A 57,671-nucleotide genomic window follows, 5' to 3' on the forward strand; every position below is an offset into this window, starting at 1 on the left:
GGGGCGCGGGGGGGGGGGCCCGCGCGCGCCCCCCCGGGGCTGTCCCCCCCCACGCCCCCCCCCCCCCGCCCCCCCCGGGCGGCGCCGCCCGCCGGGGGGGGGGGGGGGGGGGGGCCCCCCCCCCCCCCCCCGCCCGATGGCCCGCCGTGGCCCCTCAGGGCCGGGGGCTCGTCGACTTGACCAGGAGGCCACCGAGCACGCCCGCGAGCAGCATGAGGCCGGCCGCGCACCACAGAGCGGCGGAGTAGCCGGCGAGGACCGCCGCCTGGGTCTCCGCGATGGTGTCGCCCATCGACTCGGAGAGGTCGAAGCGGTCCAGCAGGATGCCGCTTTCGAGGGCCTCCCGCAGACCCTCGGGAATACCCGACACGCCGCGCACCCGCTCCGAGATCACCGTGGCGAGGACGGTGGCGACCAGCGGGGTGGCGAGGACCCCGCCGAGGTTCTGTGCGGTGAGGACGACCGCGGCCGTCCCGCCCGGGTTGCGGTCCAGCGCCGTGCCGGCGGCGGTGGCGATGAGGGGGGAGAGCGCGAGACCGAGACCGGTCCCGACCAGGAGGAGGGCGGGCAGGACCAGGGCGGCGTACGAGCTGTCCACCTCCAGACGGGTCAGCAGGGCCGTGCCGACCGCCGCGAGGACCAGGCCCGACGAGATCAGCGGGCCCGGCGCGGCCCGGTGCTGGAGGCGGGCGGAGACCTGGGTGGAGACGATCAGGAGGGCGGCCGCCAGGGGCAGCAGCACCAGGCCGATCCGGGACGGCAGGTTGTCGTGGGCGCTGCTCAGGTAGCGGTACAGGATCAGGAACAGGCCGGACGTTCCCATGCCCGTGAGGAGCAGGGCGAGGAGGGCGCCGAGACGCCCGCGGTCCCGGAACACGTGCGGCGGGGCCAGCGGGTCGCCCGTGTGGTTCTGCCACCAGACGAACGACACGAGCAGGGCCACGCCGGCCACGAGCAGCAGCAGGGTCAGCGGGTCGGCCCAGCCGCCCTGCCGCGAACCGTCCGAGCCGAGCGACGACTCGGCCTTCACGAGGGCGAAGCCGAGGGCCGCGAGAGCGCCGGTGCCGAGCAGGACGCCGAGCGCGTCGAAGCGGACGGGGGCGCGGCCCCGCCGGTCGTCGGCGACACCGCTCGCCACCGCGGCGGCCACGGCCGCGAGCGGAACGGCGGCGTACAGGCACATGCGCCAGCCCACGCCCTCGACCAGCCAGCCGCCCGTGAAGTCGCCGATCACCAGGCCACCGCCGGCGAACCCGGCGTAGAGCCCGAAGGCCCTGCCTCGTTCCTTCGGATCGGTGAACCCGCCGGCCACCAGGGCCAGGGCGGCGGAGGAGGCCAGTGCGGCGCCCACGCCCTGCAGGATCTGCGCCACGACGAGCAGCGCCGTGGCGGGCGCCGAGCCTCCGGCCACGGAGGCCGCCGCACACACCCCGAGACCGACGAGCAGGGTCCTCTTGCGGCCCAGGAGATCGGCGATGTGCCCGCCGAGCAGCAGCAGCGCGCCGAAGGCAAGACCCTGGGCGAGGAGCGTCACCCACAGGGCGTCCGTCTCCATGCCCAGATCGGGCATCGCGGACGGCAGCGCCGTGTACGCGGCCGACGTGCCGATCGCCACCACGAGCTGCGCCAGCACGGCCGCCGTCAGCCCCCACCACCGCCGGGGAGAGGCGCCGGGGACGTCGGGCGGGAGCGCGGGAAGGGCCCAGACGCCCGGCACCGGGCCGCCGGCCGGCCCGAATCCCGGCGGCGGCCGGTGGTCGACCGGGGCCGTCGGGGTGTACGCGGGCGGTTGCGGGGGCGCCTGCGGCTGGGCGGGGATCCGCGGGTCCGGCGGGTCGGTGACCCGTGCCTCCGGCGCGAAGTCGAGCAACCCGGCCGCGTGTCGGCCGAGTTGGGCGAGGACGGAGCCGGGCAGCCACTCCTCGGCCCGGTCGGGCACCGTGCGGGCCGCCACGTCGGCGGGGGTGGGCCGTCGCGCCGGGTCCTTGTGCAGGCACTCGCGCACGAGGTCGACGAGCGAGTCGGGTACGCCGGTCAGGTCGGGCTCCTCCTCCGCGATCCGGAACAGGTGCGCGTGCAGACCGGTGTCGGTGGCGCCGAAGAGGAGCCGCCCGGTGGCCGCGTAGACGAGGACGGCACCCAGGCAGAACACGTCGCTGGCCGGGGTGAGTTCGAGGCCGCGCACCTGCTCGGGGGACATGAACCCGGGCGAGCCGATGAGCATCCCGGTGCGGGTGCGCAGGCTGTCGCCGCCGAGGCCGTCCATCGCGCGGGCGATCCCGAAGTCGATGACGCGGGGCCCGTCCACCGTCACCAGCACGTTGGACGGCTTCAGGTCCCGGTGGATGAGGCCCGCGCCGTGGACGGACCGGAGGGCCACGGCGAGGCGGTGGGCCAGGGTGCGGACGGAGTGCTCGGGCAGCGGGCCGAAGTCCCGGGCGACCACGGTCGTCAGGTCGGGGCCCGGGATGTACTGGGTCGCCACCCAGGGCACCGGCGCCTCGGTGTCGGCGTCGAGGACGGCGGCCGTCCAGTCGCCGCCGACCCGCCGGGCGGCCGCGACCTCGCGCGCGAACCTCTGGCGGAATTCGGGGTGCTGGGCGTGCTCGGCCTGCACGACCTTCACCGCGACGGTCCGGCCCGCTTCCGACCGCCCGAGGTAGACCAGTCCCATCCCGCCCTCGCCCAGCCGGGCGATGAGACGGTACGGACCGATGCGCGTCGGATCTTCGGTGATCAACTCTTCCACGCCGGTAACATAGTTGAGGCTCTCGATCCCCCGCGCCGGATCGCCCCGATCCATGGCCGAAGCCACCGGCTCCGCATCGGCGCGGCCGGACGGCGGGGCACCGATAGGGTGCCCTGCGGCAACAGTGGTCCGCGTGGGGAGACTTGGTTCATGAGCGGTCAGCAGTCGGGGCGAGGCGGCGGCGGAGTGGTGTTCCATCCGCTCGCCGCGGACGATCCCACCACGGTCGCGGGCTACCGGCTCGCCGCCAGGCTCGGGGCAGGCGGCATGGGGAAGGTGTACCTGTCGTACACGCCCGGCGGCCGGCCCGTCGCCATCAAGCTGATCCGCCCCGAGTTCGGCGAGGACGCGGAGTTCCGCCGCCGGTTCGCCCAGGAGGTGCGCTCCGCCCAGCGCGTGCAGGGGCTGTTCACGGCGCCGGTGATCGACGCCGACCCGGACGGCGCGCAGCCCTGGCTGGCCACCGCGTACGTCCCGGGCCCCTCGCTCGCCGACGCCGTCGTGGCGCACGGGGCACTGCCCGTGGAGACGGTGCTGCTGCTCGTCGCGGGGATGGCCGAGGCCCTGCACGTGATCCACGGTGCCGGGATCGTGCACCGCGACCTCAAGCCGTCCAACGTGCTGCTCGCCGCCGACGGCCCCCGCGTCATCGACTTCGGCATCGCGCACGCGGCCGACGCGACCTCGCTCACCGGCAGCGGCGTCACCATCGGCACCCCGTCGTTCATGGCCCCCGAACAGGCCGCGGGCAGCAAGGTCACGCCCGCCACGGACATCTTCGCGCTCGGCCAGGTCGCGGCGTACGCGGCGACCGGGGTGCCCGCGTTCGGCGAGGGCACCTCGCACGGAGTGCTGTACCGGATCGTGCACGAGGAGCCGGACCTGAGCGCCGTGCCGGAGCGGCTGCGCGAGCTGATCGCGCGCTGCCTGGGGAAGGACCCGGAGACGCGGCCGTCGATCTCCGAGGTCATCCGGCTCTGCCAGGTGGCGAACGCGTCGACGGTGCTGCGGCGGCCCGAGGACTGGCTGCCCGGTGCGGTCTCCGCCGACATCACGGCCCGGACGGCGGCTCCGGCCCCCCTCCAGGCGCCGCCCCCGCCGACCGTCGCCCCCGTGGCGGGCTACTCGCCGGCCGTGCCGACCGGCCCCTCCGTGGCGTACCCGCCGACGGCGCCCGCCGGGCCCGCCGCCGGCTACTCCCCCACGGCTCCGGGCGCTCCCGCGGTGCCGGCCGCCCCGCCCGCGGCGTTCGGCCCCCCGGCGGGGCAGCAGCCTCCGCAGGGTCCCCACCGGACGCCCGCGCCCCACCCGGCGCCGCCCGCGGCCGCGTACGCCCCCACGCAGGGCCCCGCCCATCCGGGGACGTATCCGCGGGCCCCGTATCCGCAGCCCGGCGCGCCCGGCGTCCGGCCGGCTCCCGCCAAGCGGGGCCTGCTGGTGGCCGTCGCCGCCGCGGTGGCCTTCGCCGTCGCGGGCAGTGTCACGGCGTACGTGGTCCTGAAGGACGACGACAAGGGGCGGACGACGGCGGACGGCGGGAAGCCGAGCGGCCAGGGCGGCGGGGGCGCGAGCGGGGACGGACCGGCGGGCGCCACCACCGGGGCGAAGCCGTCGTCGGCGCCGGAACCGAAGGCGTACGACTTCGAGGCGATCAACCTCACCGCGGGCTACCACCTGACCCTCGGCGACGACACCGTGCGCCCCCAGGCCGGGGAGGACGGCGGGTACGAACTCTCGTACGACACCGGCGGTTACCTGGACGCGGAGAGCAGCGGTGGCAGTCTGGTGCTGCTCGACCCGGGGCAGGAGGGGTCCCTCGCCACGTGCCGGGCGGAGACGCGGTTCACCGAGAACATCTACGTGAACAAGCTGTCCACGGGTCGTCAGGTCTGCGTCACGACGGGGTCGGGACACCTGGGTCTCGTCACCGTCAGGGGTCTGTCTCCCGAGGACTCGCCCAGTACGTACATGACGATCGACGTGACGGTCTGGCGGAACGCGGCCGCCTCCTCGTAGGAGGCGGTCAGCGGGCTGCCGCCTTCGTGCCGATCTCCGCCCAGACCGTCTTGCCGTCGTCCGTGTAGCGCACCCCCCAGTCGTCGGCGAGGGAGGCGCAGATGAGGAGGCCCCGGCCGCCCTCGTCGACCGCCTTGGCGTGGCGCAGGTGCGGGGCGGCCTGCCCGGCGTCGCTGACCTCGCAGACGAGCCCGGAGCCCTCCTTCATCAGACGGAGGGTGACCGGCGCGGCGCCGTAGCGGATGGCGTTGGTGACGAGTTCGCTGGCGACGAGCGCCACGGAGAAGGGGTCGACGCGGAGGTCCCACCGGGCGACGCGGTCCTCGACGAGGGTGCGGGCGGTGCCGACCTCCGCGAAGTCGAAGGGGATGTCCCACGCGGCCAGTTCCTCCGGGGAGAGCCGGCGGGTGCGGGCGAGCAGCAGGACGCGGTCCGGGGCGAGGAGCCGTTCGAGGTCGTCGGCCATGGCCTCCGGGTCGCGGTCGGGCCGGGAGAGCGCGGCCATGACGCCGTCCGCCCGGGCACCCTCGTCGCCGGGCGGGGGCGCGGAGGCCAGGCAGAGGGTGCTGCCCTCGGGGAGCGCGTGGGTCGCGCAGGCGAACGGCGGGCCCTCGGCCCCGAGCAGGGGCCCGTCCTCGACGGGCCGGTCGTCGACCGTCCCGTCGGGGCGCACGACGGCGAAGAGGGAAGTGCCCGCGCGGGCGACGTCGAGGCGGCCGGTGGCGGGGTCGTACACGGCGATCGTGCAGCCGGCGGTCGGCTCGTCGGCGCCGTGTGCGGCCGCCTGCTCGCCGGAGAGGCGGCGCGCGGTGGTGTGCAGCCGGGCCAGGATCTCGTGCGGGTCGAGGTCGAGCGTGCTCAGGCTGTGGACCGCGGTCCGCAGCCGGCTCATGGTGGCGACGGCGCTCAGCCCCGGGTGCTCGACCTGCCCGGCGACCAGGGCGACCCGGGCTCCGGGCAGCGGGATGACGTCGTACCAGGATCCGGCACCGGTGCCGCCCGGGCGGTGGCGCTGGGCGACGTCGACGGCCCGCTGGGTGGCCTCGTGCTGGCGCAGCGGCCAGCTCTGCAGCGCGTACATCACGATGTGCTCGCGCGTGAAGCGCAGGGCGTTCTCCAGGCAGGTCGCCGTGCGGGCGGCCAGGGCGGCGGCGAGCGCGAGGTCGTCGCCTCCGTACGGTTCGGCGCCGGGCCCCCGGTGGAAGGCGACGGCTCCCAGCACCTGTCCGTGCGCGGTCAGCGGGGCGACGAGGCCGAGCGCCGCCGGGTGGCCGCCGGCCGCCGGCGCGGCGGGCAGCAGGGTCGCCTCCGCCGGCAGCGCGTCGCCGAAGACGCCCGGCAGCAGGACCGGGCCGACGTCCGGCACGGGGGGACCCGCCGGTGTACGGCCGGCGGCGGCGCAGCGCAGCAGCGGTGCCGTTTCGGCGGCCTCCAGGGCGGGGTCCTTGCCCCTCAGTACGGTGTCGGTGAGGGCGACGACCACCGCGTCCGCGAACCGGGACAGCGTCACGTCGACGAGTTCGCGGGCGGTGCGCTCCACGTCCAGGCCGGTGCCGATCCGCTCGTGCGCGTCGTGCAGGAGGTCGAGCCGGGCGCGGGCGCGCTCGCGGTCGGTGACGTCGGTGCTCGTGACGACCAGGCCGAGCACGTGTCCGTCCGCGTCCTCCAGACGGTGGACGGAGACCGAGAGGACGGGCGGGCGGTGCGCGCCGGGGAGGGGGCGGGCGGTGACGAGGTGGTCGGTCACGGGGCGGCCGGTAGTGAGGACGTCGAGCAGCACGGCCCCGTCGAACGCCACTCCCAGGATGGCGTACGCCTCCGCCGCCGGACGGCCGACGACCCGTTCGGCGGGGATGCCGCGCAGGGCCGCCGCGACCTTGTTCACCTTGATCACGCGCAGGTCCTGGTCCAGCACGTGCAGGCCTACCTGGGCCTGGGTGAAGACGGCTCCCAGGACCGCTTCGTTCCAGGTGTTCCCGTCCACCGTGACCAGCGGCTGTTCCGCGTCCACTCGCCCCTCCCGCAGGGATGTCCGGCCGGCCGGCGGCCCTCGGGCCCGTCCCGCGCTGTCCGGGCACGACGGACGAGGGCGTGGCCGAGGTGCTCCCGCCGCTCCCCCGAGCCTCCCTCACCCCGGCGCATCCCGCGAACGGACGACTGCGGCGGCGCTTCGGGCGGCGGCCCGTCGGGCACGTGGGCGGGGCGGGACGGGCGACCGCCCGTCGCGGAGGTGGTCGGGGCGGGATGGGCCGTCCGGGCGACGGGCCTTCAGGAAACGGCCACCGCACGGTACTTCCTGGGGGGCAGGCAAGTACGGACCTTCTTGGGCGCAGTGGCGGAAAAGTATGCGCGGGATTGAATGCCGATCCGATCACGACTGTTCCGAACTGATCAACAACGCCTCTATAGTGCCGTCGTTGCGACACCCCTTCCCCTGTGTGCCCGCCCCCGAGAGTCTGGTCGATGCCGGCGTCACCCACCCCCTTCCGCCCTGCCCTGATCGCCTCGCTGCTGACCGCCGCCGCGGGTGGCGCGCTCGCCGCCGCGGCCGTCGCCGCGGCACCGGGCGGGGTCCGCACCCCACTGGGCTGGCTCGGCACCTGCGGTGTCCTGCTGCTCTCGGCCTCGGCCTTCGCCGTGACCTGGTACGCGCGGACCTCGCGAGCCCTGAGCCGGCGCGCCGAGACCCTCGCGGCCGAGATCGCCTCCAAGGACGCGTACGCCGCCCGGTTCACGGCCGCCGCCGAGCGCGAGAGGGTCGCGCTCGAGGAACGGCACGCGGCGGAGACCGCCGCCGCCGAGGCCGCCCACACGGCGCGTGCCGAGGACCTCGTACGGTCCCACGCCGCCGAGGTGGCCGAACTCGCCCGGCGGACGGCCGCCGCCACCGAACTCCTCGAAGTCCGGCTTCGCCGCGCCGAGTCCGGCCGGTCCGCCGCCATGGCCGCGGCGGCCAACGCCGCCGGCCGCATGCAGGCACTCGCCACGAGCATGCTCGCCGACCTGCGCGAGATGGAGAACCGGCACGCGGACGAGGACGTCCTCACCGACCTCCTCCACCTCGACCACCGGACCGCGCAGGCCGGCCGCCTCGCCGACTCCGTCGCCGTGCTCAGCGGCGCCCGGTCCGGCCGCCGCTGGGCCCGACCGATCGTCATGGAGTCGATCCTGCGCGGCGCGATGGGCCGGATCAGCGGCTACCAGCGGGTGCGGCTGCACTCCAGCAGCGACGCGGCCGTCGCGGGCCACGCCGCCGAAGGCGTCATGCACGCGCTGGCCGAACTCATGGACAACGCGGCGAACTTCTCGCCGCCCACCGCCGAGGTCCACGTCTACGTGGAGGAGGTTCCGGCCGGCGTCATCATCGCCGTCGAGGACAGCGGCCTGGTGATGAGCGACGTCCAGCAGCGCCGTGCGGAGGCCGCCGTCGGCTCCGCCCCGCAGGACCTGGCCGGCCTGTCCGGCACCCGGCTCGGCCTCGCGGTCGTCGGCCGCCTCGCGCGCAAGCACGGCCTCACCGTGTCCTTCCGCCCGTCGGCCCGCGGCGGCACCGGCGCGCTCCTGATGCTGCCCCAGGAACTCATCAGCCACGCGCCCGTGGAACCGGCCGTCGCCCCGGCCGACCCGCTGCCGCCCTTGTCCGGCCGCGGCGTGGCCGCGCCCGCGCCGACCGCCGCCCTTCCGGCGCCCGCACCCGTCCCCGAGCCCGAGACCGCGCACGACAGCGCCGCCGAGAGCACCGGCGAGCACCCTCGGTTCGGCGAGAGCGGACTGCCCCAGCGGCGGCGCGGCCGGGCGATGGCCGCCGCCCACCCGGACGGCCCCGAGACCGCGGCGGGCGCGCCCGCCGCGGGCCCGCGCACCGGCGCCGCGGCCGGCGCGGCGAACCGGTTCGGCACGTTCCGCCGGGCGGTCCGCGGCACCGCCGTCCGCCCGGACGAGGAGCCGCGGGACCCCTCCCTGCCGCGGCCCGACACCACGGCGGACGCCCCGCACGGCCCCGACGCGGCCTCCTCGCCGTCCGCCGGTCCTGCCGTCGTCGCGCCCGTACGCGAGCCCCGGCCCGGCACTCCGTCCGACCCCGACGCGGCGCCCTCGCCCGCGACCGCGGCCGTCCCGTCCGGCGCCGTCTCCGCACCCGAAGCCACACCGTCCGAACCGGCCGGCCGCGCGTCCGAACCGCAGGCGCCCTCGCCGTCCTCGAACCCCCCGTACCCGGAAGGCACTCCGTAATGACCGGCTCCACCACCGACGAGAAGCTCAGCTGGCTCCTGGAGGGCCTGCTGGAACGCACCCCGGGCACCCGGCACGCCTTGGTGCTCTCCCGCGACGGGCTCAAGCTCTGCCGCACCCCCGAGCTCTCCGTCGACCAGGCCGACCAGCTCGCCGCGATCGCCGCCGGCATCCAGAGCCTGTCGCACGGTGCCTCCGTGGAGTTCGGGGACGGCACGGGCGGGGTCCGCTCCGCGATCGCCGAGTTCTACGGCGGCATCCTGTTCATCGTCGAGGCCGGCGAGGGGGCCCATCTCGCGGTCGTCGCCGACGAGGACGCCGACGCGGGCCTCATCGGCCACAACATGTCCGAGCTGGTGGAGCAGTTGGGCGAGCACCTGGTCGCGAGGCCCCGGGGATGAGCCGCGGCAGGCCGGGCCGGGACGACTCCCCCGACCGCCTCTACACCCTGACCGGCGGCCGCAGCCGCTCCGGTTCCGACGCCTTCGACCTGGTGACCCTGGTGGTCTCCGAGAGCGACCCGGTGCCCGGCATGCAGTCCGAGCACGTGGCGATCCTGCGCATGTGCCGCCTCCCCACGGCGGTGGTGGAGGTCGCGGCCGGGCTCGGTCTGCCGGTGTCGATCACGCGGATCCTGCTGGCCGACCTGCACGACACCGGCCGGATCAGCGCCCGTCATCCCCGCTCGTCGTACCGCCTTCCCGATCACGACATCCTGGAGCAGGTGCTCGTTGGACTCCGTAACCTCTGAACAGCGCCGTACCCTGCACAGCACCGCCGACAACGGACTGAAGATCGTCGTCGTCGGTGGGTTCGGAGTCGGCAAGACCACCCTGGTCCGCTCGGTCAGCGAGATCCGTCCGCTGAACACCGAGGAGACGATGACCCAGGCCGGCGAGGGCGTCGACGACACCGCCGGCGTGGCAGCCAAGTCGGCCACCACGGTGGCCTTCGACTTCGGCCGCATCTCGCTCGACGCCCACAACGTCCTGTACCTGTTCGGGGCGCCCGGCCAGGAGCGGTTCTGGTTCCTCTGGGACCGGCTGTTCTCCGGGACCCTCGGCGCGGTCGTGCTCGTCGACACCCGGCGGCTCGCCGACTCCTGGTACGCCATCGACCGTCTGGAACACCACGGGACTCCGTTCGTCGTCGCCTGCAACGACTTCGGCGGTCCCGCCCACACCCCCGCCCAGATCCGCGGGGCGCTCGACCTCGCCGACGAGGTCCCGCTGGTCTTCTGCGACGCCAGGTCGCGCGAGTCGAGCAAGCAGGTCCTCATCGCCCTCGTCGAGCACCTGCGGACCGTCGTCGCCCCGGCCGTGCGGCCGGTCCCGCAGCCGATCCCGGAGCCCGCCCCGTGACCCTCCCCGAACACCCGCCGGTCCTCCTGAGCGGGCCTCGGTTCCAGACCGACCCCAACGAGCTGTACCGGCAGATCCGGCGCGAGCACGGCGCGGTGGCCCCGGTCGTCCTCGACGGCGGCGTCCCCGCCTGGCTGGTGCTCGGCTACCGCGAGCTCCACCAGGTCACCAGCGACCCTGTGCTCTTCTCCCGGGACTCCGAGCTGTGGAACCAGTGGGACGCCATCCCGGCGGACTGGCCCCTGCTGCCCATGATCGGCCGCAAGCAGCCGTCCATCCTGTACACCGTCGGCGAGCGGCACCGCGAGCGCGCGGGCGTGATCTCCGGGGCGCTGGAGGCGATCGACCCGTTCGTCCTCAAGGAGCGGGCCGAGCGGTTCGCCGACGAGCTCATCGACGCGCTCTGCGGCAAGGGCGCCTGCGACATCATCGCCGAGTACGCGATGCTGCTGCCGGTACGGGTCCTCGCCAGCGTCTACGGCTTCGCCGACGAGCAGGGCCCGGCGCTCGTCACCGCCATGAACGACATGATCAACGGTCAGGAAGGCGCGCTGGAGGGCCAGCGCCATCTGGCGGAGTCCATGTTCGCCCTGCTCGCCGCGAAGGCGCAGACCCCCGGCGACGACGTCGCCTCCCGGATGCTCGGCAACACCGCCGGCTTCACCGTCGAGGAGGTCGCCCAGGACCTCATGGTGATGATGGCCGCCGGCCACCAGCCCACCGCCGACTGGATCGGCAACTCGCTGCGGCTGATGCTGACCGACGACCGGTTCGCGGCCTCCCTGTCCGGCGGCCGCCACAGCGTCGGCGAGGCGATGAACGAGGTGCTGTGGGAGGACACGCCCACCCAGAACGTCGCCGGGCGCTGGGCCTCGCGCGACACGCACCTCGGCGGGCGCCGGATCGGCGGCGGCGACCTGCTGCTCCTGGGCCTGGGAGCCGCCAACGCGGACCCGCACGTGCGGGCCGACGCGGGCCGGCTCACCGGCGGCAACAACGCCTACCTCTCCTTCGGCCACGGCGAGCACCGCTGTCCCTTCCCGGCACAGGAGGTCGCCGAGACCATCGCCCGGACGGGCATCGAGGTGCTGCTCGACCGGCTGCCGGACGTGGACCTCGCCGTCGCCGAGGGCGCCCTCGCCCGCCGCCCCTCCCCGTGGCTGCGCGGCCTCACCGCGCTTCCCGTGACGTACACCCCGACCCCCGCCCTTGGAGCACTCGGATGACCTGCCCGCACGCCCACGCCGCCGCGTCCGGCACCGACGCCATCACCCTGGACCCGTTCGTCGCCGACCTCGACGGCGAGAGCGCCCGGCTGCGTGCCGCGGGCCCGCTGGCCCGTGTCGTGCTGCCCGGGGGGGTGGCCTGCTGGGCCGTCACCCACCACGCCGAGGCACGGCGGCTGCTCACCGACGCCCGGCTGGTCAAGGACATCGGCGTCTGGGGCGCCTGGCAGCGCGGCGAGATACCCGTGGACTGGCCGCTGATCGGCCTCGCCAACCCCGGGAAGTCGATGCTGACCGTCGACGGCGAGGAGCACCGCCGACTGCGCACCCTGGTCGCGCAGGCGCTGACCGCGCGCCGGGTGGAGCGGCTGCGCGAGGGCATCGAGGCCCTGACCGAGGGCATGCTGGACCGGCTGGCGGAGCGCCCGGCCGGCGAGGTCGTGGACCTGAAGGCGGAGTTCGCCTACCCGCTGCCGATGAACGTGGTCAGCGACCTGATGGGCGTCGACCCGGCCGACCACCCGCGGATGAAGGCCCTGTTCGAGAAGTTCTTCTCGACGCAGACCCCGCCCGAGGAGGTGCCGCAGATGATGGCGGACCTGGGTGCGCTGTTCGCGGGGATCGTGGCGGGCAAGGCCGAGAAGCCGGGCGACGACCTGACCAGCGCGCTGATCGAGGCGTCGGAGGGCGGTGACCGGCTGAGCACGGAGGAGATCACCAACACCCTCCAGCTGATGGTGGCGGCCGGGCACGAGACGACGATCAGCCTGATCGTGAACGCCGTCGTGGCCCTGGAGACCCACCCCGAGCAGCGTGAGCTCGTGCTCTCCGGCGAGGTGCCGTGGGCGAACGTGATCGAGGAGACCCTGCGCTGGTCCACGCCGACCTCGCACGTGCTGATCCGCTTCGCCACCGAGGACATCGAGGTGGGCGACCGGATCCTGCCCGAGGGCGACGCGCTGATCGTCTCGTTCGGCGCGATCGGCCGGGACGAGGAGCAGCACGGACCGACGGCGGGCGCGTTCGACGTGACCCGTGCGCCGAACCGTCACATCTCGTTCGGGCACGGCCCGCACGTCTGCCCGGGCGCGGCCCTGTCCCGCCTGGAGGCGTCGGTGGCGCTGCCCGCGCTGTACGCGCGCTTCCCCGGGCTGCGGCTCGCCGTGGCGCGCGAGGAGCTGCGGAACAAGCCGGTGGTGACGCAGAACGACCTGTTCGACCTGCCGGTCGTCCTGGCCTGACGGCCACAGGCGTCCGGCAGCGTAGCAGCGGGGTTCCCTTCCCGGACGGAGAACGTCCTACTCTCCGCGCCCGCGCGTGTTCATGCGGTAGTCATGAGCCCGGGAGGGAACACCTTGATCTTCAGCCTGAGCCGCCGCCGGAAGTCTGTCCCCACGAGCACCGCTTGTCCGTACGCGACCGGTCCGGGCGCGCCCGCCGCGGCGGGCGCGCCGCCCGGGGCCGCGCCGGTGGACCGTCGGGCGGCCGAGGACTTCGTCCGCCAGTTCCACCGGGAGCAGCCGGCCGCCGGCGACGTGGAGCGCAGGATCCGCGAGGTCCGGTCCGAGATCGACCGGACCGGCGGCTACGAACACACCGCCGAGGAGCTGGCGTTCGGCGCCCGGGTCGCGTGGCGGAACGCGGCGCGCTGCATCGGCAGGCTCTACTGGCGGAGCCTCGTGGTGCGGGACCTGCGGCACGTGACGGCGGCCGACGACGTCGCCGCCCACTGCTTCGCGCATCTGCGGCAGGCCGGGAACGGCGGCAGGATCCGCCCGGTGATCTCCGTCTTCGCGCCGGACCGGCCGGGCCGCGCGGGGCCCCGGATCGTCAACGACCAGCTCGTCCGCTACGCCGGCCACCGCGCGCCCGACGGCCGTTGGACCGGCGATCCGCGCGGCGCGCCGCTCTCCGATCGGGCCGTCGACCTGGGCTGGAAGCGGAACGAGGACCGGTTCCAGGTGCTGCCGCTGATGGTCGAGGAGCGTCCCGGCGCGCGCCCCGAGTGGTACGAACTGCCCGACGACGCCGTGCTGGAGGTGGCGCTGCGCCATCCCGACCACGCGTGGTTCGCGGAGCTGGGGCTGCGCTGGTACGCGGTGCCGGCGATCAGCGACATGGCCCTGGAGATCGGGGGCGTGCGCTATCCGGCGGCGCCGTTCAACGGCTGGTACATGGGCACGGAGATAGGCGCCCGCAACCTCGCCGACGCCGAGCGCTACGACCTGCTCCCGGTGGTCGCCGACCGGCTGGGTCTGGACCGGTCGAGCGAGCGCACCCTGTGGCGGGACCGGGCGCTGGTCGAGCTCAACGTGGCGGTGCTGCACTCCTTCCAGGAGGCGGGGGTGACGATGGCCGACCACCACACGGAGTCCGAGCGCTTCCTCCGGCACATCGACCGCGAGAGCCGTCTGGGCCGGGCCACCCCGGCCGACTGGAGCTGGATCGTCCCTCCCGTCTCGGGCTCCGCGACGCCGGTCTTCCACCGCTACTACGACCCCGTGGACCCGTCGCTGCGACCGGCGTTCCTCCCGCGTCGATCCTGAGCGGTGCCCCCTGTCGCCCCCGCGGGTGGGGCGTGACTCCCTAGGGGGCCGAGCTCTCCAGGATGCCCTTGAGGGCGAGTTCGTCCCTGGGCATCTCCTTGCGCACGTGGGGGCGTACGACGAGGGGGACGAGGGCCTTGCCGATGCCGTGCCCCTCGAAGTCGAGGGAGAGGGTCAGGCGTGACCGTCCGCCGTCGCCGAGGGGTTCGATGGTGCCCCGGACGTCGCCGCGCACGGGGCCGTCGATGCCGTGGATGTGCCAGTGCCTCGGCGGATCGAGTTCGATGACCTGCATGACGGTGGTGACTTCGCGGCGGCCGAGGCGGCGGGTGACGGCGACCTTCGAGCCGACGCCGAAGGGGGCGTCCCCGATCCTGCGGACCGAGACGGCGCTCTCCTGCCAGGCGGGCAGGTGCGTGGGGTCCGTGACGTAGCCGAAGACGTCGGCGGGCGGGCGGGAGATGTCGATGGATTCGGTGATGGCGGCCATGATGCCTTCTTCGTCCGACGGGAGGCCTCGCCGGTATCCGCTCACCGACGCGGACTCGTTGTCGCTTCATACGAATTCTCCCACTAGGGCCGGTGTCCGGCCAGCGCCGGTCTGAGTAGCGGTACTCATGCCGGAGACCTGCCCGGGCGGGACCATGACGCGAGGGCGGTGTACGGGCGCGGAGGGGGCGGCGATGCGCAAGGTCGTGGGTGGTCTGGTGGCGGCGGGGCTGGCGGTCGGCGCGCTGGTGCTCGCGTACGCGGTGGGAGCGCCGCCGGGGACGGTACTGGCCGTGGGGGCGGGGGTGCTCGCGCTGCTCTGGCTCCTGATGCTCCTGACGACGCCGTGGAACCTGTACTTCCGGGCCCACGCGGTGCTGGCGGAGATCGCGGTGAGCCGGGGGAAGGGGATCGAGGTCTCCGAGGAGCGGGACACCGAGGCGCGGCGCATCGCGCGGGTGATGCTGCGGGTCGCCGTGGCCGGGCACCTGGCGACCGCCGCCGTGGCGGTGGGGGTCACGGTGGCGACCGGCCGCGAGGCGGGGTACTGGTGCGCGGGCCTCTTCCTGGCGAGCACGTTCTTCCGGCCGGCCGGCGCGTACTTCGGGCAGTTGCGGCGCAGGCTCGGCACCCTGCTCGGGGAGGTCACGTACCCGCGCGACGACGTGGTGGCGCTCCGCGACCGGGTGGCCGCCCTGGAGAGCGGCGCGTCGGTCCTCGACGACAAGGCGGAGGAGCAGTACCGGGCCCTCGCCGAGCTGCGCCGCACCGCGGACGCGATCGCCCTCTCCGCGCACGAGCGCGCCGATCGGACCGACCGCAGGATCGCCGCCCTGGCGCGGGAGTTCGAGTCGACGGTGAACCGGCTCACGGACAACGAGGAGATCATCACCGGTCTGAAGGCGTTCCTGAGGCTGCTGCGCGCCACCGACGCGGCCGACGGCTCGGCGCCGTCGTGACCGGCGGCGGTCCCACCCGCTTGCCGGTCTCCAGGTTGCGGCTAATGTCGATATATAGGCCATAGGTCCTGCCGACTGTCGTGTCGGCACGGCGAGGGGGATGGGGGGCGGACGAAAGGAGCCTCCCATGACCCGTACATTGCGGGCTGCGATAGCCCTGGCCGGAGCCGCCGCATTCTCCCTGGGCGCGGTGGCGACCAGCGGCGCGGCCCAGCCGGGCACGGGATCGGCGGCACAGGAGGACGTACGGATCGGCCTTCTGCTGCCGGAGAGCAAGACCACGCGGTACGAGAAGTTCGACCGGCCCTACATCGAGGCCAAGATCAAGGAACTGGCACCCGGGGCCCAGATCGACTACTACAACGCCGCGGAGAGCGCCACGACCCAGCAGCAGCAGGTCAACACCGCGCTCGCCAAGGGCGACAAGGTCCTCATCCTGGACGCCGTGGACGCCAAGTCGATCCAGTCCTCCGTGCAGAAGGCCCATGACGCGGGCGTCAAGGTCGTCGCGTACGACCGCCTCGCGCAGGGTCCGGTCGACGCCTACGTCTCGTACGACAACCGCAAGGTCGGCGAGCTCCAGGGCAAGGCGCTCCTGGAGGCGCTGGGCGACAAGGCCGGAAGCGGCGAGATCGTGATGCACAACGGTTCGCCGACCGACCCGAACGCGGCGGAGTTCAAGGCGGGCGCGCACTCGGTGCTCGACGGCAAGGTGAAGATCGGCAAGGAGTACGACACGCCGAACTGGGACCCGAACAACGCCAACCAGCAGATGTCCGGCGCGATCAGCGCCCTCGGCAAGGACAACATCGTCGGTGTCTACTCGGCCAACGACGGACTCGCCGCGGGCATCGCGACCGCTCTGAAGTCGGCGGGCATCAACGTCCCGCTGACCGGTCAGGACGCCCAGCTCGACGCGATCCAGCGGATCCTGCTCGGCACCCAGACCATCACCGTCGAGAAGCCGTACAAGCCGGAGGCCGACATCGCCGCGACGATGGCCGTCGACCTGGCCGAGGGCAAGAAGCTCCCGCCCGACCTGGTGCCCACCACCGTCACCAGCGGCAGTGGCCAGAAGGTCCCGGCGAACCTGCTGACCCCGGTCGTGGTCGACAAGAGCAACATCAAGGACACCGTCGTCAAGGACGGCCTGTACACGGTCGAGGAGATCTGCACCCCGACGTACGCGGCGGCCTGCAAGGCGGCCGGTCTGCAGTAGTGACGGGGTCCAGGCGCGCAGGGCTGGTCGAGGAGGCGGTTCCTTTGCCGGAGTCACCCGTGCTCACACTGCGAGGGGTCTCCAAACGGTTCGGCGCGGTCCAGGCGCTGAAGGGGTTCGATCTGGAGGTGCACCCCGGCGAGGTGGTGGCACTGGTCGGCGACAACGGCGCCGGCAAGTCCACCGCCGTCAAGGCGATCGCCGGGGTGAACCCGCCCGACGAGGGCGTCATCGAGTGGGAGGGCCGGCCGGTCTCCATCGGCCGGCCCCACGACGCCCAGAACCTCGGCATCGCGACCGTCTACCAGGACCTGGCGTTGTGCGACAACCTCGACGTGGTCGCCAACCTGTTCCTCGGCCGCGAGCTGCGCCGCTTCGGCGTGCTCGACGAGGTGCGGATGGACCAGCGGGCGCGCGAGCTGCTCGACACGCTGTCCATCCGGATCCCGAGCGTCCGTATCCCCGTGGCCTCCCTCTCCGGCGGTCAGCGGCAGACGGTGGCCATCGCCCGCTCGCTGATCGGCGCGCCGAAGGTGGTCATCCTCGACGAGCCCACCGCGGCGCTGGGCGTGGAGCAGACCGCCGAGGTGCTCGACCTGGTGGAGCGGCTCCGCGAGCAGGGCCTCGGGACGATCCTGATCAGTCACAACATGGTGGACGTGATGGCGGTCGCGGACCGGATCGCCGTCATGCGCCTCGGCCGGAACAACGGCTTCTTCGACAAGCGCTCCACGACCACCGAGGAGATCATCTCCGCCATCACCGGGGCCACCGACAGCGCCGTCACCCGCCGCCAGGCCCGTAAGCGGGAGGAGGAGCGATGAGCCGCGACCGTCGTGTCCAGGGCCCCGACGACGCCACGCAGGAACCGGCACCCGGTGCCCTGCCGGCCGTCGACAGCCGTCTCCTCGTCCGCGAGGAGGGCCTGAAGGGGTACCTCGGGGAGTTCCGCCGCAAGCTGCGCAGCGGTGAGCTGGGCTCGCTTCCCGTGGTGCTGGCCGTGATCATCATCTGGACGGTGTTCGGCAGCCTGGACAGCACGTTCCTGTCGGCCCAGAACCTGTCCGACCTCAGCCAGCAGATCGTCGGCACGGGCATGATCGCCGTCGGCATCGTCTTCGTCCTGCTGCTCGGCGAGATCGACCTGTCGGTGGGTTCGGTCAGCGGTCTGTGCGCCGCGGTCTTCGCCGTGCTCAACGTGCTGAACGGCATGAACGAGTGGCTGGCGCTGCTGGTCGCCCTGACGAGCGGTGCGGTGGTCGGTCTCATCCAGGGGTTCTTCTTCGCGAAGGTCGGCGTGCCCGCCTTCGTCGTCACCCTGGCGGGCAACCTCGCCTGGAACGGTCTCATGCTCCAGGTGCTCGGCACGAGCGGCACGGTCAACATCCCCGCCGAGAGCATCGTCGCCAAGCTCTACTCGACGGTCTTCCACAGCCCGGCCGCCGCCTACGTGACGGCGGCCGTCGGCGTCGGTCTCTTCCTTGCGGCCTCGCTGCTCGACGCGAGGCGGCGCCGGTCGGCCCGCGTGCCGTCGCGGCCCGTCGCCGAGATCGTGCTGCGCACGGTGGTGCTCGCCGCCATCGCGTTCGCCACCGCGTACATCCTGAACCAGTACCAGGGGCTGCCGCTCGCCCTGTTGATCTTCCTGATCCTGCTGGTCGTCCTGGACTTCGTGCTCCGGCGCACCACGTACGGCCGGCGGGTCTTCGCGGTGGGCGGCAACATCGAGGGTGCGCGCAGGGCCGGCATCAGCGTCCCGTTCGTGCGGATCACCGTCTTCTCCATATCCGGGACCATGGCGGCCGTCGGCGGCATCTTCCTCGCCGGACAGATCCAGTCGGCGAGCCAGACCTCCGGCGGCGGCAACCTGCTGATGAACGTGATCGCGGCGGCCGTCATCGGCGGCACCAGCCTGTTCGGCGGACGCGGCTCGGTGTGGTCGGCGCTGCTCGGCGCGCTGGTGATCGGGTCGATCCAGTCCGGCATGAACATCATGGGCGTCAGCAACGCCGTCCAGTTCATGATCACCGGTTCGGTGCTCCTGGCCGCCGTGGTCGTCGACTCGCTGTCCCGGCGCAGCCAGAAGGCCGCCGGCCGGGCCTGAGACCGCGGGGCCGGGGAAGGAGACGCCCATGCCGGAGGAGACGAGGTCCGAGGCGGGCAGGACGCACGGCCGTGACGAGACGGAGGAGGAACGGGCCGACCGGCGCTGGCAGGAACTCATGCAGGAGATCCGGGTGGCGCAGACCGGCGTCCAGATCCTCCTCGGCTTCCTGCTCACGGTGGCCTTCACCCCGCACTTCCAGGGACTCGGGCAGACCGACAAGAACATCTACGTCGTCACCGTCGTCCTCGGCTCCCTGGCGACGGGCGCGCTCATCGGCCCCGTCGCCTTCCACCGGATCGTCTCGGGCGGCCGCGTCAAACCCCAGGCGGTCGTCTGGGCCTCGCGGCTGACCTTCACCGGTCTCCTCCTCCTCCTGGCGACCCTCACCACCGCGCTCCTCCTCGTCCTCCGGGTCGTCACGCACGACACCTACGTGCCCTGGCTGGTCTCCGGCGTCCTCGCCTGGTACCTGCTCTGCTGGTTCGCGCTCCCGCTCTGGGTGCGCCTGCGCTACACGGACCGCGACTGACGCCGTCAGCGGCCCTCCCCCTCCGGCGTTCCCGGACCGATGGTGAGCTCGAAGTCGCCGTCGTACCTCTCGTGACCGGCGATCACGGCGACCTCGACGACCTCCCGGCCGACCTCGCCGCGGACGATCAGCGGGTCCTCGCGCAGATCGCGCATGAGCGCCACGCACATGCCGATCATCACCAGCACGAACGGCGCCGCCACCAGGATGGTGAGGTTCTGCAGGCCCGCCAGGGCGTCGCCCTGGCCGTCGCCGACGAGGAGCATGACGGCGGCGACCGCCCCGGTGACGACGCCCCAGAAGACGACCACGGGCCGGGCCGGTTCCAGGGCGCCGCGCTGGGAGAGCGCGCCCATGACGATCGAGGCGGCGTCCGCGCCGGACACGAAGAAGATCCCCACCAGGATCATCACCAGCAGGCTCATGGCCCCGGCGAGGGGGAACTCCTGCAGCACGCCGAAGAGCTGCCCCTCGGGGGTCGTCTCCCCGGCCAGCTCGCCCTGCTCGCGGAGCTTCATGGCCGTACCGCCGAAGACGGCGAACCAGACGAGGCTGACGGTGCTGGGGACCAGGATGACGCCCCCGACGAACTGACGGATGGTCCGGCCCCGGCTGATGCGGGCGATGAACATGCCGACGAAGGGCGTCCAGGAGATCCACCAGGCCCAGTAGAAGACCGTCCAGCTGCCCAGCCAGTCGTGGATCTCCGCACCGCTGGTCGCCTCGGTGCGTCCGGCGAGCTGCGGAAGGTCGCCGATGTAGGCGGCGAGGGAGGTGGGCAGCAGGTCGAGCACGATGATGGTGGGGCCCGCGACGAAGACGAAGAGGGCGAGCACGGCGGCGAGCACCATGTTGATGTTGGAGAGCCACTGGACGCCCTTCTCCACGCCGGAGACGGCGGAGAGCACGAAGGCCGCGGTCAGTACGGCGATGATGGCGACGAGCAGCCCGGTGCCCGCCTTCTCCATCCACCCGAGCTCCTGGAAGCCGCTGCCGATCTGCAGCGCGCCGAGGCCGAGGGAGGCGGCGGAACCGAAGAGGGTCGCGAAGATGGCCAGGATGTCGATGACCCGGCCGGGGCCGCCGTACGCCCGTCGTTCGCCCATCAGCGGGACGAAGACGGCGCTGATCGTCTGCCGGCGGCGGCGCCGGAACGTGGAGTAGGCGATGGCGAGGCCGACCACGGCGTAGATCGCCCACGGGTGGAGCGTCCAGTGGAAGAGCGTGGTGGCCATCGCGGTCTCCATCCGCTCGGCCGAGTCGACGGGGCGGGTGCCGGGCGGTGGCGTGCCGTAGTGGGCCAGGGGCTCGCTCACGCCGTAGAACATGAGGCCGATGCCCATGCCGGCGCTGAACATCATGGCGATCCACGACACCGTACGGAACTCGGGGTCCTCGCCCTCCTGGCCGAGGGTGATCCGCCCGTAGCGGCTGACGGCCAGCCACAGGGCGAACACCACGAACCCGGAGGCGACCAGCATGAACGCCCAGCCCCCGTTGCGGATCAGCCCGTCGAGGAGCTTGTCGGAGAGGCTCTCCAGACTGTCCGTGGCAGTGGCTCCCCAGACGACGAACGCCAGGGTGAGGACGGCGGTGACGCCGAACACGATCCAGTCCGTACGGGCCTGGGGGCGGTCGTGGCCGTCCGGCGGGTCCGCGGGCACGGGCCGCCCCCCTCCGCCGCCCCCTTCAGGACCGGCTCGACGGCCGTCGGGCTTCCGTTCTTCCTGCGACACGAAGGGCACCTTTCCGCACATCAGGAACAAATGTGACGATGTCTCGGTAAGGCAGTACCACAGGCGCAGGGCCGGTCGGGGGACACACGCGGGAGAGGCCGACGTATCCTCGGCCCGGCACGGCCGACGACGGACGGAAGAGGACGGGAACGGTGGCGGACAGACGCAGGACCGGCGCGACGGCCACCGACGGCGGTTCGGCCGCTCCCCCCACGGCCGCTCCCCCCACGGACGCGCCGGCCCCGGCGGCGCCGCTCGGCGCGCGGGCACGGGAGGCGGTGCTCCAGCGCATCGTGGACCGGCGGTACGCGCAGGGCGCGCGGCTGGTCGAGCGGGAGGTCGCCGAGGAGCTCGGCATGTCCCGCGTGCCGGTGCGCGAGGCGCTGCGCGCCCTGGTCACGGAGGGGCTCCTCGAGCTGCTGCCGCACAGCGGGGTGCGCGTGCGGCGGCTGGAGCGGGCCGATGTGGAGCACCTGTACGAGGTGTGGGAGCCGCTCGCGGTCCAGGCGTCGCGGCTCGCGGCGCGGGTCGTGGCGGCGGGCGGCACCGGCGGGCTCGACGCGCTCCGGAACACGCTGCGGCAGGCCGAGTCGGCGGCCGCCGCGGACGAGGGGAGCCGGGAGGTGGCCGCCCACACGGCGTTCCACGAGGGCGTCGTCGCCCTGACGGGCAATCCGCTGCTCGGGCGCACCATGGAGCAGTTGAGCTGGCAGCTGCGGCTGGTGTTCGGCCTGCGCGAGGAGCCCGCCCACATGCGCGCCCAGCACGCCGAGATGTACCGGCACATCGCCGCCGGTGACCCGGAGGCCGCCGCGGCGAGCACGCTGCTGCACGTGCGCGACAGCAGGTCCGTCGCCCTGCGGTCGCTCTTCGGCGACGCCTGACGCTCTTTGTATACCAGAAGCCGGAGAGCGGCACTCCCCCTGGTCGACACCTCTACGAAAGCCCGCTAATTCACGGCCTCTTCTTCACCCCCTTGTCGGCCGCCTTCGGCTTGGTATACAAAACGGGGAGTCATCGGCCTACCCCTGGAGCTCACCGTGCCCGTCGAAGCCGCCAGCCCGTCCCCCGCCTCCGCCACCGGCTCGCTCTCCCGCCGCGCGATGCTGGCCGGGGCCGCCGCCCTGGCGGGCACCACGGCGACGACGGCCGCCACGGCCGGCGCCGCCCACGCGGCCGGGGACGCCCGCGCGGCCGGGGACGGCACCGGTCACGCCGAAGCCGCCGCGTCCGGTGGCACGGGCCGCGGCGCGCGGACGGTGGTCTTCAGGAACGTGCGCGTGCTCGGTGCGGCGCGGGCCACGGACCTGGTGGTGGTCGACGGCCGCGTCGTCGACGGTCCGGCGCCGCGGGGCGCGAAGGTGGTCGACGGCGGCGGGCGGATCGCGCTGCCGTCCCTGGTGGACGCCCACATCCACCCCGACAAGACGACGTGGGGCGGGTCCTGGGTGTCGCGGCGACCGGCGAGCGGCATCGCCGACTACGTCGCCCAGGACGTGGAGCTGTTCCGCGGCCAGCGCCGCCCCGTCGCGGAACGCGCGTACGGTCTGATGTCCCACGCGGTCGCCCGCGGCACCCGGGCGATGCGCGCCCACGCCGACGTGGCGCCGGCCTACGGTCTCGCCGGGGCCGAGGGGGTGGCCGAGGCGCGTGAGCGGTTGCGGCACGCGCTCGACGTGCAGATCGTCGCGTTCCCCCAGCACGGCGTGATCCGTACGCCGGGCACCGCGGCGCTGCTGGAGAAGGCGGCGCGCACGGGCCTCGTCGACATGATCGGCGGCATCGACCCCCTCGGCTTCGACCAGGCCCTCGACGAGCAGCTCGACACCGTGTTCGGCATCGCGGACCGGCACGGCGTCGGCGTCGACATCCACCTGCACGACCGCGGCGAGAAGGGACTCGAGGCCGTGCGCGGCATCATCGACCGCACGCGCGCCCTGTCGCTCGCGGGCAAGGTCACCGTCAGCCACGTCTTCTGCCTGCCCGGCCTGACGGACCGTGAACTGGGCTCCGTCGCCGCCGACCTGGGCGAGCAGGACATCGCCCTCACCACGGTCGCGCCGTCCGACTCCCTGGTCCTGCCGATCGCCCGGCTGCGCGAGCACGGCGTACGGGTCGGCCTCGGCTCCGACGGGGTGCGCGACTCCTGGAGCCCGTTCGGGAACGCGGACATGGTGCACCGCGCGCACGTCCTCGGCTGGGTCACGGACGTCCGCCTCGACGACGAACTGACGGAGTGCTACCGCGTCGCGAGCCACGGCGGCGCGGACGTCATGGGCCTCGCGCACGCCGACTTCGCTCCCGGCGCCCCGGCCGACTTCGTCCTCGTCCGCGGCGAATGCCTGCCCCAGGTCGTCGTCGACATGCCCCGCCGCGACATGGTCGTGCACGGCGGCGTCGTGGTGGCCCGCGACGGGGAGTTCCTCGACTGACGCGGCGGGGAGACCCCTGGTGGAGGCGGCGAGGGGCGGGTGTTGCGTAGGCTCGAAGCGAGCGTTCCGCGTACCCGCACCACGCCGTCCCTACGACGAGGAGGACCCCATGACCACCGCCGAAGAAGGACGGCAGCAGCTGGACGCGGTCAGCGTGCTCAACGCGAAGCGGACCCTCCTCCAGCTGCTCGCCAGGGCGGGCGTCTGGTCCGGTGACGCCGAGGAGCTCATCGGGTTCGTCGAGGCCGGTGCCGTCGCGCTCGCGTACGAGGAGGTCGGCAAGGAACCCTGGCCCGCTCCGGAGGGGAAGGGCGAGCCGTACGCGTCCGGTTGGCTCGACGGCACCCGGGCCGTGACCGACGCGCTCGGCGAGGTCGCCGAGCGCGCCCTGCGGCGGGCCGTCGCCGCCGACCCCACGGCCGACTCCCCCGACGAACGCCCGCCCGTGGGACGGACGGAGGTCGCGCGGACCAAGGTCGCGATGACCCCGCTCTACCTGTCGTTCACGGACGAGTCGGACCTGGATCCGGAGGTCACCGATCAGGTGCTCAGGGCGGTGCTGGGCACGATGAGCTCCCGGCAGCGCTCCCGGTACGCGGGGCGCCTGACCGAGTTCGCGTCCACGCACCGCGCGCATCTGGAGCGGCTGTACGCGGAGTACGGCCCCGGCAGCGCGATCGCGATCCACGGCCGCTACTCGCTGGTCCACTCCCCCACCAGCGTCGCCGTACTGGAGCGGCTGGCCACGGCACCCGCCGCCCTGCACGAGGAGTGGGACGCCGCCGAGCTGCCGCCCGCCTGGCTGGACGGGCTGACCACGGCCTGGAGCGAGTCGCCGGCCTGACGGTGGGTCCGGGGAGCCGCCCGCCCGAGGGGCGGTCCGAAAAGCCCGTGGGCGCCCGGTCAGGGAAGCGGGCGACCCCTGGTGATCCACCTCCGGAGGAGATAGGTTAGGCTCACCTAACAACGCCTCGCGATGGTCGCTGCCCGGCCTTCCCCTGTCCGGGGAGGCCTCCGGTGGCGCCTCAGCACCCCCTGCCCGGAGACAAGGATCCACCATGCCTGCTGTGTTCACGCCCCTTCGCCGTCGCGTCCTCGCGGCCGGTGCCGCCGCGGTCTCGCTCGGCCTCATGGTGACCGGCTGCGGTGCGGACGAGAAGAAGGACGACGCTGCGGGCGGCTCGACGGCCAAGGCTCCGGCGGCCGCCTTCCCCGTGACCATCAAGAGCGCCCTCGGTGACGCGGTCATCAAGGAGAAGCCCAAGCGCGTGGTGACCCTCGGCCAGGGCTCGGCCGAGACCGCGATCGCCCTCGGCAACGTCCCGGTGGGCATCGAGGAGTACCCCTGGGGCAGCGACAAGTCCGGCTACCTCCCGTGGATCCACGAGGCCGTGACGAAGTCCGGCGCCACGCTCCCCAAGCAGTTCAAGGGCGGCGAGGAGCTCGACATCGAGGCCATCACCGAGCTCGAGCCCGACGTCATCCTGGCCCCCTGGTCCGGCCTGACGCAGAAGCAGTACGACATCCTCAAGGACATCGCACCCACCGTCGCCTACCCCGAGAAGGCGTGGAGCACGAACTGGGACCAGCAGATCGAGATCATCGCCAAGGCGCTCGGTCAGCCGGAGAAGGCCAAGGAGCTCGAGTCGAAGATCGACAAGCAGCTCGCCGACGCGGCGGCCTCCCGCCCCAACTACAAGAACGTCACGTTCTCGTACATCTACAACACCGGCCCCGGCAGCCTCGGCATCTTCAAGCCCGAGGAGCAGCGCGTCGCCATGGTCTCCAAGCTGGGCCTCAAGGTCGACCCGATCGTCGACACCTTCCCGGAGACCGAGGGCACCGACTCCGCCCTGATCGGCCTGGAGAACGCCAACAAGCTGGCGAAGAGCGACATCGCCTTCACCTTCTACATGGACGAGAAGTCCCGTGAGGCCGTCGAGGCCCAGCCGCTGTACGCGGCCATCCCCGCCGTGAAGAAGGGCGCGCTGGTCTACAGCCACGACACCCCCTTCGTCACCGCCTCCTCGATGATCAACCCGCTCACGGTGCCGTACAGCATCGAGCGCTACCTGCCGATGATCGACAAGGCCGTCGCCAAGGCCGGGAAGTAACAGCGGATCCAGCGTGACCACTCTCTCCCGGATCGGCCAGGGCCCCGCCGTCGTACGGCGGGGCCCTGCCCGGCATGTCATGGCCGCCGTGCTGTGCCTGGTGCTCTTCGCCCTGGCGCTGCTGGCCAGCGTGATGTTCGGCAGCAAGCCGACGTCCGCCGGCGACGTCCTGCACGTCCTCACCGGCGGCGGCGACGAGTACACCCGCACCGTCGTCGAGAGCCGCTACCCGCGCACCGCCCTCGGGGTGCTCGCGGGGCTCTGCCTCGCCGTCGCGGGCACCCTCATGCAGGGCATCACGCGCAACCCGCTGGCCGAACCCGGACTGCTCGGCATCAACGCGGGCGCGTCCGCCAGCATCGTCGCCGCCACCGCGTTCATCGGCGCCTCCGGACAGCGGGAGACCATCTGGTGGGCCCTGGCCGGCGCGCTCGCGACCGGTGTCGTCGTCCACCTCATCGGCACCGCCGGCGGCGGCAACGGACCGGTCCGCCTGGTCCTCGCCGGGGCGGTGCTCTCCGCCGTCCTCGCCGCGTTCATCCAGGCCGTCGCCCTGTCCAGGCCCCAGGTCTTCGACACGTACCGCTACTGGGTGGTCGGCGCGCTCGGCGGCCGCGGATTCGACGCGGTCTGGGCGGTCCTGCCCTTCGCCGCCGCCGGATTCGTCCTCGCGGCACTCCTCGCGCCCGGACTCAACGCCATGGCGATGGGCGACGACAAGGCCGCCTCTCTCGGCATCAGCCCCGCCCGCGTGAAGGGCGCCGGGCTGCTCGCCGCGACCCTGCTGGCCGGCGCCGCCACGGCGGCGGTGGGTCCCATCGCCTTCGTCGGCCTGGCCGTCCCGCACCTCGTGCGGGCCCTCGTGGGCGCCGACTTCCGCCTGCAGATCGCCTTCGCCGCCCTCGCGGGGCCCACGCTGCTGCTGTTCGCGGACGTCATCGGCCGGGTCGTCCTGCGGCCGCAGGAGCTCATGGTCGGCGTCGTCACCGCCTTCGTGGGCGCCCCCGCTCTGCTGTTCGCCGTCCGCCGCATGAGGGGAGCGGCATGAAGACCGCCGACCCGACCGACACCCTGCCCGACACCGGTGACGCCACCCGTGGCGGGACCAGGGCGCGCCGCCCGGCGCGACCCCCGCGCCGCACCATGGTCCGGATCGGCCCCTGGGTCGCCGTACCCGTGCGCCGCTCCACCCTGATCGCCGCCGCGGTCGCCCTGCTGCTGCTCCTCGGCGCCGCCGTCGCGACGCTGTCGATGGGCAGGCTCGGCATCGACCTCGCGGACCTGCCGACGGCCCTCATGGGCGAGACCACGGGCAAGAACGCCTTCGTCCTGAACCGGCTGCGCGGCCCGCGGCTCGTGGTGGCCATCGCCACCGGCGCGGCCTTCGGCCTCTCCGGGGCGCTGTTCCAGTCCGTCACCCGCAATCCGCTGGGCAGCCCCGACGTGATCGGGCTCGGCGCCGGAGCGGGCGCGGGCGCGGCGGCCGCCGCGCTCTTCCTGCCGGACGTCATGCCGATCGCCGTCGGCTCGCTGCTCGGCGGGCTGATCGCCATGGCCGTCGTCTACTTCTCCACCGGGACGGGCTTCCGCAGCCCGGGACGTCTGGTGGTGGCGGGCATCGGTGTCGCCGCGATGGCGACGGCCCTGACCCAGTACGTGGTCTACGCCGTCGAGCGGGACAAGGCCAGTGCCCTCACCGCGTACATCAACGGCAGCCTCTCCGCGCGGTCCTGGGAGGACGCGACGACGATCTGGGTCGTCCTCCTCGTGTGCGTGCCGTTCGCCGCGCTGCTCGCCCGGCCGCTGAGCATCGGCGAGATGGGCGACGACACCTCCACCGGCCTCGGCGCCCGTCCGGCCCGGACGGCCACCGCGGCGGTCGTCCTGTCGATCGTGCTCTCCGCCGGTGCCGTCAGCGTCGCCGGGCCGATCGCCTTCATCTCCCTGACGGCGCCGCAGATCGCCAAGCGCGTCACCCGCAGCGGCGGACCCCACCTCGTCATGTCCGCCCTCCTCGGCGCGCTCCTCCTGGTCCTCGCCGATCTCACCGCACAGCAGCTGCCGCTCTTCGACGACCTGCCCGTCGGCCTCTACACGATGGCCGTCGGCGGCGCGTACCTCGGCTACCTGCTGATCCGGGAGTGGCACCGGCCCGTGTGACCCACGACGGCCGCGTGTCGGCGAGGCGCACCCCTACGCGGGGCCGAGCGCCTCGCCGACGCGCAGGTTCCAGCGGTCGGTGCGGCCGGTGAGGTGAACGGCCGTCAGGGGACGGACGTCGAGGCGCCACGAGGTGGCGTCGGGCGCCCCGAGGGCGTGCAGGACGGCGGCCCTGACGACGTCCGGTTCGGCGACCGCGACGACGGGGCCCGAGACGGACGGGAGCGCGTCGAGCCAGGAGCCGACCCGCTGCCGGAGGTCCCGCAGGGACTCGCCGCCGTGGGGTGCCGCCGACGGGTCGGAGAGCCACGCGGCGACCGCCGCCTCCTCGCTCGCGGCGACCTCGGCGAGCGTCCGTCCCCGCCAACGCCCCATGTCGCAGGCGGCGAGTTCGGGCAGCGGCTCGGCCTGGAGGCCGAGTGCCCGCGCGGTGCCGCGACAGCGTGCGGACGGCGAGGTGTGGACGCGGGGGGCCGGGGGGACCGAGGCGGCGACGGACTCGGCGCGGGCGGCCCCCGCCGGGTCGAGGGGCCCGTCGTCGTCGAAGCGCACCTCGCGCATCGCCTCGCTCGTCGCCGGGGAGATCAGCGTCAGCCGGACTGTCATCGGGTTCCTTGTCCTCGTGGGGCGTACGGAGAGTGATCCAGGCCTCACGGTCTTGGCGGCGGCCCCCGCACGCGGTACGGTCAGGCGACATCTGAACAGCGTGACGACGGCGAGACGGAAGTCCGGTGAGAACCCGGCACGGTCGCGCCACTGTAAGCCGCGGCGGCCCGGAAGGTGACGCCGCGGGAAGTCAGACCCGTGGACCGTCGTCTTGCACCACCGTTTGGGACGCGAGTTCCCACAGGAGGTTTCATCATGGCCGAGGCTGTCGTCTCCGCTGCCGTTTCCGCCCCTTCCGTGGCCGTACCGGCTCCGCTGCCCGTCCGGGCCGTCCTTCCCTGGGCCTTCTTCGTCGGCCTTCTGGCCCTGATCGCGCTCTACTTCGTCGGCGCCGAGCAGGGTGCCACCTCGCTGTTCGCCGGCTCCGACGTGCACGAGTGGGTGCACGACGGTCGCCACCTGCTCGGCTTCCCCTGCCACTGAGGGGCGTTCCGCACATGCACGCCTCAACTGTCAGAACCCTGCTGGTCCGTGGCATGCTCGCGGGCCTGATCGCCGGGCTCTTCGCCTTCACCGTCGCCTACGTGGTGGGTGAGCCTTCCGTGAACGGCGCGATCGCCGTCGAGGAGGCCCAGGCCGCCCACGAGGCCCATGCCGAGGCCGGGGCGCACGCCGGTCACGGCGCCGCCGAGGAGTCGGCCGAGGAGGAGGAAGCGGTCAGCCGCGACGTCCAGTCGACCTTCGGTCTGGCCACCGGCGTCCTGGTGTACGGAGTGGCGCTCGGCGGCATCGCCGCGCTCGCGTTCTCCTTCGCCCTGGGACGCGTCGGCCGGTTCAGCCCGCGGGCGACCGCGGCGCTCGTCGCGGCGGCCGCGTTCACCACCGTCTACCTGGTGCCGTTCCTGAAGTACCCGGCGACCCCGCCGGCCGTCGGCAATCCGGACACGATCGGGAAGCGCACGACGCTGTTCTTCCTGATGATCCTGCTCAGCGTGCTCCTCGGCGTCGCCGCGGTGATCGCGGGGCGGCGGCTCGCGCCGCGTCTGGGCAACTGGAACGCGACCCTGGCCGCCGGTGCCGGCTTCGTCGTCGTGACGGCCGTCGCCTTCGCGGTGCTGCCGGACAACGACGACGCGGTCAAGGCCGGCTTCCCGGCCGCGCTGCTCTGGGAGTTCCGACTGGCCTCGCTCGCCGTCCAGCTGGTCATGTGGGCGGTGTTCGCGGTGGTCTTCGGCGTCCTCGCGCAGAAGGCGCTCGCCCCCCGGGCGGCCGCCGGGACCCCGAACCAGGTCGGGGCGCCGGTCGTCGGCTGACCCGGGAACGACCCGACGGCTCCGCCCCGCGCGCCGCTCGCGTGCGGGGCGGAGCCATGTCCGGCCGTCTCCTGGGGGGTGATACGGCGAACGTCGGCACCCGCGCACACTCCGCTCCCTATACTGAGCGCGCACATGTCATCACGTTCCGCATTCGGAGGGTCTCCTCTTGAGTGGTCGTCCTCAGCTGGTCGACGCAGTCCGGCAGTTCGAAGGCCCCGCGGAGTCCGGCGGGCAGCCGGCGGCCTGGCACGAGCGGGCCAAGAGGGCGATCGGCATGGGGCGGACGGACACCGCGCTGGTGGCCGAGGCCGAGCGGCTGGCGCGCTCCGGGCAGCTCACGCCCCGGGACCTGCGCCTGCTCCTCCTCGCCACCGACGACCACCCCGCGTGGCTGACGGCCCGCCGCCTGGCGGTCGACGCCCTCCAGGACACCTCGGAGACGGCGCTGCAGGTGCTGACCGCCCACACGCAGATCGAGGTCTGGCCGCCACCCTCGTACGAGGAGTCCTCCGAGCACCTGCCGGGCGGACACGTCCGGCACATCGTGGCGGTACGGCTCGGGCCGGCCGACCGGCCGGTGACCGGACCGGCCCGCAGCGCCCGGTCGTTGCAGCGGGCCCGGCAGGCCGCCGCCCACGCCCTGCTGCGACGCCTGGCCGGCGTCGGCGACCCGGACGCGGACGGAGCCGGAACGGCACCACCCCGGCTGACGCTGCCGGGGATGGGCACGGAGGTCTTCGAGTGCCTGCTGAACGCCCGGGTGACGGAGGGCGAACCCGGCCCCGAACTCGCGGCCGAGGTCACCCGCCGGGCCGGAACGGCACGACTGCGCCACCGGGACCTGCAGGTCCTGCTGTTCGCCGCCCGAGGGCCCGCGTGGCGCGACCTGCGCCTCCTCGCCCTCGACCACGCGGCCCACATGCAGTCGGCGGCGGCCACGCTCCTCCGCTGGCACGCGGACGCGCGGGGCGCGGCACTCCGGCACACGGTCACCCCGTCCGCAGGAGGCTTCACCTGCGGCTGGAGCTGGCAGGACCCCGGATCCCCCACCGTCGTCGAGGGACCCGAACGCACCGCCCGGGACCGCCGCCGGGCCGTCCACCAGGGCGCGGTCGCCCTCCTGGCCGAGCTGGCCGGGCTTCCCGAACCCGAACGGCAGGAGGAACCCCCCGCCGCGGGCGCGGCCGGCGGGGCGTCGCGCACCGTGCGGATCCAGCCGGTCCCGGCCGGGCAGGATCCGGTGAAGTACCTGAACAAGTACACCCAGTTGGAGGTCATCACCAAGCCGGTCCCCACCTTCACGGCCGCCCCGAAGAGCGTCGCCTGCACCTACACCTGCACCCTCGTCCACTCCGGCGAGCAGGTCCTCGGCACCGGCCGCGCCAAGCAGCGCCCGGACGCCCGGCGCGCGGCGGCGTCGGCGCTGATGGCCCGACTCGTGGCCCAGGACGCCGAGTCGGCGCCCGAAGGCGCCGTCGGGGGCCGATCCGCTGCCGGAACGGCCGGAACCACCGGGGGCGGATCCGCTGGGCCCGGGGCCACCGGGGCCACCGGGGCCACCGGAACCGGGTACGTCGAGTCCGCTTCCGGGTACGTCGAGTCCGCCGGGCTCGGGTCCGCTTCCGGGTCCGCCGAGGGCGCCGGGCTCGGGTCCCCTTCCGGGTCCGCCGAGGGCGCCGGGCTCGGGTCCGTCGCCGGATCCGCCGCGCACGGCGCGGGCGAACCGTCCCATGCCGGCGACGAGTCCCCCGGCGCGCCCGACACGGCCGGCGAGCGCAGGACCGCCGCCGCGCGTCCACCCGTACGCCCGCCCGTGCCCGGGCCGCGACGCGCGCCGGAAGCACCCGTCCGGGCCGCGGGGCTCTCGGCCGGCGACGCGATCGCGGAGGCCCTCGCCGCCGGTTGCGCCGTCTCGTTCCTGCCGGGCGAGGGCGGACCGGGCGCGCTGTTGTTGCACCGGGCCGACGGGGCTCCTATGCCGGAGGCGGGGCTGCCGGAGCCCCTGTCCCCGGTGCGGTGTCCGGTCCTGCTGCCGTCGGCTGCCGCGGCCGTCGCGGTGGTGGGGTGGCGGGTTCCGTCGGCCGCCGCCGTCCCCGTACTCCTGCGGCGTGACCGGAGCCCGGGGTGGCATCCGACGGCGGCGGAGTGGGAGCGGGCGGCTCGTCTCGCCCTGCAGACGGTCGCCGCGGGGCTGGTCCGTCCGGCGCTCACGGCGGACGGGGCCGACCAGTGGCGGCTCGGACCGTTGCCGATCGCCGCCGCGCGGGCGGCGGAGGCGCTGGCCCACGGCATGTCCCCGCACGCCCACGCGGTGGCCCTCGGGGGCCGGCCGCTGACGGCGTGGGACGCGGTGCCGGCTTTCCTCGACTCGGTGGCCGACGGCCTGGTGCGCACCCCGGCGGCCGTCCTGTTCGGTGCGGGCCCCTTCCTCGGCGCGGTCGGGAGCCGACTGCCGGCCTCGGATGCCGGGCCTTCCGAGCCGGGGGCGGGGTCCGAGTCCGGCTCGGGGCCGGACGAGGTACGGCGGTGGCTCGACGCGGTCGAGGACAGGTGGGACGAGGGTCCTGCGCCCCGGCTGGTGCTCGACATCGCCGAGCCGTCCGAGGAAGAGGCGGCGGCGGGGCGGCTGACGGGCCGGCTGCTGCTGGCCGTCGACGACGGGCCGGTCGCGCCGGCCTCTCGCCCGGACGGACGTGACGGGGCGCGAGAGCCCCGTCGGCCGGACCGGCGGAGCGGACCCGGCGGGTCGGCGGGACGGGACGGGCCGCATGGCACGGGCGGACCCGGCGCGCCGGACGGGCCCGGTCGCGAGATCCCCGTCCGCCGTCTGTGGTCCGGCCAGGCGAACCTGACCGGTGTCGAGCCGTATCTGCTGCGCGAGCGCGTCCGCCGCCGGATCGAGCGGCTGGCCCGCCGGTGCCCGGTGTTGTCGGGGCTGCTGCCGTCGCCCGGGGACTTGGCGGTCGACGCGGACGGGATCGTAGGGCTTCTGGCGGCCGAGGAGGCGCTCGCCGGGGACGGTCTCGTGGTGCGGTGGCCGGCCGGGCTGCGGGACCGGTTGTCGGCGCACGCCGTCGTGGGCGGAGCCGTGCGGGGCGCGGAGGGCGCGGGCCGGGCGGAGGGGGCCGGTCACGCCGGGGCGCCGCGTGCGACCGGGGGCGTGCCCCGGTTCAGTCTCCAGGCGTTGCTCGACTTCCGCTGGCAGGTGGCGCTGGGCGGGGACGTGCTGAGCGAGGCGGAGATGGACGAACTCGCGGAGGCGGCCCGGCCGCTCGTCCGGGTGCGGGGCCGGTGGGTGCTGCTCGACGCCGTGACGACGGGGCGGCTGCGGCGGCGCGAGATCGGGCGGCTGGCCGGCGTCGAGGCCCTGGCGGCGGCCCTCACCGGTTCGGTGAGCGTCGACGGGCTCATGGTGCCGTGCCGTGCGGGTGGGGACCTGGCCGCGGTCGTCGAGGTCCTGCGGCAGGGCGAGCACGCGCCGCCGGTGGCCGCGCCCGCCCGGCTGGACGCCGTGCTGCGCGCGTACCAGCGGCGGGCGCTGGCCTGGCTGGGGCACACGGGCCGGCTCGGGTTCGGGGCGGTGCTCGCCGACGACATGGGGCTCGGCAAGACGCTCACGGCGATCGCGTACATCCTGCACCGGCAGGAGGAGGGGCACCGCGGTCCGGTCCTGGTGGTGTGCCCTTCGTCGCTGGTGACGAACTGGGAGCGGGAGATCGGACGGTTCGCGCCGCATCTCGACGTGACCGTCTATCACGGCACGCGGCGGAGCCTCGGATCCGTCGCCGACGGTGCCGTCGTCCTCACCACCTACGGGGTGCTGCGCCGCGACCAGGCGCTCGCGGCCCGCACCTGGGACCTGGTGATCGCCGACGAGGCCCAGCACGCCAAGAACGCGGCCTCGTCGACGGCACGCAGGCTGGGCGGCCTGGTCTCCACGACGCGGCTGGCCCTCACCGGCACGCCCGTCGAGAACAACCTCTCCGAGTTGTGGACGCTGCTCGACTGGGTCAACCCGGGCCTCTTCGGGACGCTGAAGGCCTTCCGGTCCCGCTACGCGGCGGCGGCCGAGCGCGAGCCGGACGGCCCTGCCGCGCGGGCCCTCGCGCGGCTGGTCGCGCCGTTCCTGCTGCGCCGCCGCAAGACCGACCCGCACGTGGCCCCCGAGCTGCCCGCGAAGGTCGAGTCCCGGCGGATCGTGGAGCTCACCGCCGAACAGGTCGCGCTGTACGAGGCGGTGGTCCGCGAGACGATGGAGCAGCTCGCCGACGCCCCTTCCCTGGCCCGGTCCGGTCTGGTGTTCAAGCTGATCACCGCCCTGAAGCAGATCACCAACCATCCGGCCCACTACTGGGGCGAGGAGCACCCCGGTGCGGATCGGGTACGGGAGTTCACCGCCCGTTCGGCCAAGCTGGAGGCGCTGGACGACCTGGTCGAGACGATCACCGGGCGCGGTGAGGCGGCGCTCGTGTTCACCGGTTACGTCACCATGGGCCGGCTGCTGGAACAGCACCTGACGCATCTCGGGCATCGCCCGCTGTTCCTGCACGGCGGCCTGAACACGCGGCGGCGGCAGGAGCTCGTCGACGCCTTCCAGGCGGGGCGGTCACCGCTGTTCCTGCTCTCCGTGAAGGCGGGCGGCACCGGTCTCAACCTGACCAGGGCGGGCCATGTCGTCCACTTCGACCGCAGCTGGAACGCCGCCGTCGAGGACCAGGCGTCCGACCGCGCGCACCGGATCGGGCAGCGGCGGACCGTCACCGTGCACCGTCTCATCACGCGGGGCACGATCGAGGACCGGATCGACCAGCTCCTCACCCACAAGCGGACGCTCCAGGACACGGTCCTCGCCTCGGGGGACTCGGGCCTGGCCCGCCTCACCGACCGCGAACTCGCCGACCTCGTCGGCCTGGGAGGCCTCGGATGAGCACCTCGCCCGCCCCGGTCCCGCCGTCCGCCGCCGACGCGGTCGAACGCGTCGCAGCGGGCGCGGGCGCCCCTCCCGTCCTGGACGGCCCCGACGGACCGCCCCCGGCGCCCCTCCCCTCCGTGGACGTGCTGCGCGTGCTGGTCGCCGACGCCGCGGGCCGTGCGGCCGCGCTGCTCGACGACCCGTGGGGCGGGACGCCCGCCGCGGTGACGGCGGACGCCGTCACGGTCGACATCGCCCGTTTCACCGCCCGGCACGGAGACGCGCACCTGGAGGCCGCCGCCGCGCGCCTCGGGCTCACCGTGCCGCGGACACGGCAGCTGGCCATCGCGTACCGGTTCGGAGGCCCGGCCGGCGTCGCGACCCACCTCGCCCCGCGGCCGGCCGACCCCGAGGTCCTCGCCGCGGCGGAGCACGCCGTGCAGCCGTTCCGGCCCGCGCCGACGGCTCCGGTGGAGCGCCACCACAACCACCTCACCGACGCGCCGGCCCGCGTCCAGCTCCGGTACGGCCCCGACGGCCTCTGGCACCCGTACGTCGAGCGCTACGGCGACTGGCAGCCGGCCGCCGTGCCGCACGCCGATCCCGCCGAGGCCTACCGGGCCGCCCGCGCGGCGCTCCGCGGTCCGGGCACACCGGGGAAGGGCGCGCGGAGCTGAGCGGAGCCGACGTCAGACGGGGCCGGGTGGTACGCCCGCCCGGGGCAAGGCGGGTCCCTTCCGAGGGCAAGGCGGGTCCCTACCCTGGGCAAGACGCTTCCCCCGTCCGGGGCAAGATGCTTCCCCGTCCGGGGCGAGAGCCCGGGAGCAGACCGGGGAGCAGACCCGGAAGCAGTCCCCGGAGCAGAGTCTGGGAGCGCTCTCAGGCTGGGTGGGCCTGCGGATATCCTGGTACACACGGGACCGCGGACCCGGGGCGTCGTCCGGGGCCGCGGACCGCCGCCCGCCCACCATCCGACGCAGCCGAGGAGCGCCCGCCGTGACCGAACCGACCACGGGGTCCCGCCCCACGCTGGAAGCCGTCGCCGCGCACGCGGGCGTGTCCCGCGCCACGGCCTCGCGGGTCGTCAACGGGGGCGCCGGCGTGCGCTCTCCGCTGGTCGAGAAGGTGCGCCGGGCCGTCGAGGAGCTCGGCTACGTCCCCAACCACGCGGCGCGGACCCTGGTGACCCGACGCAACGGCGCCGTGGCGGTGATCATCGCGGAGCCGGAGTTCCGGGTGTTCTCGGATCCGTTCTTCGAGCAGCAGGTACGCGGTATCAGCCGGGAACTGACGGCGCACGACGCCCAGTTGGTGCTGCTGTGGGTGGAGGGGCCGGGCGATCACGACCGGATCGCCCGCTATCTCGGCGGCGGGCACGTCGACGGCGCGCTGGCGTTCTCGCTGCACAGCGACGACGCGCTGCCGGCCGTGATCGACCGGGCCAGGATCCCCGTGGTCTTCGGCGGCCGGCCCGCCCCCGGCACCGCGCCCACCATCCCGTTCGTCGACTGCGACAACCGCGGCGGCGCCCGGGAGGCGGTGCGGCACCTGCTGAGCCTGGGCCGGCGGGCCATCGCCCACATCTCGGGGCCGCCCGACCAGACGTCCGCGGTCGACCGGGTCCACGGCTACCGGGACGTCCTCATCGACGCCGATCCCGCCCTGCTGTGCCAGGGCGACTTCACCGAGGAGAGCGGGGCGCGCGCGATGGCGGAACTGCTCGACCGCCGGCCGGACGTCGACGGCGTGTTCGTCGCGAACGACCTGATGGCGTCGGGCGCGCTGCGCACCCTGCGCGAGCGGGGCGTGCGGGTGCCCGAGGACGTGGCCGTCGTCGGCTTCGACGACATGGACTCGGTGGTCCGCAGGACCGAACCGGCCCTCACCACGGTGCACCAGGACATCGAGGGCATGGGCCGGCTGATGGTGAAGCTGTTGATGAGGCTGCTCGACGGGACCGGCCCGGAGGTCCCCGCGTCGGTGATCACCCCGACGTCGCTGGTCCGCCGCGCGTCGGCCTGAGGCCGGGAGGAAGCCCGTACGAGGAGCGGCGGGCCCGGGGGACTCCCCGGACCCGCCGCCGTCTCACCGGACGCCCGCGGTCAGTCGTACGGGATGACGACCACGGAGCGGTCGGTGCCGGTCTGGAGCCGCGAGTCGCCGTTGCCGATGGCGCTCCAGACCTCCAGGCGGACCGTGCCGCCGCGCAGGTCGCCGAGCGTGCCGGTGGCGGACTTCAGGCCACGTGCCTGGGCGTACTCCTCCCATCCGGTGACCGGGTCGGTCGCGAAGTAGTGGTAGGTCTCCGTCCGGTCGAAGGTGCCGTCGCCGGTGAGGTCGTAGCTGATCCTGGCCTGCTGGCCGAGGCCGACGGCCGTGCCCGCGTCCACCTGGAGGCGGAAGGCGGTGGCGCCGCCGGACCTGAGGGTGCCGTTGACCCCCCTGACCTCGTAGACGAGCGGCCGGTTCGGAGTGCCGTCGTGGTTGGCACCGCCGGCGGAGGCGATGGTGTCGCTGCCCGCGGTGGCGCCGGTGGCCGTGGTGAGGGTCCCGCCGGTGCGGAGCTGGAAGGTGTTGCCGGTGGACGGCTCCGGGTCCGGGCCGGGGTCGGTGCCGCCCGTCCCGCTGCCGGTGGCGGTCGAACGGGCGGGGACGGTGAGGGACTTGCCGTCGGAGAACGTCACCGTGCGGGCGGTCGTGCCGTGGTTGTGGGCGACGTAGGTGCGGGTGGTGCCCTTGAGGAAGACGGCGGAGGTGGGCAGGGAGCCGGTGACGGTGGCGTCGGGGGCGCCGAGGGTGTCGAGTGCGGTGAGCCAGTGGTAGGTGTGGGCCTTGGACTCGCCCGCTTCCGGGGTGTACCCGGCGTTCCCCGCGTCCCACTTGGCCTTGGCGGCGGCGGGATCGGCGAAGGACTGGAACTCCCAGAGGATGTCGCGCCATTCGACGGCGGGGCCGCCGTTCTCCCGTTCCATCTCGGCGATGTTGCGCCGGACGGCGTCCTTGCGTGCGCCGAGGTGGAGCGAACCGCCGGTCACGGGGAGGACGTTGATGCCGTGGATCTCCTCGGGGTTGGCGGTCCACCAGGTGGAGTAGGCGGCGCCGCTGCCCCAGACCATGCCGACGGTGTCGTGCTGGAAGGAGGCGGGGAAGACCTGCTGGTCGGCGTCGAACCAGTACTGGGCGATGGCCTCGCCCTCGGTGGTGAGCAGGTACGTGCCGAGGTCGCGCAGGGCGGTGTCACCGGTGGCCGCGCCCCACAGGACGAGCGCGGCGCTGAGGTTGGTCGACTCGGAGGAGGACTCCTGGTTGTTGCCGGCGGCGAAGCCCTGGTGGCCGCTGGCCCAGCTGTGCCCGGCGTAGACGTCGAAGCCGCGCAGGAAGGGGAAGGAGCCGTCGGTGCGGCTGGGGTTGGCGGTGTCGCGGACCAGGGTCTTCACCATGGCGCCCCAGGCGGAGTCGGCGGCCCAGGCGGGGTCGTACTGGGCGACGATCGCGGCGGCGTACACGTAGTAGCCGTAGTGGAAGTGGTGGTCGTTGAGTTCGGTGTCGCTGCCGTAGGAGGCGGGGTAGCCGGTGAGGGTCCTCCACGTCCTGTCGTACGAGAACTCGCTGGCGCCTCCGGCCGTGAACCAGTCCTGGAGGCGGCCCTTCATCAGGCCGAGGAGCTTGTCGCGGATCGCGCCCTCGCCGATCTGGTCGGCGAGCGGGACGAGCTGGGCGAGCTTTCCGAGGGCCTTGCCGGTCCAGTAGGTGTCGACGGCGCCGGAGAAGGGGTCGGAGGCGTTGGCCACCTCGTTCAGGTAGCCGCGCAGCCGGGCGGTGTCCGCGCCCGTGCCGCCGGGGAGCGCGGGCAGGGTGGCGGCGGCGCGCTGGGAGGTGGTGAAGGAGGCGGACTCGCGGACCTTCATGGTGCCGCGGGGCGAGACGTAGGTGTACGGGGTGAGCGGGTCGGTGGTGTGCAGCCACTGGTGGCGGTAGAGGGCCTGGAGGGTGCCTCGCTCGGTGCCCTCCTTGGCCTCGGTGGTGAGGCCGTAGGTGGCCCGGACGGTGCCCGCGTCGTAGCTCCAGTTCACGGTGGATCCGGTGACGAAGCTGTAGGCGTACTTCCGGTAGGTCGCCAGGGCGTCGGTGGAGGGCAGGACGGCGACGGAGAAGTAGTCCTTGCCGCCGAGGCCGGCGGTGACCGTGGTGCCGGAGACGTTCCAGTCGGTGCCGGTGGGCGCGAAGAGGGCGTAGTGGTGGCCCGCGACGGTGATGCCGAGGACGTTGCCCTGGTCGGCGAAAACGGCGGGCGTCTCGGCGGTGGTGATCCGGGCGTCGCCTCCGCTGCCCTTGGCGTACACGAAGGGCATGCCGTGGCCGATGGTGGTGCGCAGGGTGCGGGAGCCGTCGGACCAGTAGGGGGTGACGGTCCAGTCGGACCAGGCGTCGGCCTTGGTGTCCGGCGAGTTGAGGCCGGTGAGGCCGAGGGTGAGGTCGCGTTTGTGCGCGAACTCGTACTGGCGCCCGTCGCCGACGACGGCGGGGCTGGTCGGGTAGCCGATCTCCAGGCCCCCGGCGACGGCCTGGTAGGTGAGCGGGTGGCCGTACATGGGGGTGGAGTACGGGTTGTCGCCGTAGCGCTGGAAGGCGAGGGAGGACCACCAGTCGTTGGTGGGGACCGGCTTGCCCTGGGCGGCGGGGGTGACCTTGGGGGTGACCGGCGCGCCGGTGTTGGTGGTGGGGCCGGAGGTTCCGGCGGGGCGGGTGTCGGAGTAGCTTCCGGCGCCCGTGGGCACGGTGGCCGCTGCCGCCGGGGCGGCGGCGGGACCCAGGCCCAGGGCGGCGAGGGCGGAGACCAGGACCAGCGCTGCGGCCGGCCTTGTGCGGGGGGCTGGCATGAACGGCACCTCATGTCGTCGCGGAGTCGGGGATCGCGTGGGCGAGGGGCTGAGCGGGGCTGTCGCGTGTGCTGAGCGAGGGACTGTGCGTGTGCTGAGCGAGGGGTTGTGCGTGCGTTGGGCGTCGGGCCGAGCCACGCCTGAGAGCGCTCTCAGATGGCCGGAAACGTAAAACCCTCGAAACAGGTGTGTCAAGAGATTGAACACAGCGGGGAGTTGAGGCCGTGTCTCGTCCGTTACGCCTTCGAGCCTTGACGGATGAGCCGCCGCGCGGGCACGCTCCCTCCGCAGCCTTGAGAGCGCTCTCAACCGCTCTCGCTCGTTCCGGAACCAAGGGAGGCTTCCCATGCCCATCGCCCGAGCCGCCAAGAGAGCCGCCGTCCGCCTGGGGGCGGTCGCGCTCACCGGGGCACTCCTCGCCGCCTGCGGAGGTTCGACGGACGACACGTCCTCGGACGGCGCGGGCGGCAAGGTCACGATCACCGTGGACCTGTTCGGCTCCTTCGGATACAAGGAGGCCGGCCTCTACGCCGAGTACGAGAAGCTCCACCCCGGCGTCACGATCAAGCAGACGGACACCGAGGACGAGGCCGACTACTGGAAGTCCCTCCAGACCCGCCTCGCCGGCGGCGGCGGGCTCGCCGACGTCCAGGGCATCGAGGTGGGCCGGATCGCCTCCGTCACCCAGCAGCAGGCCGACCGCTTCACCGACCTCCGCAAGTACGGCGCGGACGCCCTGAAGGACCAGTTCGCCCCCGCCAAGTGGGCCGCCGCCACCGGCAAGGGCGGCGAGGTCCTCGGGCTCGGCACGGACGTCGGCCCCGAGGCGATGTGCTACCGGACGGACCTGTTCAAGCAGGCGGGACTGCCCACCGACCGCGACGAACTGGCCAAGAAGTGGGCCACCTGGGACGGCTACCTGGACCTCGGCAAGCAGTACAAGGCGAAGGCGACCGGCAAGAGCGCCTGGCTCGACAGCGTCGGCAGCCTCTACTCGATCATGATCGGGCAGGAGAGGGAGCGGTACTACGACGCCTCCGGGAAGCTGATCTGGGAGGAGAACCCGGCCCTCCGCACCGCCTGGGACCACTCCGTCCAGGCGGCCCAGGACGGCCTGAGCGCCAAGCTCGACCAGTGGTCCCCGGCGTGGAACCAGGCCTTCGCCGCCGGCTCCTTCGCCACCATCCCCTGCCCCGCCTGGATGCTCGGCTACATCAAGGGCCAGGCCGGTGAGACCGGCAAGGGCAAGTGGGACGTCGCCCCGCTCCCCGGCGGCGCCGGCAACTGGGGCGGTTCCTACCTGGCCGTGCCGAAGGGCGCCGCGCACAAGAAGGAGGCGTACGAGCTGATCAAGTGGCTCACCGCCCCCGAGCAGCAGACCCGCCTCTTCGAGAAGCAGGGCAACTTCCCCTCCGCCACCGGCGCGATCGAGGAGGTCGCCGACGCGAAGGACCCGTTCTTCTCCGACGCCCCGATCGGGAAGATCTTCGGCGACGCGGCGAAGGCCGCCCCCGTCCAGGTCCTCGGCGTGCACGACCAGAACATCGCCCAGCAGATCACCAACGCCCTCAGCGAGGTCGAGCGCAAGGGCACCTCGCCCGAGAAGGCCTGGTCGAACGCGCAGAAGGGTGTCGCCAACACCATCGGCTGACCCGCGCGGTCGGCCGACCCGCACCCTCGGCCGACCCGCACAGCCGGGTGCCCGGCACTCTCCTCCCCGACCTCTCACCGAAGGGCCGCACCGTGACCCTCACCGCATCCCAGGCGCCGGCGCCGCCGGGCCGGATCGCGCCGCCCCGGCGGCGGGGATCCGCCCTGCGGGCCTGGCGGACGTTCTCGCCTTACGCCTATCTGGCCCCGTTCTTCACCCTGTTCGCCGCGTTCGGCCTGTTCCCGCTGGTCTACACGGCGTACGTGTCGCTGTACCGGGTGGAGCTCCAGACGCCCGGCGACATGCAGTGGCGGGGCTTCGGCAACTACACCGCCCTCCTCGGCGACGAGTACTTCTGGCTCGCGCTGCGCAACACCTTCACCATCGGCGTGCTCTCCACCGTGCCGCAGCTGGTGATGGCGCTCGGCCTGGCGCACCTGCTGAACTACCGGCTGCGGGGACGCACTTTCCTGCGGACCGCGATCCTGCTGCCGTACGCGACCTCGGTGGCGGCCGCCACCCTCGTCTTCGCCCAGCTCTTCGGGAGCGACTTCGGGCTCGTCAACTACGTCCTGGGCGTGGTCGGCATCGACCCCGTGGACTGGCAGAACGACACGGTCGCCTCCCAGATCGCCGTGTCGAGCATCGTCATCTGGCGGTGGACCGGCTACAACGCCCTGATCTACCTGGCGGGCATGCAGTCCATCCCGAACGAGCTGTACGAGGCCGCCGCGATGGACGGGGCCTCGCGGTGGCGGCAGTTCTTCCACGTCACGCTGCCCGGTCTGCGGCCCACGATCGTCTTCACCGTCGTCGTCTCCACGATCGGCGCGACCCAGCTGTTCGGGGAGCCGCTGCTGCTCGAAGGCCAGATCTCGGGCGGCATCTCGCACCAGTACCAGACGCTCGGCCTCTACATGTACGAGCAGGGCTGGGGCTTCTTCCACCTGGGCCGGGCCGCGGCCATCGCCTGGGTGATGTTCCTGCTCATCGTGGTGCTCGTCGGGGTCAACGCCCTGATCGCGCGCCGCCGTTCCCGCAAGGAGGCCGGCCGATGACCGCGCCGATCGCCCCCGCGGCGGCCTCGGCGCCGGCCGCCCCCGCCACCCCGCCGGCCTCCGGCCCGACCTCCGGTCGTACCGGACGGCCGCGCCGACGGTCCTCGCGGGCGGGGCGCACCCTGCACGCCGGGCCGGTCGCGTACACGATCCTGATCCTCGCCGTGCTGGTGTCCGCGTTCCCCTTCTACTGGACGATCGTCGCCGCCAGCCGCTCCAACGCCGATCTGGCCCGGGTCCCGCCGGCACTGCTGCCGGGCCCCCACCTGATGCGGAACTTCGAGGCGGTCCTCGAGGAGGCGGACATCGGCAAGGCGCTGCTGAACTCCCTCATCGTGTCGGGCTCGATCACCCTCGGCACCGTACTGTGCTGCACGCTGGCCGGGTTCGCCTTCGCCAAGCTGCGCTTCCGGGGGCGGGGCGCGCTGCTCGCGGTCACGGTGGGCACGATGATGATCCCGCCGCAGCTGGGTGTCATCCCGCTGTTCATGCTGATCGCCGAACTGGGGTGGGTGAACCAGCTCCAGGCGGTGATCCTGCCGGGTCTGGTGTCCGCGTTCGGGGTGTTCTTCATGCGGCAGTACCTGGTGCAGTCGCTGCCGGACGAGCTGATCGAGGCGGCCCGGGTCGACGGCGCGTCCACGGCCAGGATCTTCTGGTCGATCGTGGTGCCCGTGGCCCGGCCCGGCATGGCGGTGCTCGGGCTGCTGACCTTCATGGCGGCGTGGAACGACTTCTTCTGGCCGGTCGTCGCCCTGACCTCCTCCGAGCCCACCGTCCAGGTCGCGCTGCGCCAGCTCGGCGGCGGCTACGTCCACGACCAGTCCGTGATCATGGCGGGCACGCTGCTCGGCACCCTCCCGGTGCTGCTGGTCTTCGGACTGCTCGGCCGCCAGATCGTGGGCGGCATCATGCAGGGCGCGGTCAAGGGCTGACCCACCGCGGCCCCGCCCCATCCCGCCGGCTCTCCGCCCTCCGGCCGGCACGGCACCTGCCCTCCTCCCCCCCATTCTCTCCCCCAAGACGTCCCGACCCGAGGGAGTTCCCTTCCCATGACCGCGCTCGACACCCACACCGACACCACGGCCGCCCTCCGGTTCCCCGAGGGCTTCCGCTGGGGCACCGCCACCGCCGCCTACCAGATCGAGGGGGCCGCCGCCGAGGACGGCCGCACGCCGTCCATCTGGGACACCTTCAGCCGCACGCCGGGCAAGGTCCGCAACGGCGACACCGGTGACATCGCGGCCGACCACTACCACCGCGTCGACGAGGACATCGCCCTCATGCGGCGGCTCGGGGTGACCGACTACCGCTTCTCCGTCGCGTGGCCCCGGGTCCAGCCGACCGGGCGCGGCCCCGCCGTGCACAAGGGCCTGGACTTCTACCGGCGCCTCGCCGACTCGCTCCTGGAGGCGGGCATCCGCCCGGTGGCGACGCTCTACCACTGGGACCTGCCGCAGGAGCTGGAGGACACGGGCGGCTGGCCCCACCGGGAGACCGCGTACCGCTTCGCCGAGTACGCGGGCATCATGGCGGACGCCCTCGGAGACCGGGTGGCGACCTGGACGACGCTGAACGAGCCGTGGTGCGCCGCGTTCCTCGGCTACGGCAACGGGGTGCACGCGCCGGGCCGCACCAGCGACCTCGCCGCGCTGCGCGCCGCCCACCACCTCAACCTGGCCCACGGGCTCGCGGCGCGCGTGCTGCGCGGCGCGCTGCCCGGTTCCGCCGAGGTGTCCCTGACCCTCAACCTGCACGCGGTGCGGGCCCGTTCGCAGGCGCCCGAGGACGTCGACGCGGCCCGGCGGATCGACGCGGTGGGCAACCGGATCTTCCTCGACCCCGTCTTCCACGGGCGGCTGCCGGAGGACCTGGTCCGTGACACGGCGGCGGTCACCGACTGGTCCTTCGTCCAGGACGGGGACCTCGCGGCGGCCGCCGCGCCGATCGACTCCCTCGGCATCAACTACTACTCCCCCGCCGTCGTCGCGGCCGGTTCGTCCGAGTCGCCGTCTCCGTGGGCGGGCGCGGAGCGGCACGTCCGCTTCGAGCCGGCGCCGGGGCCGCGGACCGCCATGGACTGGCCGGTGGACGCGGACGGACTGCACGAGCTCCTCGTCCGGCTGCGGGACGAGCTGCCCGGCGTACCGCTGGTGATCACGGAGAACGGCGCGGCGTACGACGACTACGCCGACCCCTCGGGCCGGGTGAAGGACCCCGAGCGGGTGGCGTACCTCCACGCGCACCTGGCAGCGGTGCACCGGGCGCTCGCGGACGGCGCGGACGTGCGGGGCTACTTCCTGTGGTCGCTGCTCGACAACTTCGAGTGGGCGTACGGCTACAGCAAGCGGTTCGGCATCGTCCACGTCGACTTCGCCACGCAGCGCCGGACGCCGAAGGACAGTGCCCGCTGGTACGCGGAGGTCATCGCCCGGGGCGGGCTCGCCGGGTCCTGAGGGTGCGGCCTGGTCCCGCGAAGGGGCGCCGCGGTTCCCCCCTCGGGTCCAGGTGCCGCCCGGCTGGGGTTCGCCGGGGCCGGGGCCGGGGTCGGTGCCCGTGGTCCTCAGGGTCAGACCGTAGTTCCGGAGCAGCGGGTTCAGCGGCTGGAAGAAGGTGGTGCCGCCGCTGGAGCAGGTGCCGGAGCCGCCGGAGCCCTTGACGTACGGGGTGGAGGTCCAGCTGGAGTCGGCCGCGACCCGGGCCATGTCGTTGCCGGGGAAGACCGAGCCCTGGAAGGTGCCCCGCGCGACCTGGTTGAAGCCGCTGGTGGTGGTGCCCGCCCGGCCGCAGTGGGCGGCGGTGGCGCCGGCCTCGGCCTCGTAGGCGAGGCGGCTGAGGGCCTGTGCCCGGGTGAGGCCCGGGTCGCGGCCCATGGCCTGGAGGAGCTCGGGCTGGGCGGAGGCCGCGCCGAGGGTCCGCGCGGCGGTGCCGGCGGCGCCGGGCCCGACGCGCGCACCGCCGGCCTGCTCGCCCTCGTCCACGGCGCGAAGCTGCACCGCCTGGCCTTCCCCGACGTGCCCCGCAAGCAGGTCGCGCCCCGCCTGGAGCGGATCACGGAAGGCCGGTGGGTCGCCGAGGACGTCCGGAAGGCGATCCGCGACATGCGGGCCGCGATGGCCGCGGTCGCCGTGGCGACCACGGTGGCCGTCACGAGCTGACCGGGCGGATCCCCGGCCCGCCGTCCGCCGGCCGGGGGCTCCCGCGGCCGGTCAGGAGGCGTTGGGGCCGACGTCGGCGGGGGTGAGGGGGCGGCGGAGGGGCGCGGTGGCGGCGTACTCGTCCGCGCCGACGTCACGGGGGGTGCCGCGCGGGTCGCCGTCGATGTCCTCGGTGACGAGGACGCCGGTGAAGGTGGCCGCGCCGATCGCGGGACTGTCCGCCGCCAGGCGGTGGATGCCGTCGGCGCCGGGCAGGAGGCGCGGGTCGACGCGGGTGTAGCCGGCGGCGGGCAGGGTGCCGTCGGCGGCAGCGCCCCAGAGGATGTTGCCCTGCCAGGTGAAGCCGCTGGTGCGGCCCAGGGCGACGAGGCTGCCGGCGTCGCCGACGAGGAGGTTGTCGGCGACGACGACGTCCCGGGGTTCGTACGTGCGGCTCTCTCCGGAGAGGCAACTCCTGTTGCCGCGGAAGGTGTTGTGGAGGATGACGGCGCCGTCGCACGCGTCGTTGCCGCGTCGCTGCTCGGTGGTCTCGCCGTCGGTGTGGTCGCGGGTGGTGCCGCTGCCGATGACGAGCGCGCGGCCGGTCAGGCCGGCGAGGTGGTTGTTCACGACGAGGTGGTCGTTGCCGTAGAGGCGGATGCCCTCCTTGCCGCCGAGCAGGTGGTTGCCCTCCACGGTGGTCCGGTTGCCGTGGCGGAGCACGATGCCGCCCTGGCTGTCGCGGATCGTGTTGTGGCGGATGGTGTTGTCGGAGGACTTCACCGAGATGGCCTCGGGGTCGCCGTCGCACCGCTCGAACAGGTTGTACTCCACGATCGCGTGGGCGCCGGACAGCGCCCGGCTGCTGACGCCGAGCCGGATCGACTCGCCGCCGTTGGCGCCGGTGTAGCCGTGGCGGGCGAAGTGGTTCCTGAAGACGTGGAGGCGCTGGGCGACGGCGGTCGTGCCGGGGCCGTCGACGACGAGGAAGATGCCCTGCGTGGTCCTGTCGTGGAACCGGTTCCGGTCGATCTTGGCGTCGTCGCCCTCCACCAGGACCCAGTCGAGGCCGGGTTCGTCGGCGAGCTGGAAGTCGTTGCGGGTCAGCCGGATGCCGGTGCTGTCCGCCGGGATCGCGAGCGTCTCGCTCTGCCGGAACGCGAAGCCGCTGAGCGTGACGTAGGCCGAGTCGCGGAAGACGAAACTGCGCTCGCCGCGCAGCACGGCGCCGCCCCGGGACGCGGAGACGACGGTGATGGGCGCGCCGGCGGTGCCCTTCCTGCCCGTGACGGTGAGGGCGCCGCCCGGCGGGACGGTGTACGTGCCGTCCGCGACGACGATCCGGTCGCCGGCGACGGCCCGGTCGATCGCGCTCTGCAGCTCGGCCAGGGACGTGACCGGCGCAGTGGCCGCGGCCGGGGCCACGGGGGCGAGCAGGGTGTCGAGCGGGACGGCGGCCGCCGCCGCGCCGATGAGGGAGCCCGTGAGGAAGGTCCGTCGTCGCATGATGCCTCCTGGGGAAGAGAGGAGTTCGCGCGGGGCCCGTCGCGGGGCCCTTTCGCGTCCCGACCGGGCCGGACCCGGTGCGGGCCCCCACGGCCCGCCCCGGATCCGGCCTGGTCAGGACGGGACGCGCCCCACTCTCCCGCCTGCCGCTCACGTCCCGCTGACGTTCCGCTAACGCGCCCCGCCGGGCACCGGACCGGGCCCGATCGGGTGGACCTCGGGAAGGGCCGGGGGAAGAGGGGTGTACGTGCGCGGACGGACGGTTCAGGATGGGGCCGGCGGAGCGCCCCGGTCTTCGTCCTCGTGGGTCCACGTGAAGGTGGGGGAGATGACCGGCCGACGCAGGGCGATCACCCGGCTGCTGACGATGTCTCTGACGATTTCCCTGACCGCGGGGCCGGCGACGGCCCTCGGCTCCCCCGCGCTGCCGTCCCGGCTCGTCGCCGACCAGACGACGATCTCGCACGACGACCTGCGCACCGGCTGGGACCACGACGAGCCGGGGCTCGGCCCCGACCAGGTGTCCAGTTCGGACTTCGGGCTGCAGTTCTCCACCCCCGTCGACGGCCAGGTCTACGCCCAGCCTCTGGTGGTGGGGCGGACGCTGATCGCCGCCACGGAGAACAACAAGGCGTACGGCATCGACGCGGCCACCGGCGGCATCGGCTGGACGAAGGACCTCGGCGCGCCGTGGCCCGCCTCCGCCGTCAGCTGCGGGGACCTGGTGCCGAACATCGGGGTCACGTCGACCCCGGTGTACGACCCGGTCAGCAACGCCGTCTACCTGACGTCGAAGGTGAACGACGGCCCCGACGTCCAGCACCCCAACTGGTACGTGCACGCCCTCGACCCCGCGACGGGCGCCGAGCGGGCGGGCTGGCCGGTCAAGGTGGCGGGCGCGCCGGTGAACGACCCCGGGCGCGCGTTCAACCCGTACACCGCCGGGCAGCGGCCCGGGCTGCTCCTCATGGGCGGCTCGGTGTACGCGGCCTTCGCCTCGCACTGCGACCGCGGGCCGTACGTGGGCTACGTCATGGGAGTCAACACCACGACCCGCAGGACCACGCTGTGGGCGACCGAGGACGCGTCGGCGAACGGCATGGCCGGTGTGTGGATGAGCGGGGGCGGTCTCGTCTCCGACGGTCCCGGCCGGATCCTGTTCTCGACGGGCAACGGGGTCTCCCCCGCACCCGGACCCGGCAACCGGCCGCCCGGCCAGCTCGCGGAGTCGGTGGTGCGGCTCGGGGTGAACAGCGACGGCACGATGTCGGCGCAGGACTTCTTCAGCCCCTCCAACGCCTCCCAACTCGACCTGAACGACACGGACCTGGGCTCCGGCGGCCCGGTCGGCCTGCCGGAGCCCTACTTCGGCACCAGCCGGTACCCGCGGCTGCTCGCGGAGATCGGCAAGGACGGCCGGCTCTTCCTCCTCGACCGCGACGGCCTCGGCGGACGCAGCCAGGGTCCGGGCGGAACCGACAAGGTGGTCGGCGTGTTCGGGCCGTACGAGGGGGTCTGGGGGCACCCCGCCGTGTACGGCGGCCAGGGCGGGTACGTCTACACCATCGGCAGCAACGGACCGCTGCGGGCCTTCGCGTACGGGCTGTCCGGCTCGGGCCTCCCGGTGCTCAGCAACACCGGGAGCAGCGCCCAGCGGTTCGGCTACACCTCGGGTTCGCCGGTGGTGACGTCGACCGGGACGAACCCGGGCTCGGCGCTGGTGTGGGCCGTCGCCTCCGACGGGGCGAACGGCGCCAACGGGCAGCTGCGCGCCTACGACGCCGTACCCGTGAACGGGGAGCTGCGGCTCCGCTGGTCGGCGCCGATCGGGGTGGCGTCGAAGTTCGCCGTGCCGGCCACGGACAACGGGCGCATCTACGTGGGCACCCGGGACGGACGCGTGATGTCCTTCGGCCGTCCCGCGAACTCGGCGCTGCACGGTGAGCCGGTGGACGCCGGCGATGTCGCGGTCGGCTCCTCGGGTACGGTCACGGCGACCGTCACGGCGACCCGTGACGTGACGCTCACCGGGGTGCGCACCCCGGCCGGCAGCGCGTTCTCCGCGTCCTCGGCCGGTCTGCCGCGCACGCTGCGGGCGGGTGAGGCGCACACCGCGCAGGTGACCTTCTCCCCCACGTCGCCGGGGGCCGACACGTCGGCGCTGACCTTCGCCACGGACGTCGGCGACAGCGCGCTCGGCCTGACCGGTTACGGGACCCGGCCGGGTCTCCTCGCGTCCCCGGGATCCCTCGACTTCGACACGGTGCCGACCACGTCCCGCAAGACGCTCGGCGTGACGTTCACGAACACGGGGACGACCGACGAGACCCTCTCCTCGGTCTCCCTGCCCGGCGGCCCGTTCACCGTCGCCGATCCGCCGGCCGTGGGTACCGTCGTGCGTCCGCGCCAGTCCGTCACCGTGCAGGTGACGTACGCGCCGACCGTCGCCGGGCAGCACACGGGGACGGTCGCGGTCGCCGGCGGGAGCGGCACCGCGTCCGTCTCCCTGGCGGGTACGGCGGTGACCGGGCGGGCGGAGCTCACCATCACGCCCACCTCGACGGACTTCGGTCAGGTGCGGGTCGGCGAGTCGGTCACCAGGACCTTCGACATCGCCAACACGGGCAACATCCCGCTCACCATCACCAAGGCCAAGCCGCCGGCGGCGCCCTTCCACGTGACGAACCCGATCAGCGAGGGCCAGGTCCTCGGCCCGGAGGACGTGGTCCACCAGGCCGTCACGTTCTCGCCGACGGCCATCGGAGCCGTATCGGCCGGGTACGAGCTGACCGCCGACGACGGGCAGGGGGCGCTGAAGGAGACGCTGACCGGCACGGGGACCGCCGGCACCGTGGTCAACGTCCCGTCGCCCGGCGCGGGCGGCTGGAAGCTGAACGGCTCCGCGCGGATCTCCGGGAACGACCTCCAGCTGACGCAGGCGACGGCCTCCCAGCGGGGTACGGCGGTCTGGCCCGTGCCGGTGCTCACCGACGGTCTGAAGGCGTCGTTCACCACGGTGATCGGTGGCGGGACCGGCGCCGACGGCCTGTCCTTCTCGCTCCTCGACCCGGCCAGGACCACGCCGTCCGCGCTCGGCGGTGTCGGCGGCGCGCTCGGCTTCGGCGGGCTGCCCGGTGTGGCCGTCGCCTTCGACACCTTCCGCAACACGGGCGATCCGTACACGAACTTCGTCGGTGTCTCCACCGGCGGCACCAGCTCGACCCTCAGCTACGCGACGACCACGCCGAACGTGCCGAACCTGCGGTCGGGCACGCACGCGGTGTCCGTCACGGTCACCGGCAAGACGATCGCGGTGTCCGTCGACGGCGTCGAGCGGCTCCGGACCACGGTGGCGACGCTGCCGCCGACGGCGTTCCTCGCGTTCGGCGGCGGGACCGGCGGCGTCACCGACATCCACGCCGTCCGGGGGGCGGCGATCACCGCCGCCTCGTACGCGGTGCCTCCGCCGGGGCCCAACGGCTGGACGTACAACGGCAGCGCCGCGCTGTCCGGCACCTCGCTCGTCCTCACCCCCGCCACGGCCGGCGTCAGGGGTTCGGCGATCCAGGCCACCTCCGTGCCCTCGGCGCGGCTGCGGGCCCGCTTCACCGCCACCCTGTCGGGCGGCACCGGCGCCGACGGGCTCGCGCTGCTGCTCCTCGATGCGGCACGGGCGACGCCGACGTCCCTGGGCGCCGGGGGCGGTGGGCTCGGCTTCAGCGGGCTGCCCGGGGTCGCGGTGACCCTGGACACCTACCGCAACGGCAACGACCCGTCGGCGAACTTCGTCGCCGTGTCCACCGGCGGCACCGGAACCACCCTGCAGTACGCGGCGACCTCGTCGAACGTCCCCGCCCTGCGGACCGGCAGCCATGTGATCGACCTGAACGTCACCGCGGCCGGGCGCCTCATCGTGCTGGTCGACGGCACCCAGGTCATCGACGTGGCGGTCACGCTGCCGCGCAACGTCCTGGTCGGCTTCAGCGCCGCCAACGGCGGCCTGACCGACCGTCACACGGTCAGCGGGGTGCGGATCGGCTACTGAGGCCCCCCGGCCCGGGCGGGGGCTGCCCGCGGGTGCGGCGCACCGACTCGACCGGGATGACGGCGGCGCCGCCGAGGGTGACGACGGCGGTCGTGAGGTACGGGCGGTGTGCGGCGGTCGTGCGTGAGCGGGAAGCGGGGAGGGACGGCGGGACTGTCGAGCGGTGGTGCGGTGGTGCCGGGTCAGCTGTCGAAGCCGAGGCCGAAGCGGTCGAGGGTGCGCAGCCAGAGGTTGCGGCGTCCCTCGTCGAGGTCGGCGCGCGCCATGGACCAGCGGGTGATGCCGATGCCGATCGAGCGGACGGGCTCGGGCGGGAAGGGCAGCGGCTTGCGTCGTACGAGTTCCAGGCCGGTGCGCTCGGTGTGCTCGCCGGCGAGGAGGTCGAGCATGACCTCGGCCCCGAAGCGGGTGGCGCCGACGCCGAGGCCGGTGAATCCGGCGGCGTAGGCGACCTTGCCGTGGTGACTCGTGTCGAAGAAGACGCAGAAGCGGGTGCTGGTGTCGATGGCCCCGCCCCAGGCGTGAGTGAACCGAACCCCTTCCAGCTGCGGGAACGTGGTGAAGAAGTGCTCGGCGAGCGTCGCGTAGGTCTCCGGCCGCCGGTCGTGTTCGGCGCGGACCGGACCGCCGTGGTGGACGGCGTCGTACCCGCCCCAGAGGATCCGGTTGTCCGCCGAGAGCCGGACGTAGTGGAACTGGTTGGCGCAGTCCGCGAAACCCTGCCTGCGCGTCCATCCGACGGAGGCGAGCTGCGCGTCGGTGAGCGGCTCGGTCATCAGCGCGTAGTCGTACACGGGGACGGTGTACGGGCGGTGGCGCCGGAGCAGGGACGGATAGGCGTTGGTGGCGAGTGCCACGCGCCCGGCGGTGATCCGGCCGTACGGGGTGGCCACGCCGATCACGGCGCCGCGTTCGTCGAGCGAGGTCGCGGGGGTGTTCTCGTGGATGCGGACGCCCAGGTCGAGGCAGGCCTTCTTGAGGCCCCAGGCGAGCCGGGCGGGGTTGACCATGGCGACGTCGTCCCGGTTCCACAGGCCGCCGAGGAAGGTCGGCGAGTCGATCTCGGCCCGGACGGCCTCGGCGTCGAGGAGGAGCGGGCTGCCGCCGTAGCGCGCGGCCGTCTCGGCCTCCTCCGCGAGCCCGTCGAGCTGGTAGCGCTCGGTGGCGACGACGAGTGAGCCGGTGCGCTCCCAGTCGCAGTCGATGCCGTGGCGCTCGACGGCGTCCTCGATGGCCTGGAGGTTCTCCCGGCCGAGGCGCTCCAGGAGGCCGATCTCGTCGGGCCAGCGCCGGACGCCGTTCGCGAGGCCGTGGGTGAGGCTCGCCTCGCAGAATCCGCCGTTGCGGCCGGAGGCGGCCCCGCCGACCCCGTCGGCCTCGACCAGGACGACGTCGAGGGAGGGGTCGCGCTCCTTGGCGACGAGTGCGGTCCACAGGCCGGTGTAGCCGCCGCCGACCACCAGCAGGTCGCAGGTGGTGGTGCCGACGAGCGCCGGGGCGGGCCTCGGTCGGCGGGGGTCGTCGAGCCAGAACGGCGTGTGCTCGACGTCCCGGAGCGAGGAGAGGTGGTCCATGGGCGTTCCTTACGGGTCGCGGAGACGCCCGGGCGCGGGGAGTCTCCGAAGTGCCGCCATGAGACTCCGCCGCGCGGAACAAGGTCAATGGTGTTGACGTAAGGCGCGCCGGGGCGGCACGGCCCCCGCGGCCAGGGGTCCGCCTCCGGGCGTGGTCGTCCGGATCCCTCGGCCGACGCCCTACGTCGTGGGGTCCCAGCGGTCGAGGATCTCCTCGGCGATGCTCCGGGCTCCCGGTTCGAAGCGCGCGGAGAGTTCGCGGAACAGCGCCTCGGCGTGCTCGGCCGGCCATTCCTCGGGCAGGTGCTCGGCGGGCAGGTGGGGGTCGCGGCGGACCAGGTCGAGCCAGTCGGTGTGGAGCAGGAGCAGCAGCCCGAGGTCGTCGCGGGCGTCCGCGGGCAGCCGGCCGTCGCCCCAGCGGGCGAGGAAGGCGCGGTAGCCCTCGGCGATGGCGTCGACGTCGAAGGCGGCGCGGAGCAGGGGACCGGCCTCGGTGGGCGCGGCGGCCTCGCCGTGGAAGGCTTTGATACGGTCCCCCAGCCCGAGCTCCGCCGTGACGGGGGCGACGTCGACGCGGCCGGGCGCGACCCAGAGTCCGCTCTGCAGGGGGCCGAAGCCCGCCCAGACGAGCCGGGAGCGCAGGTCGTGGCGCTCACGGCGCCAGGACTCGGGGAGCGAGAAGCCGACCAGGGTCCAGGTGCCGTCCCAGGCGCGGTTGACGGCGCCGGTGCGGCGGATCCGCTCCTCGCCGTCGGCGAGGACCTCGGCGGCCCGGTCGGTGAGCGAGAAGTACATCCTGCGGCCGCGCCGGTGGCGGTCGAGCAGCCCCCTGCCGACCATCCGCGTGAGGGTCGAGCGGACGGCGCCCTCCCCCACGTCGACGCGGGCGAAGGCGTCGATGACGCTCGCCGAGGACAGGGCGGTGCCGGTGCCGAGGACGTGGATGCCGAAGAAGCTCAGCATCAGGGACTGGGTGCGGGGCGGGGCTCCGCGGCCGGCCGCTTCGGGGTCGGCTTCGGAGGGCTGCGGCGGGTCGGATGCGATCACGGGGGACAGCGTAGGCCCGGCAGTCCCGGCTCACCATAAATATTCGGCAGTTTGTTGACCGCAGATGAGAATGTGCCTAGCTTTGGCCTCCCCGGTGCGTGCTCCTGGCCGCGTCACCTCGCGCCCCGCACCCGGCTCACGGGAAGGACCCCGCTCATGACCCCTGTGGATCTCACCGGCAAGGTCGCCGTCGTCACCGGAAGCGGCCGCGGACTCGGCCTCGCCTACGCCCGCTCGCTCGCCGCCGCCGGCGCCGCCGTCGTGATCAACGACGTGGACGGCGACGCCGCCGCCGAGGCCGTGCGCCTGATCACCGCCGACGGCGGACGCGCCGTCGCCGAGGTGGTCCCGGTCGGCTCCACCGAGGCCGCCCAGGCCCTCGTCGCCCGCGCCGTCGCCAGCTACGGCCGGCTCGACGTGATGGTCACCAACGCCGGCGTCCTGCGCGACCGGGTGCTGTGGAAGATGACGGACGAGGACTTCGACACCGTCGTCGAGGTGCACCTGCGCGGCACCTTCACCTGCGTCCGCGCCGCCGTCGAGCAGATGCGCGCCCAGGGCGAGGGCGGCCGCGTCGTCGTCGCCGGCTCCCCCGCCGGGCAGCGCGGCAACTTCGGCCAGACCAACTACGCCGCCGCCAAGGCCGGCATCGCCGCCATGGTGCGCACCTGGGCCATGGAACTGGCGAAGGCCGGCATCACCGCGAACGCCGTCGTCCCGGTGGCCGCGACCGCGATGACGAAGACGATCCCGGTCTTCGCGCCGCACGTCGAGGCCCTGGAGAAGGACGGCGTCGCGCTCCCCGACAGCCTGCGCAAGGGCGAGGGCTTCGGCACGGCCGAGGACGTCGCCGGACTGGTGACGTTCCTCGCCTCGGACGCCTCCGCCGGCGTGACCGGCCAGTGCGTCGGCATCGGCGGCGACAAGCTCGCGCTCTGGTCGCACCCGCGGGAGGTGTCGGTGGCCTACGCCGACGGCGGCTGGAGCGCCGAGACGATCGCCGCCGCCTGGCCGGTGACCGTCGGCCGTACCCCGGAGACCTTCGGCATCCCGGCGCCGCAGCTGTGAGCGGCCACGGCGCGATGGACGTGAACGCGCTCGTCGCCATCGACATGCACACCCACGCCGAGGTGTCCGAGAAGGGCTGCGCGTCGCTCTCCGACGAGCTCGACGCCGCCGCCGGCACGTACTTCAAGGCGGAGCACCGCCACCCGACACTGCCGGAGATCGCCACGTACTACCGCGAGCGGCAGATGGCGTGCGTGGTCTTCACGGTGGACGCGGAGTCCGCGACCGGCACCGCTCCGGTACCGAACGAGGAGATCGCCGAGGCCGCGCTGCGGAACCCTGACGTGATCATCCCGTTCGCCGGGGTCGACCCGTACAAGGGCAGGGCGGCGGTCCGTCAGATCCGGCGGCTCGTCGAGGAGTTCGGCGTCAAGGGCTTCAAGTTCCACCCGAACATCCAGGCCTTCCACCCCGACGACCGCATGGCGTACCCGCTGTACGAGGCGATCGAGGAGGCCGGCGCGATCGCGGTCTTCCACACCGGGCAGACGGGCATCGGCGCGGGCGCTCCGGGCGGCGGCGGCATCCGGCTGAAGTACTCGAACCCGATGGACGTGGACGACGTCGCCGCGGACTTCCCCGGGATGAAGATCGTCCTCGCCCACCCGTCCTTCCCCTGGCAGGACGAGGCGCTCGCGGTGGCCACCCACAAGCCCCAGGTGTACATCGACCTGTCGGGCTGGTCGCCGAAGTACTTCCCGCCGCAGCTGGTCCGGTACGCCAACAGCCTCCTGAAGGACAAGGTGCTGTTCGGCTCCGACTTCCCGCTGCTCGCCCCCGACCGCTGGCTGGCCGACTTCGCGGAGCTCCCGATCAAGGACGAGGTCCGTCCGAAGATCCTCAAGGAGAACGCGGCCAGGCTGCTCGGCCTCACCGGAAACTGAGGGGGATCCCATGCGCAACCAGGGCATCGGCTCGTGGCCCGCGCGCCGCGACCGCAGGTCGCCCCGGCGCACCGCCCTCCTGCACGGGGGCCGCGCGGTCGACTACGCCGAACTGCACGACCGCTGCACCCGGTTGGCCCACGCCCTGCGGGGTGCCGGGGTCGAGCGCGGTGACCGGGTGGCGTTCCTCGGCCCCAACCATCCGTCCTACCTGGAGACGCTCTTCGCGGCCGGCCTGCTCGGAGCGGTGTTCGTGCCGCTCAACACCCGTCTCGCCGTACCGGAGTTGCTCCATCAGCTCACCGACTCGGGCAGCACCGCCCTGGTGCACGCCGGGCAGCCGGCCGAGCGCGTGCAGGAGCTGGCGGAGGGCGCCGGCCTCGGCACCGTCCTCGCCGTGGACGGCGGACCGGGCGCCCCGTACGAGGAGCTGCTCGCGGCCGCGTCCACGGAACCGGTCGACGAGGAGGTGGGCCACGAGGACGTCTGCCTCATCATGTACACCTCGGGGACCACCGGCCGCTCCAAGGGCGCCGTCCTCACCCACGGCAACGTCATCTGGAACAGCCTCAACGTCCTCGTGGACACGGACCTCGCCGGCGACGAGGTGGCCCTGGTCGCCGCACCGCTCTTCCACACCGGCGCCCTCAACATGAGCTGTCTGCCGATCCTCCTGAAGGGCGGCACGGTCCTCCTGGAGTCCTCCTTCGACGCGGAGCGCACCCTGCGCCTCGTCGAACGGCACCGCGTCACCTTCATGTTCGGCGTGCCGACGATGTTCGACGCGATGGCGGCGGCCCCGCGGTGGGCCGACGCGGACCTGACCAGTCTGCGCACCCTGCTCTGCGGCGGCGCCCCGGTGCCGACCCGCACCGCCCACGCCTATCTGGACCGCGGCCTCGCCTTCGTCCAGGGCTACGGCATGACGGAGACCGCGCCGGGCGCGCTGATCCTGGACCGGGCCGACTCGCTCAGCCGCGCCGGTTCGGCCGGCGTCCCGCACTTCTTCACCGACGTGCGGGTGCTGCTGCCCTCGGGCGAGGAGGCCGCGCCCGGCGAGAAGGGCGAGGTCGTCGTCGCCGGGCCGAACGTGACCCCGGGCTACTGGAACCTCCCGGAGGCGACCGCCGCGGCCTTCCGCGACGGGGGGCGCTTCCGGTCGGGCGACGTGGCCGTCGTCGACGAGGACGGCTACGTACGCCTCGTCGACCGCATCAAGGACATGATCATCTCGGGTGGCGAGAACATCTACCCCGCCGAGATCGAGGACGCCCTCCTCGGACACCCCGACGTCGCCGAGGCGGCCGTCATCGGCGTGCCCGACGCCCGGTGGGGCGAGGTGGGACGCGCGGTCGTCGTCACCCGCGCCGGAGCGGCCCTCACCGCCGGGGAGCTGATCGCGTACCTGGAGGCCCGGCTCGCCCGCTACAAGATCCCCAAGAGCGTCGTCCTCGCACCGGACCTCCCCCGCAACGCCACCGGAAAGCTGCTCAAGGCCCCCATCCGGGCGCGCTACGGCGGCGACGGCTGACACTCCTGCCGGTGCCCCGCCGGTGCCGGTGTCCGGCCGGTGCCGGTGCCCCGCCGGTGCCGGTGCCCCGCCGGTGCCGCCGTCCGTCGTGCCCGTTCGACGTGCCCTTTCGGCGGCCCTCCCGCATTCCCTCGCATCCCCGCACCCCCGCACCCCCGCACCCCCGCATCCCCGCATCCCCCTGTATCTCCAGAGGAGTACCACCATGGCTCTCACCGTCCACGGCATCGACGAGATCAAGGCCCAGGCCGGAGCCGACCTCGGCCACGGCTCCTGGGTCGAGATCGCCCAGCCGCGCGTCGACACCTTCGCGGACGCCACCGACGACCACCAGTGGATCCACGTCGACGCCGAGCGCGCGGCCACCGGTCCCTTCGGCGGCACCATCGCCCACGGCTACCTCACCCTCTCCCTGCTCATCCCCATGTGGAGTGAGCTGCTCCAGGTCGAGGGGGTGGCGATGGCGGTCAACTACGGCCTGAACAAGGTGCGTTTCCCTTCCCCCGTGCGCGTCGGGTCGAAGATCCGCACGCACGGCCGCGTGGTGTCCGTCGAGGACGTCAAGGGCGGCGTCGAGGTC

Annotated in this window: 43 protein-coding genes and 1 pseudogene (1 of these 44 running past the window's edge); 34 read left to right on the plus strand and 10 right to left on the minus strand. The window is 73.8% G+C overall.

The genetic code is table 11. The annotated features are described in order from the left end of the window. Nucleotides 1–154 precede the first annotated feature (154 nt). The gene (locus AC067A_RS23680) at nucleotides 155–2,749 is read right to left on the minus strand and encodes an MFS transporter (RefSeq protein ID WP_479244468.1); all 2,595 of its coding nucleotides are present in this window, start codon (nucleotides 2,747–2,749) and stop codon (nucleotides 155–157) included. Nucleotides 2,750–2,899: 150 nt separating this feature from the next. Between AC067A_RS23680 and AC067A_RS23685 the strand changes: the two genes are divergently transcribed. Next, nucleotides 2,900–4,765, plus strand: a complete 1,866-nt coding sequence (locus tag AC067A_RS23685; protein ID WP_479244469.1) for a serine/threonine-protein kinase — start codon at nucleotides 2,900–2,902, stop codon at nucleotides 4,763–4,765. Between the two features lie 7 nt (nucleotides 4,766–4,772). Here AC067A_RS23685 and AC067A_RS23690 read toward each other — a convergent pair whose 3' ends face one another. Then, the gene (locus AC067A_RS23690; RefSeq protein ID WP_479244470.1) at nucleotides 4,773–6,776 is read right to left on the minus strand and encodes a SpoIIE family protein phosphatase; all 2,004 of its coding nucleotides are present in this window, start codon (nucleotides 6,774–6,776) and stop codon (nucleotides 4,773–4,775) included. 452 nt (nucleotides 6,777–7,228) lie between these two features. Here AC067A_RS23690 and AC067A_RS23695 point away from each other — a divergent pair, with 452 nt between their 5' ends. From AC067A_RS23695 to AC067A_RS23725, 7 genes are all read left to right on the plus strand, one after another. After that, complete coding sequence (locus AC067A_RS23695) at nucleotides 7,229–8,998, plus strand: sensor histidine kinase (protein ID WP_479244471.1); 1,770 nt, start codon at nucleotides 7,229–7,231, stop codon at nucleotides 8,996–8,998. Beyond that, complete coding sequence (locus tag AC067A_RS23700) at nucleotides 8,998–9,399, plus strand: roadblock/LC7 domain-containing protein (protein WP_479244472.1); 402 nt, start codon at nucleotides 8,998–9,000, stop codon at nucleotides 9,397–9,399. Before AC067A_RS23695 ends, AC067A_RS23700 begins: the two co-directional genes overlap by 1 nt. Next, complete coding sequence (locus AC067A_RS23705; protein ID WP_479244473.1) at nucleotides 9,396–9,749, plus strand: DUF742 domain-containing protein; 354 nt, start codon at nucleotides 9,396–9,398, stop codon at nucleotides 9,747–9,749. The genes AC067A_RS23700 and AC067A_RS23705 overlap by 4 nt, the downstream gene beginning before the upstream one ends. Beyond that, nucleotides 9,730–10,359: a GTP-binding protein gene (locus tag AC067A_RS23710; protein WP_479244474.1), complete on the plus strand. Its 630-nt coding sequence runs from the start codon at nucleotides 9,730–9,732 to the stop codon at nucleotides 10,357–10,359. The genes AC067A_RS23705 and AC067A_RS23710 overlap by 20 nt, the downstream gene beginning before the upstream one ends. Further along, nucleotides 10,356–11,585, plus strand: coding sequence for a cytochrome P450 (locus AC067A_RS23715; RefSeq protein WP_479244475.1), 1,230 nt, complete (start codon nucleotides 10,356–10,358; stop codon nucleotides 11,583–11,585). The genes AC067A_RS23710 and AC067A_RS23715 overlap by 4 nt, the downstream gene beginning before the upstream one ends. Then, nucleotides 11,582–12,826 (plus strand): cytochrome P450 family protein, encoded by a 1,245-nt coding sequence (locus AC067A_RS23720; protein WP_479244476.1) that lies wholly within the window; start codon nucleotides 11,582–11,584, stop codon nucleotides 12,824–12,826. Before AC067A_RS23715 ends, AC067A_RS23720 begins: the two co-directional genes overlap by 4 nt. A gap of 93 nt (nucleotides 12,827–12,919) precedes the next feature. Further along, the gene (locus tag AC067A_RS23725; protein WP_479244477.1) at nucleotides 12,920–14,131 is read left to right on the plus strand and encodes a nitric oxide synthase oxygenase; all 1,212 of its coding nucleotides are present in this window, start codon (nucleotides 12,920–12,922) and stop codon (nucleotides 14,129–14,131) included. A 40-nt stretch (nucleotides 14,132–14,171) separates the two neighbouring features. Here AC067A_RS23725 and AC067A_RS23730 read toward each other — a convergent pair whose 3' ends face one another. Continuing rightward, entirely contained in the window at nucleotides 14,172–14,621 is a 450-nt protein-coding gene (locus AC067A_RS23730; protein ID WP_479244478.1) for an SRPBCC family protein, read from the minus strand. 193 nt (nucleotides 14,622–14,814) lie between these two features. Here AC067A_RS23730 and AC067A_RS23735 point away from each other — a divergent pair, with 193 nt between their 5' ends. From AC067A_RS23735 to AC067A_RS23755, 5 genes are all read left to right on the plus strand, one after another. Next, nucleotides 14,815–15,579, plus strand: coding sequence for a hypothetical protein (locus AC067A_RS23735; protein ID WP_479244479.1), 765 nt, complete (start codon nucleotides 14,815–14,817; stop codon nucleotides 15,577–15,579). A gap of 127 nt (nucleotides 15,580–15,706) precedes the next feature. After that, a complete protein-coding gene (locus AC067A_RS23740) occupies nucleotides 15,707–16,798 on the plus strand; it encodes a sugar ABC transporter substrate-binding protein (RefSeq protein ID WP_479244480.1) in 1,092 nt (363 codons plus the stop codon). A 44-nt stretch (nucleotides 16,799–16,842) separates the two neighbouring features. Then, nucleotides 16,843–17,622: an ATP-binding cassette domain-containing protein gene (locus AC067A_RS23745; RefSeq protein ID WP_479244481.1), complete on the plus strand. Its 780-nt coding sequence runs from the start codon at nucleotides 16,843–16,845 to the stop codon at nucleotides 17,620–17,622. After that, on the plus strand, nucleotides 17,619–18,902 hold the full coding sequence (locus AC067A_RS23750) for a sugar ABC transporter permease (RefSeq protein ID WP_479244482.1): 1,284 nt from the start codon (nucleotides 17,619–17,621) through the stop codon (nucleotides 18,900–18,902). Before AC067A_RS23745 ends, AC067A_RS23750 begins: the two co-directional genes overlap by 4 nt. Before the next feature lie 28 nt (nucleotides 18,903–18,930). After that, complete coding sequence (locus AC067A_RS23755) at nucleotides 18,931–19,434, plus strand: DUF6328 family protein (protein ID WP_479244483.1); 504 nt, start codon at nucleotides 18,931–18,933, stop codon at nucleotides 19,432–19,434. A 5-nt stretch (nucleotides 19,435–19,439) separates the two neighbouring features. Here AC067A_RS23755 and AC067A_RS23760 read toward each other — a convergent pair whose 3' ends face one another. Then, the gene (locus tag AC067A_RS23760; RefSeq protein ID WP_479244484.1) at nucleotides 19,440–21,170 is read right to left on the minus strand and encodes a BCCT family transporter; all 1,731 of its coding nucleotides are present in this window, start codon (nucleotides 21,168–21,170) and stop codon (nucleotides 19,440–19,442) included. A gap of 152 nt (nucleotides 21,171–21,322) precedes the next feature. Here AC067A_RS23760 and AC067A_RS23765 point away from each other — a divergent pair, with 152 nt between their 5' ends. From AC067A_RS23765 to AC067A_RS23790, 6 genes are all read left to right on the plus strand, one after another. Next, nucleotides 21,323–22,054 (plus strand): GntR family transcriptional regulator, encoded by a 732-nt coding sequence (locus tag AC067A_RS23765; protein WP_479244485.1) that lies wholly within the window; start codon nucleotides 21,323–21,325, stop codon nucleotides 22,052–22,054. A gap of 219 nt (nucleotides 22,055–22,273) precedes the next feature. Further along, nucleotides 22,274–23,602 (plus strand): amidohydrolase, encoded by a 1,329-nt coding sequence (locus AC067A_RS23770; protein ID WP_479244610.1) that lies wholly within the window; start codon nucleotides 22,274–22,276, stop codon nucleotides 23,600–23,602. A gap of 109 nt (nucleotides 23,603–23,711) precedes the next feature. Next, a complete protein-coding gene (locus AC067A_RS23775; protein WP_479244486.1) occupies nucleotides 23,712–24,446 on the plus strand; it encodes a hypothetical protein in 735 nt (244 codons plus the stop codon). Nucleotides 24,447–24,660: 214 nt separating this feature from the next. Then, nucleotides 24,661–25,716 (plus strand): iron-siderophore ABC transporter substrate-binding protein, encoded by a 1,056-nt coding sequence (locus tag AC067A_RS23780; protein ID WP_479244487.1) that lies wholly within the window; start codon nucleotides 24,661–24,663, stop codon nucleotides 25,714–25,716. Nucleotides 25,717–25,729: 13 nt separating this feature from the next. Then, entirely contained in the window at nucleotides 25,730–26,764 is a 1,035-nt protein-coding gene (locus AC067A_RS23785; RefSeq protein ID WP_479244488.1) for a FecCD family ABC transporter permease, read from the plus strand. Then, nucleotides 26,761–27,876: a FecCD family ABC transporter permease gene (locus AC067A_RS23790; protein ID WP_479244489.1), complete on the plus strand. Its 1,116-nt coding sequence runs from the start codon at nucleotides 26,761–26,763 to the stop codon at nucleotides 27,874–27,876. The genes AC067A_RS23785 and AC067A_RS23790 overlap by 4 nt, the downstream gene beginning before the upstream one ends. Before the next feature lie 33 nt (nucleotides 27,877–27,909). Here the strand turns inward: AC067A_RS23790 and AC067A_RS23795 are convergent, their stop codons facing one another. After that, nucleotides 27,910–28,482 carry a histidine phosphatase family protein gene (locus tag AC067A_RS23795; RefSeq protein ID WP_479244490.1) on the minus strand — a complete coding sequence of 191 codons (573 nt, stop codon included), beginning with the start codon at nucleotides 28,480–28,482 and terminating at the stop codon, nucleotides 27,910–27,912. 255 nt (nucleotides 28,483–28,737) lie between these two features. Here AC067A_RS23795 and AC067A_RS23800 point away from each other — a divergent pair, with 255 nt between their 5' ends. The 5 genes from AC067A_RS23800 to AC067A_RS23820 all read left to right on the plus strand — a co-directional run bounded on the left by AC067A_RS23800 (nucleotide 28,738) and on the right by AC067A_RS23820 (nucleotide 36,732). Continuing rightward, entirely contained in the window at nucleotides 28,738–28,965 is a 228-nt protein-coding gene (locus AC067A_RS23800) for a CbtB domain-containing protein (RefSeq protein ID WP_017236531.1), read from the plus strand. Nucleotides 28,966–28,979: 14 nt separating this feature from the next. Further along, the gene (locus AC067A_RS23805) at nucleotides 28,980–29,795 is read left to right on the plus strand and encodes a CbtA family protein (RefSeq protein WP_479244491.1); all 816 of its coding nucleotides are present in this window, start codon (nucleotides 28,980–28,982) and stop codon (nucleotides 29,793–29,795) included. 169 nt (nucleotides 29,796–29,964) lie between these two features. Then, nucleotides 29,965–34,725, plus strand: coding sequence for a DEAD/DEAH box helicase (locus tag AC067A_RS23810; RefSeq protein ID WP_479244492.1), 4,761 nt, complete (start codon nucleotides 29,965–29,967; stop codon nucleotides 34,723–34,725). Further along, complete coding sequence (locus AC067A_RS23815; protein WP_479244493.1) at nucleotides 34,722–35,387, plus strand: hypothetical protein; 666 nt, start codon at nucleotides 34,722–34,724, stop codon at nucleotides 35,385–35,387. The genes AC067A_RS23810 and AC067A_RS23815 overlap by 4 nt, the downstream gene beginning before the upstream one ends. A 319-nt stretch (nucleotides 35,388–35,706) precedes the next feature. Beyond that, nucleotides 35,707–36,732 carry a LacI family DNA-binding transcriptional regulator gene (locus tag AC067A_RS23820; RefSeq protein ID WP_479244494.1) on the plus strand — a complete coding sequence of 342 codons (1,026 nt, stop codon included), beginning with the start codon at nucleotides 35,707–35,709 and terminating at the stop codon, nucleotides 36,730–36,732. Between the two features lie 80 nt (nucleotides 36,733–36,812). Here AC067A_RS23820 and AC067A_RS23825 read toward each other — a convergent pair whose 3' ends face one another. Next, nucleotides 36,813–39,590: a glycosyl hydrolase gene (locus AC067A_RS23825; protein ID WP_479244495.1), complete on the minus strand. Its 2,778-nt coding sequence runs from the start codon at nucleotides 39,588–39,590 to the stop codon at nucleotides 36,813–36,815. A 346-nt stretch (nucleotides 39,591–39,936) separates the two neighbouring features. Between AC067A_RS23825 and AC067A_RS23830 the strand changes: the two genes are divergently transcribed. From AC067A_RS23830 to AC067A_RS23845, 4 genes are all read left to right on the plus strand, one after another. Next, complete coding sequence (locus AC067A_RS23830) at nucleotides 39,937–41,241, plus strand: ABC transporter substrate-binding protein (RefSeq protein ID WP_479244496.1); 1,305 nt, start codon at nucleotides 39,937–39,939, stop codon at nucleotides 41,239–41,241. 92 nt (nucleotides 41,242–41,333) lie between these two features. After that, a complete protein-coding gene (locus AC067A_RS23835) occupies nucleotides 41,334–42,299 on the plus strand; it encodes a carbohydrate ABC transporter permease (protein ID WP_479244497.1) in 966 nt (321 codons plus the stop codon). Beyond that, nucleotides 42,296–43,234, plus strand: coding sequence for a carbohydrate ABC transporter permease (locus AC067A_RS23840; RefSeq protein ID WP_479244498.1), 939 nt, complete (start codon nucleotides 42,296–42,298; stop codon nucleotides 43,232–43,234). The genes AC067A_RS23835 and AC067A_RS23840 overlap by 4 nt, the downstream gene beginning before the upstream one ends. A 117-nt stretch (nucleotides 43,235–43,351) precedes the next feature. Then, a complete protein-coding gene (locus AC067A_RS23845) occupies nucleotides 43,352–44,755 on the plus strand; it encodes a GH1 family beta-glucosidase (RefSeq protein ID WP_479244499.1) in 1,404 nt (467 codons plus the stop codon). 39 nt (nucleotides 44,756–44,794) lie between these two features. On the opposite strand, the pseudogene AC067A_RS23850 reads toward AC067A_RS23845, so the two are convergent. Then, a pseudogene (locus tag AC067A_RS23850) lies at nucleotides 44,795–45,103 on the minus strand (hypothetical protein); the annotation flags it as partial. Between AC067A_RS23850 and AC067A_RS23855 the strand changes: the two are divergent. Then, complete coding sequence (locus AC067A_RS23855; RefSeq protein ID WP_479244500.1) at nucleotides 45,089–45,457, plus strand: GPP34 family phosphoprotein; 369 nt, start codon at nucleotides 45,089–45,091, stop codon at nucleotides 45,455–45,457. The pseudogene AC067A_RS23850 and the gene AC067A_RS23855 sit on opposite strands and share 15 nt — an antisense overlap. A gap of 51 nt (nucleotides 45,458–45,508) precedes the next feature. On the opposite strand, the gene AC067A_RS23860 is transcribed toward AC067A_RS23855, so the two are convergent. Beyond that, nucleotides 45,509–46,942 (minus strand): chondroitinase-B domain-containing protein, encoded by a 1,434-nt coding sequence (locus AC067A_RS23860; RefSeq protein ID WP_479244501.1) that lies wholly within the window; start codon nucleotides 46,940–46,942, stop codon nucleotides 45,509–45,511. Between the two features lie 328 nt (nucleotides 46,943–47,270). Here AC067A_RS23860 and AC067A_RS23865 point away from each other — a divergent pair, with 328 nt between their 5' ends. Continuing rightward, nucleotides 47,271–50,987, plus strand: a complete 3,717-nt coding sequence (locus tag AC067A_RS23865) for a choice-of-anchor D domain-containing protein (protein WP_479244502.1) — start codon at nucleotides 47,271–47,273, stop codon at nucleotides 50,985–50,987. A 182-nt stretch (nucleotides 50,988–51,169) separates the two neighbouring features. On the opposite strand, the gene AC067A_RS23870 is transcribed toward AC067A_RS23865, so the two are convergent. Beyond that, a complete protein-coding gene (locus AC067A_RS23870; protein WP_479244503.1) occupies nucleotides 51,170–52,561 on the minus strand; it encodes an NAD(P)/FAD-dependent oxidoreductase in 1,392 nt (463 codons plus the stop codon). Between the two features lie 180 nt (nucleotides 52,562–52,741). Beyond that, nucleotides 52,742–53,608 (minus strand): PaaX family transcriptional regulator, encoded by an 867-nt coding sequence (locus AC067A_RS23875; RefSeq protein ID WP_479244504.1) that lies wholly within the window; start codon nucleotides 53,606–53,608, stop codon nucleotides 52,742–52,744. Nucleotides 53,609–53,764: 156 nt separating this feature from the next. Between AC067A_RS23875 and AC067A_RS23880 the strand changes: the two genes are divergently transcribed. The 4 genes from AC067A_RS23880 to AC067A_RS23895 all read left to right on the plus strand — a co-directional run. Further along, complete coding sequence (locus AC067A_RS23880) at nucleotides 53,765–54,676, plus strand: SDR family NAD(P)-dependent oxidoreductase (protein WP_479244505.1); 912 nt, start codon at nucleotides 53,765–53,767, stop codon at nucleotides 54,674–54,676. 14 nt (nucleotides 54,677–54,690) lie between these two features. Continuing rightward, nucleotides 54,691–55,560 carry an amidohydrolase family protein gene (locus AC067A_RS23885; RefSeq protein ID WP_479244611.1) on the plus strand — a complete coding sequence of 290 codons (870 nt, stop codon included), beginning with the start codon at nucleotides 54,691–54,693 and terminating at the stop codon, nucleotides 55,558–55,560. A 10-nt stretch (nucleotides 55,561–55,570) separates the two neighbouring features. Next, nucleotides 55,571–57,091: an acyl-CoA synthetase gene (locus tag AC067A_RS23890; protein WP_479244506.1), complete on the plus strand. Its 1,521-nt coding sequence runs from the start codon at nucleotides 55,571–55,573 to the stop codon at nucleotides 57,089–57,091. 205 nt (nucleotides 57,092–57,296) lie between these two features. Continuing rightward, nucleotides 57,297–57,671, plus strand: partial view of a MaoC family dehydratase gene (locus tag AC067A_RS23895; RefSeq protein ID WP_479244507.1) — the 5' portion only. 81 nt of this gene lie beyond the right edge of the window; 375 of the gene's 456 nt are visible here — the first part of the coding sequence; the start codon lies at nucleotides 57,297–57,299; its stop codon lies off the right edge, out of view.

It is taken from the genome of Streptomyces sp. NPDC043176 (assembly GCF_056436715.1).

Bases quoted from the DNA above. Each gene is read 5' to 3' on its own strand.
- AC067A_RS23800 (WP_017236531.1), top strand. From the start codon at position 28,738: ATGGCCGAGGCTGTCGTCTCCGCTGCCGTTTCCGCCCCTTCCGTGGCC.
- AC067A_RS23885 (WP_479244611.1), top strand. From the start codon at position 54,691: ATGGACGTGAACGCGCTCGTCGCCATCGACATGCACACCCACGCCGAG.
- AC067A_RS23755 (WP_479244483.1), top strand. From the start codon at position 18,931: ATGCCGGAGGAGACGAGGTCCGAGGCGGGCAGGACGCACGGCCGTGAC.
- AC067A_RS23705 (WP_479244473.1), top strand. From the start codon at position 9,396: ATGAGCCGCGGCAGGCCGGGCCGGGACGACTCCCCCGACCGCCTCTAC.
- AC067A_RS23880 (WP_479244505.1), top strand. From the start codon at position 53,765: ATGACCCCTGTGGATCTCACCGGCAAGGTCGCCGTCGTCACCGGAAGC.
- AC067A_RS23735 (WP_479244479.1), top strand. From the start codon at position 14,815: ATGCGCAAGGTCGTGGGTGGTCTGGTGGCGGCGGGGCTGGCGGTCGGC.
- AC067A_RS23770 (WP_479244610.1), top strand. From the start codon at position 22,274: ATGCTGGCCGGGGCCGCCGCCCTGGCGGGCACCACGGCGACGACGGCC.
- AC067A_RS23730 (WP_479244478.1), bottom strand. From the start codon at position 14,621: ATGGCCGCCATCACCGAATCCATCGACATCTCCCGCCCGCCCGCCGAC.
- AC067A_RS23865 (WP_479244502.1), top strand. From the start codon at position 47,271: ATGACCGGCCGACGCAGGGCGATCACCCGGCTGCTGACGATGTCTCTG.
- AC067A_RS23825 (WP_479244495.1), bottom strand. From the start codon at position 39,590: ATGCCAGCCCCCCGCACAAGGCCGGCCGCAGCGCTGGTCCTGGTCTCC.
- AC067A_RS23795 (WP_479244490.1), bottom strand. From the start codon at position 28,482: ATGACAGTCCGGCTGACGCTGATCTCCCCGGCGACGAGCGAGGCGATG.
- AC067A_RS23840 (WP_479244498.1), top strand. From the start codon at position 42,296: ATGACCGCGCCGATCGCCCCCGCGGCGGCCTCGGCGCCGGCCGCCCCC.
- AC067A_RS23725 (WP_479244477.1), top strand. From the start codon at position 12,920: ATGAGCCCGGGAGGGAACACCTTGATCTTCAGCCTGAGCCGCCGCCGG.
- AC067A_RS23775 (WP_479244486.1), top strand. From the start codon at position 23,712: ATGACCACCGCCGAAGAAGGACGGCAGCAGCTGGACGCGGTCAGCGTG.
- AC067A_RS23685 (WP_479244469.1), top strand. From the start codon at position 2,900: ATGAGCGGTCAGCAGTCGGGGCGAGGCGGCGGCGGAGTGGTGTTCCAT.
- AC067A_RS23780 (WP_479244487.1), top strand. From the start codon at position 24,661: ATGCCTGCTGTGTTCACGCCCCTTCGCCGTCGCGTCCTCGCGGCCGGT.
- AC067A_RS23790 (WP_479244489.1), top strand. From the start codon at position 26,761: ATGAAGACCGCCGACCCGACCGACACCCTGCCCGACACCGGTGACGCC.
- AC067A_RS23720 (WP_479244476.1), top strand. From the start codon at position 11,582: ATGACCTGCCCGCACGCCCACGCCGCCGCGTCCGGCACCGACGCCATC.
- AC067A_RS23890 (WP_479244506.1), top strand. From the start codon at position 55,571: ATGCGCAACCAGGGCATCGGCTCGTGGCCCGCGCGCCGCGACCGCAGG.
- AC067A_RS23860 (WP_479244501.1), bottom strand. From the start codon at position 46,942: ATGCGACGACGGACCTTCCTCACGGGCTCCCTCATCGGCGCGGCGGCG.
- AC067A_RS23845 (WP_479244499.1), top strand. From the start codon at position 43,352: ATGACCGCGCTCGACACCCACACCGACACCACGGCCGCCCTCCGGTTC.
- AC067A_RS23695 (WP_479244471.1), top strand. From the start codon at position 7,229: ATGCCGGCGTCACCCACCCCCTTCCGCCCTGCCCTGATCGCCTCGCTG.
- AC067A_RS23700 (WP_479244472.1), top strand. From the start codon at position 8,998: ATGACCGGCTCCACCACCGACGAGAAGCTCAGCTGGCTCCTGGAGGGC.
- AC067A_RS23815 (WP_479244493.1), top strand. From the start codon at position 34,722: ATGAGCACCTCGCCCGCCCCGGTCCCGCCGTCCGCCGCCGACGCGGTC.
- AC067A_RS23740 (WP_479244480.1), top strand. From the start codon at position 15,707: ATGACCCGTACATTGCGGGCTGCGATAGCCCTGGCCGGAGCCGCCGCA.
- AC067A_RS23805 (WP_479244491.1), top strand. From the start codon at position 28,980: ATGCACGCCTCAACTGTCAGAACCCTGCTGGTCCGTGGCATGCTCGCG.
- AC067A_RS23750 (WP_479244482.1), top strand. From the start codon at position 17,619: ATGAGCCGCGACCGTCGTGTCCAGGGCCCCGACGACGCCACGCAGGAA.
- AC067A_RS23830 (WP_479244496.1), top strand. From the start codon at position 39,937: ATGCCCATCGCCCGAGCCGCCAAGAGAGCCGCCGTCCGCCTGGGGGCG.
- AC067A_RS23870 (WP_479244503.1), bottom strand. From the start codon at position 52,561: ATGGACCACCTCTCCTCGCTCCGGGACGTCGAGCACACGCCGTTCTGG.